The organism is Streptomyces sp. NPDC041200 (assembly GCF_055591805.1).
The window spans coordinates 1-49018 of the sequence record NZ_JBVIZF010000041.1; the positions used below are offsets into that span (position 1 = coordinate 1).

General features: G+C 71.1%; 40 protein-coding genes and 1 pseudogene. 20 read left to right on the plus strand and 21 right to left on the minus strand.

All coding sequences use genetic code 11. From position 1 onward, the window contains the following. The 4 genes from ACZ6CL_RS38140 to fxsT all read left to right on the plus strand — a co-directional run. Positions 1-732, plus strand: a 732-nt coding sequence (locus ACZ6CL_RS38140; RefSeq protein ID WP_468944938.1) for an effector-associated domain 2-containing protein, incomplete at its 5' end; no start/stop codon positions are given. A gap of 150 nt (positions 733-882) precedes the next feature. Next, the gene (locus ACZ6CL_RS38145; RefSeq protein ID WP_468944941.1) at positions 883-2376 is read left to right on the plus strand and encodes a VMAP-C domain-containing protein; all 1494 of its coding nucleotides are present in this window, start codon (positions 883-885) and stop codon (positions 2374-2376) included. Then, on the plus strand, positions 2373-3572 hold the full coding sequence (locus ACZ6CL_RS38150) for an AAA family ATPase (protein ID WP_468944944.1): 1200 nt from the start codon (positions 2373-2375) through the stop codon (positions 3570-3572). The genes ACZ6CL_RS38145 and ACZ6CL_RS38150 overlap by 4 nt, the downstream gene beginning before the upstream one ends. After that, positions 3569-7927 (plus strand): FxSxx-COOH system tetratricopeptide repeat protein, encoded by a 4359-nt coding sequence (gene fxsT, locus ACZ6CL_RS38155; protein WP_468944947.1) that lies wholly within the window; start codon positions 3569-3571, stop codon positions 7925-7927. The genes ACZ6CL_RS38150 and fxsT overlap by 4 nt, the downstream gene beginning before the upstream one ends. A 17-nt stretch (positions 7928-7944) precedes the next feature. Here fxsT and ACZ6CL_RS38160 read toward each other — a convergent pair whose 3' ends face one another. From ACZ6CL_RS38160 to ACZ6CL_RS38180, 5 genes and pseudogenes are all read right to left on the minus strand, one after another. Further along, a complete protein-coding gene (locus ACZ6CL_RS38160; protein WP_468944950.1) occupies positions 7945-9756 on the minus strand; it encodes an HEXXH motif domain-containing protein in 1812 nt (603 codons plus the stop codon). Then, positions 9753-9929, minus strand: a complete 177-nt coding sequence (locus ACZ6CL_RS38165) for a hypothetical protein (RefSeq protein WP_468944953.1) — start codon at positions 9927-9929, stop codon at positions 9753-9755. The genes ACZ6CL_RS38160 and ACZ6CL_RS38165 overlap by 4 nt, the downstream gene beginning before the upstream one ends. Before the next feature lie 97 nt (positions 9930-10026). Further along, positions 10027-10788, minus strand: coding sequence for a DUF4232 domain-containing protein (locus ACZ6CL_RS38170; protein WP_468944955.1), 762 nt, complete (start codon positions 10786-10788; stop codon positions 10027-10029). A 157-nt stretch (positions 10789-10945) separates the two neighbouring features. Then, positions 10946-11215 carry a DUF1876 domain-containing protein gene (locus ACZ6CL_RS38175; protein ID WP_039940568.1) on the minus strand — a complete coding sequence of 90 codons (270 nt, stop codon included), beginning with the start codon at positions 11213-11215 and terminating at the stop codon, positions 10946-10948. Positions 11216-11247: 32 nt separating this feature from the next. Next, positions 11248-11895, minus strand: a pseudogene (locus ACZ6CL_RS38180) (phosphoribosyltransferase); the annotation flags it as partial. Between the two features lie 113 nt (positions 11896-12008). On the opposite strand from ACZ6CL_RS38180, the gene ACZ6CL_RS38185 reads away from it, so the two are divergent. Both ACZ6CL_RS38185 and ACZ6CL_RS38190 read left to right on the plus strand, forming a co-directional pair. Continuing rightward, entirely contained in the window at positions 12009-12248 is a 240-nt protein-coding gene (locus tag ACZ6CL_RS38185) for a hypothetical protein (protein ID WP_468944958.1), read from the plus strand. A gap of 6 nt (positions 12249-12254) precedes the next feature. Continuing rightward, entirely contained in the window at positions 12255-13013 is a 759-nt protein-coding gene (locus ACZ6CL_RS38190; protein WP_468944960.1) for a DUF72 domain-containing protein, read from the plus strand. A 22-nt stretch (positions 13014-13035) separates the two neighbouring features. Here the strand turns inward: ACZ6CL_RS38190 and ACZ6CL_RS38195 are convergent, their stop codons facing one another. The 4 genes from ACZ6CL_RS38195 to ACZ6CL_RS38210 form a co-directional block, all read right to left on the minus strand. Continuing rightward, complete coding sequence (locus ACZ6CL_RS38195) at positions 13036-13860, minus strand: carbohydrate ABC transporter permease (RefSeq protein ID WP_468944962.1); 825 nt, start codon at positions 13858-13860, stop codon at positions 13036-13038. Next, positions 13857-14765, minus strand: coding sequence for a carbohydrate ABC transporter permease (locus ACZ6CL_RS38200; protein WP_468944964.1), 909 nt, complete (start codon positions 14763-14765; stop codon positions 13857-13859). The genes ACZ6CL_RS38195 and ACZ6CL_RS38200 overlap by 4 nt, the downstream gene beginning before the upstream one ends. Then, on the minus strand, positions 14762-16153 hold the full coding sequence (locus ACZ6CL_RS38205; RefSeq protein WP_468944967.1) for an extracellular solute-binding protein: 1392 nt from the start codon (positions 16151-16153) through the stop codon (positions 14762-14764). Before ACZ6CL_RS38205 ends, ACZ6CL_RS38200 begins: the two co-directional genes overlap by 4 nt. Before the next feature lie 89 nt (positions 16154-16242). Continuing rightward, positions 16243-17352 (minus strand): carbohydrate kinase family protein, encoded by a 1110-nt coding sequence (locus tag ACZ6CL_RS38210; protein WP_468944970.1) that lies wholly within the window; start codon positions 17350-17352, stop codon positions 16243-16245. Between the two features lie 121 nt (positions 17353-17473). Between ACZ6CL_RS38210 and ACZ6CL_RS38215 the strand changes: the two genes are divergently transcribed. From ACZ6CL_RS38215 to rox, 8 genes are all read left to right on the plus strand, one after another. Further along, positions 17474-18235: a DeoR/GlpR family DNA-binding transcription regulator gene (locus ACZ6CL_RS38215; RefSeq protein WP_468944972.1), complete on the plus strand. Its 762-nt coding sequence runs from the start codon at positions 17474-17476 to the stop codon at positions 18233-18235. Then, positions 18232-19617: a family 4 glycosyl hydrolase gene (locus ACZ6CL_RS38220; RefSeq protein ID WP_468944974.1), complete on the plus strand. Its 1386-nt coding sequence runs from the start codon at positions 18232-18234 to the stop codon at positions 19615-19617. The genes ACZ6CL_RS38215 and ACZ6CL_RS38220 overlap by 4 nt, the downstream gene beginning before the upstream one ends. A gap of 276 nt (positions 19618-19893) precedes the next feature. Continuing rightward, positions 19894-20655 (plus strand): DeoR/GlpR family DNA-binding transcription regulator, encoded by a 762-nt coding sequence (locus tag ACZ6CL_RS38225; protein WP_468944975.1) that lies wholly within the window; start codon positions 19894-19896, stop codon positions 20653-20655. A 79-nt stretch (positions 20656-20734) separates the two neighbouring features. Then, on the plus strand, positions 20735-22090 hold the full coding sequence (locus ACZ6CL_RS38230) for an ABC transporter substrate-binding protein (RefSeq protein ID WP_468944978.1): 1356 nt from the start codon (positions 20735-20737) through the stop codon (positions 22088-22090). Next, positions 22083-23048, plus strand: a complete 966-nt coding sequence (locus tag ACZ6CL_RS38235) for a carbohydrate ABC transporter permease (RefSeq protein ID WP_468944980.1) — start codon at positions 22083-22085, stop codon at positions 23046-23048. The genes ACZ6CL_RS38230 and ACZ6CL_RS38235 overlap by 8 nt, the downstream gene beginning before the upstream one ends. After that, positions 23045-23923, plus strand: a complete 879-nt coding sequence (locus ACZ6CL_RS38240) for a carbohydrate ABC transporter permease (RefSeq protein WP_468944982.1) — start codon at positions 23045-23047, stop codon at positions 23921-23923. Before ACZ6CL_RS38235 ends, ACZ6CL_RS38240 begins: the two co-directional genes overlap by 4 nt. Further along, a complete protein-coding gene (locus ACZ6CL_RS38245; protein ID WP_468944985.1) occupies positions 23920-24909 on the plus strand; it encodes a zinc-dependent alcohol dehydrogenase family protein in 990 nt (329 codons plus the stop codon). The genes ACZ6CL_RS38240 and ACZ6CL_RS38245 overlap by 4 nt, the downstream gene beginning before the upstream one ends. A 185-nt stretch (positions 24910-25094) precedes the next feature. Next, complete coding sequence (gene rox, locus ACZ6CL_RS38250; RefSeq protein WP_468944987.1) at positions 25095-26522, plus strand: rifampin monooxygenase; 1428 nt, start codon at positions 25095-25097, stop codon at positions 26520-26522. 424 nt (positions 26523-26946) lie between these two features. On the opposite strand, the gene ACZ6CL_RS38255 is transcribed toward rox, so the two are convergent. The 3 genes from ACZ6CL_RS38255 to ACZ6CL_RS38265 form a co-directional block, all read right to left on the minus strand. Beyond that, a complete protein-coding gene (locus ACZ6CL_RS38255) occupies positions 26947-27717 on the minus strand; it encodes an HpcH/HpaI aldolase family protein (RefSeq protein WP_468944989.1) in 771 nt (256 codons plus the stop codon). A gap of 69 nt (positions 27718-27786) precedes the next feature. Then, entirely contained in the window at positions 27787-28737 is a 951-nt protein-coding gene (locus ACZ6CL_RS38260; protein ID WP_468944992.1) for a phosphoglycerate dehydrogenase, read from the minus strand. A gap of 8 nt (positions 28738-28745) precedes the next feature. Continuing rightward, positions 28746-30185: an Nramp family divalent metal transporter gene (locus ACZ6CL_RS38265; protein WP_468944995.1), complete on the minus strand. Its 1440-nt coding sequence runs from the start codon at positions 30183-30185 to the stop codon at positions 28746-28748. A gap of 170 nt (positions 30186-30355) precedes the next feature. Between ACZ6CL_RS38265 and ACZ6CL_RS38270 the strand changes: the two genes are divergently transcribed. After that, positions 30356-31147, plus strand: a complete 792-nt coding sequence (locus ACZ6CL_RS38270) for a DeoR/GlpR family DNA-binding transcription regulator (RefSeq protein WP_468944997.1) — start codon at positions 30356-30358, stop codon at positions 31145-31147. Positions 31148-31226: 79 nt separating this feature from the next. Here ACZ6CL_RS38270 and ACZ6CL_RS38275 read toward each other — a convergent pair whose 3' ends face one another. After that, positions 31227-31787: a snapalysin family zinc-dependent metalloprotease gene (locus tag ACZ6CL_RS38275; RefSeq protein ID WP_468945000.1), complete on the minus strand. Its 561-nt coding sequence runs from the start codon at positions 31785-31787 to the stop codon at positions 31227-31229. Between the two features lie 254 nt (positions 31788-32041). Between ACZ6CL_RS38275 and ACZ6CL_RS38280 the strand changes: the two genes are divergently transcribed. Continuing rightward, positions 32042-32617, plus strand: a complete 576-nt coding sequence (locus ACZ6CL_RS38280) for a YceI family protein (protein WP_468945002.1) — start codon at positions 32042-32044, stop codon at positions 32615-32617. Positions 32618-32651: 34 nt separating this feature from the next. Continuing rightward, positions 32652-34523 (plus strand): DNA helicase RecQ, encoded by a 1872-nt coding sequence (gene recQ / locus ACZ6CL_RS38285; RefSeq protein ID WP_468945004.1) that lies wholly within the window; start codon positions 32652-32654, stop codon positions 34521-34523. 170 nt (positions 34524-34693) lie between these two features. Here the strand turns inward: recQ and ACZ6CL_RS38290 are convergent, their stop codons facing one another. Beyond that, complete coding sequence (locus ACZ6CL_RS38290) at positions 34694-36853, minus strand: OmpL47-type beta-barrel domain-containing protein (RefSeq protein WP_468945031.1); 2160 nt, start codon at positions 36851-36853, stop codon at positions 34694-34696. 56 nt (positions 36854-36909) lie between these two features. Continuing rightward, a complete protein-coding gene (locus tag ACZ6CL_RS38295; protein WP_468945007.1) occupies positions 36910-39414 on the minus strand; it encodes a ThuA domain-containing protein in 2505 nt (834 codons plus the stop codon). A 222-nt stretch (positions 39415-39636) separates the two neighbouring features. On the opposite strand from ACZ6CL_RS38295, the gene ACZ6CL_RS38300 reads away from it, so the two are divergent. Beyond that, positions 39637-40611 carry a multicopper oxidase domain-containing protein gene (locus tag ACZ6CL_RS38300; protein ID WP_468945034.1) on the plus strand — a complete coding sequence of 325 codons (975 nt, stop codon included), beginning with the start codon at positions 39637-39639 and terminating at the stop codon, positions 40609-40611. A 16-nt stretch (positions 40612-40627) separates the two neighbouring features. Here ACZ6CL_RS38300 and ACZ6CL_RS38305 read toward each other — a convergent pair whose 3' ends face one another. Both ACZ6CL_RS38305 and ACZ6CL_RS38310 read right to left on the minus strand, forming a co-directional pair. Beyond that, complete coding sequence (locus ACZ6CL_RS38305) at positions 40628-41413, minus strand: FG-GAP repeat domain-containing protein (RefSeq protein ID WP_468945010.1); 786 nt, start codon at positions 41411-41413, stop codon at positions 40628-40630. Positions 41414-41584: 171 nt separating this feature from the next. Beyond that, on the minus strand, positions 41585-42295 hold the full coding sequence (locus ACZ6CL_RS38310; protein WP_468945013.1) for a FadR/GntR family transcriptional regulator: 711 nt from the start codon (positions 42293-42295) through the stop codon (positions 41585-41587). A gap of 184 nt (positions 42296-42479) precedes the next feature. Here ACZ6CL_RS38310 and ACZ6CL_RS38315 point away from each other — a divergent pair, with 184 nt between their 5' ends. Next, a complete protein-coding gene (locus ACZ6CL_RS38315) occupies positions 42480-43763 on the plus strand; it encodes an SLC13 family permease (RefSeq protein WP_468945016.1) in 1284 nt (427 codons plus the stop codon). Between the two features lie 20 nt (positions 43764-43783). Here the strand turns inward: ACZ6CL_RS38315 and ACZ6CL_RS38320 are convergent, their stop codons facing one another. Both ACZ6CL_RS38320 and ACZ6CL_RS38325 read right to left on the minus strand, forming a co-directional pair. Further along, on the minus strand, positions 43784-44239 hold the full coding sequence (locus ACZ6CL_RS38320; protein WP_468945019.1) for a lamin tail domain-containing protein: 456 nt from the start codon (positions 44237-44239) through the stop codon (positions 43784-43786). A gap of 231 nt (positions 44240-44470) precedes the next feature. Next, positions 44471-45214, minus strand: a complete 744-nt coding sequence (locus ACZ6CL_RS38325) for an SDR family NAD(P)-dependent oxidoreductase (RefSeq protein WP_468945022.1) — start codon at positions 45212-45214, stop codon at positions 44471-44473. Positions 45215-45392: 178 nt separating this feature from the next. Here ACZ6CL_RS38325 and ACZ6CL_RS38330 point away from each other — a divergent pair, with 178 nt between their 5' ends. Then, complete coding sequence (locus tag ACZ6CL_RS38330) at positions 45393-48011, plus strand: PA14 domain-containing protein (RefSeq protein ID WP_468945024.1); 2619 nt, start codon at positions 45393-45395, stop codon at positions 48009-48011. A 74-nt stretch (positions 48012-48085) separates the two neighbouring features. Here the strand turns inward: ACZ6CL_RS38330 and ACZ6CL_RS38335 are convergent, their stop codons facing one another. Further along, complete coding sequence (locus ACZ6CL_RS38335) at positions 48086-48559, minus strand: hypothetical protein (protein ID WP_468945026.1); 474 nt, start codon at positions 48557-48559, stop codon at positions 48086-48088. A gap of 54 nt (positions 48560-48613) precedes the next feature. Then, a partial coding sequence (locus tag ACZ6CL_RS38340; RefSeq protein WP_468945028.1) for a hypothetical protein occupies positions 48614-49018 on the minus strand: 405 nt, incomplete at its 5' end.

Here is a 49018-nt window from a genome sequence, read left to right on the forward strand (position 1 = left end):
CCCGCCTACGGACTGGTGCAGCTGGCCCGTAACGTCGCCGCGGCCGACGACTGGCAGCGGCGGATCCTGCCCGGGGGCGCCGCGCGGCGCCCCCGCGCGCACGTCAAACCGCTCGCGGCGGGCGGCCGGGTGGTGGGGCACGAACGCTCCGAGGTCGGCCTCCGGCTCGCGGCCGTCGCCGGGGACACGGTCGCGGTGGACATGGAGGGCTTCGGCTTCCTGGCGGGCGCGTACGTCAACCAGCACCTCGACGCGCTGGTGATCCGGGGCATCTCCGATCTGCTGGGCGACAAGGGCGAGGCACACGACGAGCACTGGCAGCCGGTGGCCTCCCGGCACGCGGCCGCCTTCGCCTTCGAACTCATCGGGCGGCTCCCCGGCGCGCGGACGGCGCCCGGCGCGCCCGGTACAGCCCGCGCGGCACCCCGCACCCCCGCCCCGCGCCCCCGCAAGCTCACCATCCGGGAACTCGGTGGCCTCGCTGAGCTGTTGCTCGAGGTCCCCGGGCTGTCCTCCCCCGCCCGCTGGCAGCAGCTGCTCGACGAGCTGCCCACCGTCGGCACCGCGGTCAGCCGCCAGTCGGCGAGCCGCGCCGAGGCCCTGGCCCTGCTGCGTACGTGCGAGGCACACCGGGCCCTGGGCGAGCTGGTGTCCGTCCTGGAGGTGCTGGCCCCCGACGACCCGGCCGCGGCCGAACTCGCCCGCCGCGTCGGGGAACTGGGCCTGGGCTGACCGGCGTCCGGGGGCGGGAAGGGTGTCGCCGGGGGCGTGCGGGGCATACAAGTTGTCCGGAGTCCGCGCGGGCGGCGCTTGCCTGTGGAAGGGTCTCCGGAGGGATCATCGGCGGCGGGGACCGGTGATGCGGTACGGGGGAGGCACGGCATGGCGGCCATGCGGGAAGGCGGCCTCAGATCGGTCAACCATCTGGTGTCGGCTCTGAAGGAGTTCCGCTGTCTGACGGATCCGGATTCCCGGGCGCTGTGTCTGGACCTGGTGGCCATGGAGATGGAGCTGGCGTCCGTCCCGGTGCGCGGCCACCGCGTCACCGACTACTTCCTGGTGGAGCTGGCCCGGGAGTGCCTGGAGAACGTACGGATGATGCGCGCGCTGCGCGCCTCGCTCGCGGTGCTGGCGCCGGGCACGGACGCCATGGAGCACCTCGATTCGGTCGTCGAGCAGATGACGGCCCGCCCGGTGCTGCCCGCACCGGCCGCGGGCGGGCTGCGGTCGCTGCTGGAGGGCCTGGAGTTCGGGCATCTGGGCCAGCTGTGCCGGGCCGCGGCGGGTCCGCTGCAGGACGTCCCGGCGGTCACCGGCGCCTGGCACGCCTTCGAGGAGCTGAGCCGGATGAACGCGCGGCCGGACGGGCTGCCGCCGGGGCTCGCCCTGGTGGAGTATCTGGCGGCGTCGGCCCAGCCGCTGCGGAAGGCCGACGCGCTGCGGGCGTGGGCCGATGAGCGGGCGCGGGAGCTGGACCTGACCTCGCAGTTGAGATCGCTGCGCCAGCAGGTGGGGCACGCCGCCCCGGCCGCGCCGGACGACGCGTACCTGGTGATCCGGCTGCTGCCGCAGGAGGAGCCGGGCCGTTACGAGCTGTCGTCCTGGCACCAGTACGACCCGAGCGGCTGGCACCCGGCCCGCGGTCCGGTCACCCAGGTCACCGCCGCCACCGCCGAACGGGCCGTCCAGGAGCTGGTGTACGCGGCGGAGGAGGAGTGGAAGGACGCCCGGTGCATCCATCTGGAGTTCCTGCTGGGCCCGGATGACCTGAATCTGCCGGTCCACCTGTGGCGCAAGGAACTGGACAGCACGCTGGCCACTCCCCTGTGCATGGACTATCCGGTGGTGGTGCGCAGCCTGGAGCGGAGCCAGACCAGACGCTGGCACCGCCCGTGGAACCAGCGCTGGCAGCTCTTCACCGGACGGCCGGAAATGGCCCGGCAGCTCGTCGTCGAGGGCCAGGATCCGGACAGTCCGCGCTCCGGCGATCCGGCCGCGCTGCTGGCCCGGCTCCAGGCGGATCCGCACGTCGTGGCGCTGATCCTGGGCTCACCGCCGGGCGGCGCCGGTGCGGGTTCCCACGAGGCGCTGGCGGCCTGGCGGGCCGGAATTCCGCTGGTGGCGTGGGATCGCCGCCCCACCCGGGATCCGGCGTTCGTCCAGCACTTGAGACAAAAACCGGACGAGGCAAGCGGGGACCTGGCACGGCTCCGCGAAGCCGTGACAAAGTTACGTCTGGACGCCCATACGATCGACTCCGCGGAGCGGGAGCATCACCCGGGGCAGCATGTGGTGCTCGTCTGGGACGACCCCACCCGCCCCGTGGAGACGCAAGGACGCATGACGGGGCCGGACGAGGGGGTGGGCAGTCGATGAGCGAGGCGGAGCCTGCACGGCGGCACAACGGACGGATCCCGGGCGGCGAACCCGGTTCCTCCTCCAGTCCCCTGCCGTCCGGCATACCGCGCCCCTGGTGGATCTACCAGGGCACCGGACGCCCGCTGCACGACGTCAGCCTGGAGGACATCCTTCCGCCCCCGCCGCCCTGGCGCACCTTCGGCGGGGTCTCGGCCAGCCCGGCGGATGGCTACGGCGGCTACGAGGGTGAGGGTGCTGACGGCGCGTTATCCGACCCGGACGAGCCGCCGACCGAGCCCCCGGCGCCGCCGGAGGACGTCCAGGACGCGGTCCGCCGCCTCGGCGCGACCCCGCTCGGTCTGCGGTCCGAGGCGGAGGAGGCGGACGTGGTGAACGCCGCGCTCATCCTGCGGCGCCCGCTGCTGGTGACCGGCCGCCCGGGCACGGGCAAGTCGACGCTGGCGTACCGCATCAGCCGGGAGCTGGGTTTGGGCCGGGTGCTGCGCTGGCCGATCACCACGCGTTCCACCCTGCGGTCGGGTCTGTACGGCTACGATGCCGTCGGCCGCGTGCACGCCGCGGCGGCCGGACAGGCGGCGGAGGATGACGGACACGAACCCGGACCGGAGGACATCGGCGACTTCCTCCAACTCGGCCCGCTGGGCACGGCGATGCTGCCGCACCGCCTCCCCCGCGTCCTGCTCATCGACGAATTCGACAAGAGCGACATCGATCTGCCCAATGACCTCCTCGACATCTTCGAGGCCGGGGAGTACTCCATCCCCGAGCTGGTGCGCATCCGCAGGCGGCGCCCGGCCGTATCGGTCCTCACCGACGACCCCGACCGCAGCACCGTCATCGCCTCGGGCCGGGTGCGCTGCCGTGCCTTCCCCGTGGTCGTCATCACCAGCAACGGGGAGCGGGAGTTCCCGCCCGCGTTCCTGCGCCGCTGTCTCCAGCTGCGGCTGCCCGACCCGGACGCCGACCGGCTCGCCGCGATCGTGGCCGCGCACCTGGGCAGATCGGACGACCCGCGCGCCCGGGAACTCATCGATGTGTTCCTGGAGCGCAGTCGGCACGAAGGCGGGCTCGCCGCCGATCAGTTGCTCAACGCGGTATATCTGGTGACGGCCCGTTCGGAGGCTCCGGGGCCCGAGTGGGAGGAGCTGCTGCGCGCCGTCTGGCACCGGCTGGACGCCGCAGGCCCGACATGACACAGGATCCAGGCGGCGGGTCCTGCGAGCACGGCCCACGGGACCTCGACTGGCAGCAGATCGCCGATGCTTTCTGGCTGACCGTCTGCAAGGCCGAGACGGACCGGGGACCCGGTCATCCGGCGCCCGGCCCGCTCCCCGCTCCCCCGCCGGGCGACACCCCGCCGCCCGCGGGCGACCGGTCCCCCGCACCGCCGCCGGAGGACGACGGCGGGCCGCGGCCCGAGCCCGTGCCCGAACCGGCCATCTCGGCGCCGCAGCCCGTGGAACTCGTCGACGCCCCGGGCGCACCGGACGAACCGTCCGGGACGGAACCGGCGCTGGTCACCGACGTCATGGTGCCCGCGCCCCGGCCGTCCGCCGCCGGACCGCTGGTCGCCGAGCGCGCGCTCTCCCGGGCGCTGCGCCCCCTCAAGCGCACCTCGCCCTCGCCGGTCGCGCTGGAGGTCGACGAGGAGGCCACCGCCGAGCGGGCCGCCCGCGAGGGGCTGTGGCTGCCGGAGTTCGCGCCCGTCCAGGAGCGCTGGATGGACGCGGTCCTGGTGCTGGACTGCGGCAGCTCGATGGTGGTGTGGCGGCGTACGGCGGCGCGGCTGGTCACCGTGCTGGAGCGGACGGGTGCCTTCCGGGACGTCCGGGTGCACCGGATGAACACCGATCTCCCGATACCCGAAGGCCATGACTCCCCGGTGGACGGCATGGCACCGCGCGGGAAGCGGACGGTGCTGGTGCTCACCGACGGGATCGGCGCGGCCTGGGGCGACGAGAGCGCGCAGCGCGCCCTGGGGCGCTGGGCCCGGCGCGCGTCGGTCGCCGTGCTCCATGTGCTGCGCCAGGGCCGCTGGCACCACACCGGGATCGCACCGGAGCGGGTCCGGGTGCGGGTCCCCGAGCCCGGCGCGCCCAACGGCGCCTGGCGGCGGGCCGACGGGGGCACCTGGCCGGGCGGCGAACCGCCGGTTCCGGTGCTGGAGCTGGACGCGCGCTGGCTGGGCAACTGGGCGCGGCTGGTGGGCCGTCCGTCCGAGCGGGGCCATGACACGCTGGCGCTGCTGCCCGGGGCGCAGGCCGAGCCCTGGGATCCGCGGCCGGAACCCAGCGCCTGGGACCGGGTCTTCCGCTTCCGCTCCACCGCTTCGCCGAGCGCCTTCCGGCTGGCGGCGCGGCTGGCGGCGGCGCCGCTGAACATTCCCGTGATGGAGTTCGTCCAGGGGATCCACCAGCCGGAGGGCAGCCCCGGTGATCTGGCCGAAATCCTGCTGGGCGGGCTGTTACGCAAGGTCGGCACCGCCGATCCGCTGGACGAGACCGGAATCGGCTACGAGTTCCACGACGGAGTGCGGGAACTACTGCTGTCCGCCGGATTACGGGACGAGTCGCTGTACACCCTGCGCAGCGTCCTGGACCGGCTCGGCCGCCGCTGGAAGCCGCTGCATCTGCTGCGCGATCTGCTCAACCATCCCTCGGGGCCGGTGCGGGACCTGCCCGACACCGACCGCCTGATGCCGTACATCCGCCTTCAGGAACAGGTCTACCAGGCGCTCTCCGGACCCTATCTCGAAGGCGCGCGCTCCTTTCGCGCCCTTGTCCTCGCGCGCCAAGCGCTCCCCCGCACGGGCGAAAGCCGTCCGGATCCCTTTGAAGACGTACCCCATTGGGGAAATGTGGTCCCTGAGGTTGCCGTGACTGACTCCATGACTCCCCGATCCCGCCCGTCGTCCCAAGCCGACGATTCACCATCCCCGCCGGCGCACGGCACGCCGGGTACGGCGGGGGAGCATCCGAGAGGAACCTTCGTGTCCGTGACCGCTGCCCGGTCCCTGCCCGCCGTGGAGGAGCGCCGCGCCGGGGAACCCCCGTCCATCTGGGGCAATGTGCCGCCCCGGAACAACAACTTCACCGGACGGCGGGCGCTTCTCGACACGCTTCACGAGCGACTGCGCAGCGAGGGTACGGCCGCCGTGCTCCCCGAAACCCTGCACGGCCTCGGCGGGGTCGGAAAGTCCCAGATCGCCCTGGAGTACGTGCACCAGCACGCCGCGGACTACGACGCGGTGTGGTGGATCCCGGCGGAGCGCCCGGAGCAGATCCGCCAGGCGCTGGTGCAGCTCGCCGACCGGCTCGGTCTGCAGGCGGGCATGGAGGCGAACACGGCGGTGCCCAGTGTGCTCGACGCGCTGCGCACCGGCCGCCCCTGCCGCAACTGGCTGCTGGTCTTCGACAACGCGGAGGAGCTGGAGACGGTCCGGCCGTTCTTCCCCGCGGGCGGGCCCGGCCGGATCCTGGTGACGTCGCGGAACTCCCAGTGGTCGCGGGCCGCCCGGACCGTCGAGGTGGACGTCTTCGAGCGCGAGGAGAGCATCCAACTGCTGCTGCGGCGGGGGCCGGAGCTGCCGGACGAGCAGGCCGACCGGATCGCCGAGACCCTGGGCGACCTGCCGCTGGCGATCGAGCAGGCGGCGGCGTGGCTGACCGAGACGGGGATGCCGGTCGAGGAGTACCTCCAGGTCTTCGAGGACGAGCGGGCCGACGTCAGCACCCGCCGCAACGAGCTGCTGGCGGCCGGGGTTCCGGTCGACTATCCCGAACCGGTCGCCGCCGCCTGGAACATGTCGCTGCGCCGCCTCGCCGAGCACCACCCGGGCGCGCTGCAACTGCTGCAGATGTGCTCCTTCTTCGCCCCCGAGCCCATCTCCCGGCGGCTCTTCTCCGGCATCCGGGGAGTCTCCCTCTCCCCCGAGCTGTCGGAAGTGCTTCAGGACCCGATCAAACTCGGTCATGCGATCCGGGAGATCAACCGCTACGCCCTGATCAAGATCAATCACCGCAGCAACACCATCGAACTGCACCGGCTGGTGCAGGCGGTGCTGATCGGCCAGATGTCCACGCAGCAGCAGGCCGACATGCGGCACAGCGCCCATGTGCTGCTGGCCTACGGCGACCCCAACGATGTCTCGCCCGGCAACTGGGGACGCTACGCGGACCTGCTGTCGCACGTGCGGGCGTCCCGCGCGATGGACTGCGACGACAAATGGGTGCGGCAGATGGTGCGGAACCTGGTCCGGTTCCTCCATGTCTGGGGCGACCACGAGGGCGCTCTCGAACTCGGCAGCCGGGTGCGCGAGAAGTGGCAGGCCTCGCTCGGCGAGGACACCCCGGAGACGCTCGCCATCTCCCGCACGCTGGGCCATGTCCTCACCCTGCTCGGCCAGTTCAAGCAGGCCCGGGACCTCAACAGCCGGACGCTCGAGCTGACGCGGGCCGGCGACGGTGATGACCACGAGAACACGCTGGTCACCATCGGGGCGGTCGCCAAAGATGCCCGCTACCAGGGTGATTACGCACGCTCCGTGGAGCTGGAGGAGGACCGCTGGCGGCGGACCGTCCGGCTGTTCGGCGACGAGGACCCGTACACCATCGCCGCCGCGAACGACTACGCCCTGGCGCTGCGCTCCGCCGGGGACTACGCACGCGCCCGCGAGGTGGACGAGAGCGCCCACAACCTCGCCGAGGTCGTCCTGGGCGAGGATTCGCTGCTGACGATCCTGCTGGAGACCAATCTCTCGATCGACGTCCGGGAGAGCGGCGACTACGTGGCCGCCCGCACCATGCTGGAGCAGACCTGCGCCCGGGTCCGCCGGCTGCTTCCGCAGAACGCGCCGATCGGCGTCTTCGCCCTGCGCAACCTCGCCGTGGCCCGCCGCAAGGCGGGCGACCACGAGGGGGCGCTGGAGGTCACCCGGGAGGTCCTGGAGCGGTACCGGCTGCGCTACAGCGAGCCCAACCTCCACATCGCGGCGACCTCGCTGAACCTGTCCATGGACCTGCGCCAGACCGCCGACCTCGACGGCGCCCGTGAGCTGGGCCGCACGTGCCTGGACACCATGCGGTCCACGCTCGGGCCACGGCACCCGGTGACGCTGAGCGCGGCCATCGACCTGGCCGTCACCCTGCGGCTGCTGGGAGAGACCGAGGCGGCGCTCGCGCTCAACAAGGAGACGCTGCCGGTGCTGGTCGAGCAGCTGGGGGCGGACCATCCGATCGCCTTGGCCTGCGCGATCAATCTGGCCAGCGACCACTACACGCTGGCGGACTACCAGGAGGCCCGGGAGCTGGACACCGCCACGCTCGCGGACTGCCGGTCACGGCTGGGCGAGGACCACCCCACCACGCTGGCCTGCGCGGTCAACCTGTCCGGGGATCTGCGCGCCCTGGGCGAGGGACGGTCGGCCGAGGAGCTGCACCACGACACGCTGGCCCGGATGCGCGCCGTCCTGAGCCCGAGTCACCCGGCCACGGTCGCGGCGGCCCGGGGCATCCGCGCCGACTGCGACGTGGAGGCGATCGCCTTCTGACTCCCCGGGCCCGGTCCTCAGAGGGCTGTCCCGACCCAGGTCGCCAGCGCGACCGGATCGGGCACCTCACCGTCGTCGTCACGCAGCGCGCGGTGGACGGCGAGGATGACCTCCGGAGCGCGGAGCAGCGCCGCCCTGGCCGCACCGTCCGGCAGGGTGAGGGCGAGCCCGGCCCAGGCCGCGACATCGTCCGGGGCCCGGGCCAGTCGGCCGCGGTAGCCGCCCAGCGCGGCCAGCCGGTCGCCCCTGGCCCAGGCGAGATCGGCTCCGTCAGGGGCGTCGTCACCGCCGCCCTGCCCGGCCCGCAGCCGCTCCGGTTCGGTGAACCGGAGCCTGGCGAGCACCGTCCGCGGCACCGTCTTCGCCCGGGCGGGCTCGACCGAGGCGGGGAGCGGCTCCCGGGGCGGCGTACCGCTCGTCCGCCAGGCCCGCGTCCAGCGGGCGAGCGGCGCGGATGCGGGCCGCAGATGGCGCATGCGGTACACGAGCCGGTGGTCGATGACCAGATCCGCCGCCAGTCGCCGGGGTACGGACGGGACCGGCTCCGCGAGCCAGGGGGCCAGCCGCTCCGCCACCTGATCGAGGAAGCTCCTCCCCAGGCGCGTCAGTTCGGCGTGGGTACGCAACGTCTCCAGCCCGTGTGAGGTCTGCTCCCGGCGGAGGGCGAACTCGAACGCGGCGGTGTCCCGGTCGGGCCCGTCCTCCGTCCGGTGCAGGCGGTCCTGCCAGAAGCCGGTCACGCCCAGGAACGCGTACACCCCCTGCAGCATTCCGCGCAGCGGCCTCGGGTCCAGCCGCCAGGGCGCGTGGTGGACCTCCTCCCGTCCCCCTTCGATCAGGGGGACCAGGTCCATCAGGGCGCTGAGCTTGATGTGCTGGGCCTCGTGCACCAGCGCGGCGGCCAGGTCCGGCTCGTCCACGGGCCCGTTCATCAGGACGCAGCCGTGTGCCTCGGGAGACGAGGCGCTGAACGGCGCGGGGTGGGCCGCGTACGGTACGGGGACCACGGAGGCGACGCAGGCGGCGATCCCCGACGGGTCCACGTTGCGCTGCTCGGCGACCAGCCGCCAGGCGCCCGCGAAACGTTCCTGCCAGCGCTTCCAGGCGTCGTCGCCGAGCCGGTCCGGCGGTCTGTGACGGAAGAAGTCGCGATAGGGGTCGAGATCGTCAAGGAACGGCGAGCAGCTGTGCCCCCGGTGGTCACCGCGCAGCCGTCTGAGCCCGTGCCACCCGGGGGTGTCCCCCGCGAAGCCGGAGGCGGGCAGCGGCACCGTGTGCGGCCCGGCCACCACGGCCGCCGTTCCCTCACCCGTCCGCACGACCTCGGCGAGGTCCGGCGCGAGGTCCGGCGCCCGGCCCGGTGCGCGGTCCGGTACGAGGGCGAAGCCCAGCGCGGGCAGCATCACCCCGCCGTCGCGCACCACGACCGCGATACGGAAGTCGATGCCCGCGAGGAGGGCGGCCGAGGCCGCCATCGCGTACAGATAGCCGGTCTCGCTCCACAGCGGCGCGTCCGCCGGTTCCTGGCCGCGCAGCTGCCGCAGACACCGGCTGAGCCACACCCCCGTCTGCGGATGCAGCAACAGCCGTTCCACGGCGGCCGGGGAGCGGCGCTCGGCGCGTATCAGCAGCCGCCATGCCTCCCCGGCGGGGGGCAGGGGGCCGGGCAGGGCGGGATGCGTGGCGGCCACCTCGACCAGGGCCCGCAACAGCAGCATCGCGCGGCTTCGCTGACCGGATCTCAGCTCGGCGACCGATGACGCGCTTCCCGAACCCGCGGCCAGCTCGGTGAAGCACAGCGCCGATAAGTGATGGCGGGAGTCGGTCAACTCCCGCAACTCTGCCCCGCATCGGAGGCGCTGGCCGCCGTCGCCGGGTTTCGGACGCCTCCGATCAGCCGCAGCGCCACCACGGCGATCCCTTCATCCCGGTCGAGGTCTTCCAGTGTCGCTCCCGAAAGGTCCAGCAGCTCCGTCTCGACCTCGGTCGCGACTCGCTCCATGACACCGCCCTCCTCCGGACGTTCCACACCGACTCACGTGAGGCATCCCTATGGTGACCTACCCCTATTGATTGCGAAAGGGTGAACACGGCCAGCGTCAGGCGCCCTTCCCGGAGTGGACCGACTCGACCTCGAACACGCCGCCGCAGACGCGGAAGGAGCGCGCCGACACCGTCATGGAGGTGAAGGAGTCCGGCGGATAGGCCCGGATGCGGGCGGGGGCGCGGCGGCACGGCTTGTCGTTCGTGCCCTCGTTGAGGGTGTGCAGCGTCGCGGAGGCGCTGGCGCCCGGCGGCAGGGAGACCGTGGAGCGCGACGCGCCGCGCCGGGTGGCGGGGTCACCGATCGCGGAACCGGCGGAGTCGAGCAGCGAGACCCCGGGGAAGCCGGTGAGCGTGCAGGTACCGGTGGACTTGTTGGTGAGCACCAGCGGCATATAGACGTTGCCCGCGCCCACGTCCTTGCGCCCGAGGGAGAGGCGCAGCTGCTCCGTGGAGCAGACGCGCCGGGCGCCGGGCCGCGAGGCGGCGCCGCTGTTCGCCGTCGTGGCCGACGCGGCGGAGCTGGCGTGCGAGGCGGACGTGGCGTGCGTGGCGGGATGCGACGGCTCGGGGCGCGATGATTCGGGCCGCGAGGATACGGAGTGCGTTACGGGCGGCGTCGTGCGCCCGGTGTGTGCTGCCGACCGCGTCACGGTCGAGGCGGCGGGCTCACCGCCGTTCGGTGCGCTGGCGGAGCCGCCCCCGGTGTCGGCGCCGCAGGCCGTCACCACGGCCATCGCGCCGATGAGCAGCGCGCATAAGTGCCATCGCCGGGACCGCCGGGGCCTCGGCGTCGTCGTGTCGTTCCGGTGCGCCATGTGCGACCTCCCGGGGTCGTATCCGCTCTCTTTCGGCTCCCCTTTCCCCGCTTGGACGCCCTTATGTCTCCGGGGACATTGATCGCATTCCCCGGCAATTCCACGGCCTGCTTCCGCCCGCGCCCCGGTGACCGGGAAGCCACCGGGGAGCCGCCGGTCACATCACCAGGTGTGCCTTGCTGTGGGTGACTTCCTCGATGTCGCCGCCCGCCTTGCCGATCAGTCGGTGGGCCAGGTTGCTCAGCGCCCTCGCCGCCGCGATCTCCTCGCCGACCCGCGGCTGTGCCGGGTCATCGGGGTTGCGGTTCGCGCGGCCCTGGGCGAGCATCTCGGTGCCGTCGTGCATCCGCAGCCGGACGACCGCCTCAGTCAGCGGACCGATCTCGCGGAATTCCATCTGGATGTCGCATCCCACGATCGTCTCCATCACGATCACCTCCTGCGTCACCTTCCAGGATGCGCCTCCCCGTGCTGTCCGGTCGACCTGGTCAGCAGTTCCATCACCTCGGCGTCGCCGGTCTGGGAGAAGTCCTCGTACCACTCGCCGACCGCGGAGAAGTCCGGGGGCGTGGACAGGCACACCACCTCGTCCGCGTCCTCACGCAGCGACGCGACCGCGTCCGGCGGCGCCACAGGGACGGCCAGGACGGACCGGGCCGCCCCCTGGGCCCGCGCGACCCGGCAGGCGGCGCGGGCCGTGGCACCGGTCGCGATCCCGTCGTCCACGATGATCGCCGTACGGCCCTCCACCGGGATCCGCGGCCGGTCGCCGCGGAACCGGCGCGCCTGGCGGGTCAGCTCGGCCTGCTCGGTCCGCTCGACCTCGGCGATCTCTTCCTCGTCCGCCTGGCTCATCCGGATGATCGCCTCGTGGACGACACGTACCCCGCCTTCGCCGATGGCGCCGAAGCCCAGCTCGCGGTGGAAGGGGACGCCGAGCTTACGGACGATGATCACGTCCAGCGGCGCGTGCAGCGCCCGGGCCACCTCGAAGGCCACGGGCACCCCGCCCCGCGGCAGCCCCAGCACCACGGGGTCCTCCTCGGCCAGCGGCCCCAGCCGCTGGGCGAGACGCCGTCCGGCGTCCACCCGGTCAGTGAAGATCATCGCTCACCCCCGGCACACATTCCTCCTCCTTCGAATCAAGCCGACATTTCTCCGGGCCGCAAACCGACGGCACACCGGCCGCACATCGGCGGCGGCTCCGGCACCCTGGAGGCATGGAGCACACCACAAACCGGGACGATTCCGGTTACCCCGTCTACGTCGAATCATTCGACTCCGACAGCCGCTACCGGCGGGTGCGGCTTCGGGGGGTGGGGTGTGAACCCCTCGAAAGGGAGGAGTTCGCGCCGCGCGTCCGGCAGGTCTTCCCCGGCATCGACCTCGACGACCCGGACCAGGTCCACTGGGCCGACCGGCCCGGACAGTGGCCGACGTGGCATCCGGGCGAGGCGTGAGCGCGCATGGGCGTCCTGGTCGGCACATCGGGGTGGCAGTACAAGGACTGGCGCGGCGTCCTCTACCCCGCCGACTGCCCGCAGCGGCTGTGGCTGGAGGAGTATGCCAGGGGCTTCACCACGGTCGAGAGCAATAACGCGTTCTACCGGCTCCCCGAGCACGATCAGTTCGCGGTCTGGCGGGACCGTACGCCCGGCGGATTCGTGATGGCGCTCAAGGCCAGCCGCTATCTCACCCACATCAAGCGGCTGCGCGACCCGAAGGAACCAGTGGCGCGGCTGATGTCCCACGCGGAAGGACTCGGCGACCGGCTGGGCCCGGTCCTGCTCCAGCTCCCGCCGACCCTGCGGGCCGACCCCGGGCTGCTGGACACCTGTCTGTCCTGCTTCCCGGCCGGTACCCGGGTGGCGGTCGAGCCGCGCCATGACTCGTGGTGGACCGGGGAGATCCGCACCCTGCTGGAGGACCACGGCGCCGCGCTGTGCTGGGCGGACGTGGGCTCGCGCCCGGCCGCCCCGCTGTGGCGGACCGCCGGGTGGGGGTACGTACGCTTCCACGGCGGCCGGGCCGAGCCCGCACCGCGCTACGGCCGCCAGGCGCTCGCCACCTGGGCGCGCCGGGTCCATGACACCTGGCCCGGCGAGGCCGACGTCTACACGTACTTCAACAACGACACGGGCGGGGCGGCGGTCCACGATTCCGTCGCCTTCGCCCGTGCCGTGGCGCGGCTGGGCCGCGCGGTCAGCCGTACGCCCGAGCTGTGAACGCGATGGGCGGCGGGGGCGGCTACTCCTTCACCGCGCCGCCCAGCATGCCCTCGATGAACCGGCGCTGGAGCGCCACGTAGACCACCACCACCGGCAGCGCGATCAGCACCGACGCCGCCGCGAGCAGCGACGCGTCCGAGCTGTGCTGCCCCTGGAAGAAGGCGAGGCCGAGGGGGACGGTGCGATGGGCCTCGTCGCTGATCATCACCAGCGCCATCAGGAACTCGTTCCAGGTCCACATGAAGGTGATGACGACCATGGTGGAGATCGCCGGGCGGCCCATCGGGACGAGCACCCGCCACAGCGTGGTCCAGCTGTTCGCCCCGTCGATCCGGGCCGCCTCGATCACCGCCCGCGCGCTGCCCCGGAAGTACGTCCGCATCCAGAACACGCCGAACGCCAGCGACTGGGCGGTCTGCGGAAGGATCAGCGCCCAGTAGGTGTCGGTGAGTCCGGCGTACCGCAGATCGAAGTAGAGCGGGACGACCAGGGCCTCCTGGGGCAGGGTCAGCCCGATCACGAAGAGGTAGAACAGCGGGGTGGAGCCGGGGAAGCGCATCACGCCGAAGGCGTACGCGGCGAGCACGGCCAGCACGGTGGTGGCCGCGACCACGGCCGTGGTGACCAGCACCGAGTTGCCGAGGTAGGTGCCGAAGTGGCCGCGGCTCCAGGCGTCGGCGAAGTTGCCCCAGTGCGGCCCGCCGCGTGGCAGTGAGAACCCGGTGTCCAGGGAGCCCTGCGAGCCGAAGGCGGTGGAGAGGATGCCGATGACCGGGGTGAGCGAGAGGACGGCGAAGAGGGTGAGGAGGGCGTAGGTGACGGCGCGTTCCCGGCGTGTGGTCATGTCCGCCGCCCTTCCACGAGCCGGGATACCGTGACGGTCAGGGCGAAGGTCAGGACCGTGAGGGCCACGCCGACGGCGGCGGCCGAGCCGACCTGGTTGGTCTCGAAGGCCCGGTGGTACACCTCGTAGGCGGGTACGGAGGTGGCGTTCCCGGGGCCGCCGCTGGTGGTGACGTAGATCAGGTCGAAGTTGCGCAGGCCCGCGACGATGGTCAGGGTCAGCGCCACCGCGATGTGCGGCCTCAAGGCCGGGAGGGTGACGGCGAAGAACTCGCGGACCGGCCCGGCGCCATCCATCCGCGCCGCCTCGTACAGCTCGCGCGGGATGCGCTGGACCCCGGCGAGGAAGAGGACCATGCACAGCCCGGTGCCCACCCAGGTGCCGACGATCCCGACGGCGGGCAGCGCCCAGGTGTAGTCGCCGAGCCAGGGGCGGGCGAGGGAGCCGAGACCGACCGCGCGCAGGGTGTCGTTGAGCAGTCCGTCGGGGGCCAGGATGGACCGCCAGGCCACGGCGACCACGATGAGCGCCAGCACCTGCGGCAGGAACAGGACGGTGCGGAAGAAGGTCATGCCGTGGATGCGGACCCGGGACATCGCGGCCGCCAGCAGCAGCCCGATGGCCACCGGCAGCGCCGAGTAGAACACGAGCAGCAGCAGGGCGTGGGCGAACGGGGCGCGCAGCGCGGGATCGCCGAACAGGTCGCGGTAGTTGTCGAATCCGGCCGGGGTGGCGGCGGTCAGCCCGTCCCAGTGGACGAACGACAGCCACACCGACTGCCCGAAGGGGTAGAGCAGGAACACCCCGTACACGAGCAGCGCGGGCAGGATGTAGAGATAGCCGACGGCGCGCGGCTCACCGGGCGCCCGGCGGCGGTGTCCCCCGGTCAGGGCGGTGGGCTTCATCGCGACTCCGCCGCGTGGCGCTGCCGCTGTGTGCGCAGGAAGGCGCCGTAGTCCCGCTGCAGGGTGGCGGCCAGTTGATCGGGGGAGGTCTTGCCGCTGACGACGCCCTGGAGGGCGGCCGAGAGGGTGTCGTAGAAGGTGGGGGTGGCGTAGTCGAGGTACGGGACGAGCCCGTCGGCGGCGCTGAGCCGCTTCCAGCCGTCGATCATCTGACCGTCCACGGTGTCCGGGGCGGCCCTGTCCGCGGCCGGACCGGGGACGGCGGGCAGCACTCCGTGCCGGGTCATGACGTCGGAGGCGTGGGCGCTGGTGAGGAAGTCGAGGTAGGCGGCGGCCACTTCGGGGTGGCGGGAGCGGGAGGTGATGGACCAGGCGAGGCCCTGGCCACCGGTGGTGACGGGGGCGCCGCCGGGTTTCGCGGGCGGTGGCGGCATGAGGCCGAGCTTGTCGCCCATCGTCTTCTTGAGGTCGGCCAGCAGCCAGTTTCCGGTCATCAGGTACGCGCCGTCGCCCGAGGCGAACTTCTTGGCCGCGTCGTCGTATCCGAGGCCGCCCGCGCCCTTCGGCAGATAGCCGCGCTTCATCCAGTCGCGCAGGGTCGCGGCCGCGTCTTTGGTGGCCGCGGTGCCGAAACCGGGACCGCGGCCGAGCACCGTGTCGCGGGCCGCGGTGGCGGCGTACTGGTCCTGGAGCACCCCGAAGGTGTGGATCGCGGGGTACTTGTCGAGGTTGCCGAACTGGACGGGCAGTTCGCCCCGCTCCTTGAGACGGGCGAGCCCGGCGGTGAACTCGCCCCAGGTCTCCGGGGGCTTCAGGCCCGCCTTCCGCAGCACGTCCTTGTTGTAGTAGAGGCCGACGAACTCACCGGTCTGGGAAATGCCGTAGAGCCGTCCGCGACCGAAGTCGGTGCCGTCGACGGAGACCCGGTTGAGGTTCAGGAGGGTGTTCGGGTAGCGGGTGTTCCAGTCGTAGATCCCGGCGTAGTTGTCCAGCGGGGTGAGCAGCCCGGCGCGGACGAAGGAGACCATGTCCGGGTAGCCCTGGTTGGCCTGGATGACGTCGGGCGGGTTGTTGCCGGAGACGGCGAGCTTGAGGGTGGTCTTCAGATCGGTGAAGCTCCGCGCCACCCGCTTGATCCGCACATTGGGGTACTTCTTCTCGAACTCCCGGTTCAGCTGGGCGATTTCGCCGTTCGTACCGCCGCGGATCTCCTGGTCCCACACGGTCAGCGTGGTCTTTCCGGCCTTGGCCGGATCGGGGACGGCGGTGGCCGCGCCGGTCCCGGGTCCGACGGCCCCCGAGCCGTCGGTGCCGGGCACACAGCCCGCGGCGAGCAGGGTGGCGCCGAGGGCGAGGGCGGCCGGTAAGGCCCGGCGGGGACATCCCATGCGGTTCTCCCTTTCTGCGGGCGACGTGCGGGCGTCGAGGCCGGACGTCGGGGCTGCGACGTGCGGGAGTCAGGCCCCTTCTGCGACGGTCAGGCCCCTCGGGCGTCGGCCGCCCGGAAGCCGATGGTGGGCAGCGCCCGCAGCCGTGGCCAGTCGCCCACCCCGGGCGGGATCAGGCGGTCCAGGAAGCGGTAGCGCGCCACCAGCTCGCGGTCCGCCGAGCGGGCCGTACGGTCCCACCACGCGGCCACCTCGGCCCAGCCGGGCGCGGCGAGCGAGCCGCCGAAGTGCTGGACGGAGAGGGCGGCGGTGAGGTTGGCGAAGGCGAGCCGGTCGGCGAGCGGCCAGCCCGCGAGTGTTCCGGTCATGAAACCGGCGACGAACACATCGCCCGCCCCGGTCGGGTCGAGCGCTTCCACGGCGAGGCCCGGCACCTCGGCGCTCTCCCCGGTGAGGGAGTCGATGCCGATGGCGCCCTCGGCGCCCCGGGTGACCACCGCGATCGGCACCCGCTCGGCCAGCGCGCGCACGGCCCGCTCGGGCGTGTCGGTGCGGGTGTAGCGCTGGGCCTCGGTGGCGTTGGGCAGGAAGGCGTGGGTGTACGGCAGGTCGGGCAGGGTGGCGAGGTCCCAGCGGCCGGACTCGTCCCAGCCGACATCGGCGAAGATCTTGGCGCCCTGGTCGTGCGCCTGACGCACCCAGTCCTCCTGGCGGCCCGGTTCGTAGGCGGTCACACAGGCCCGGGAGCGGGGCGGCGCGGGCCTGGTGGCGGGCGGCGGGGCGGGGTGCTCGTGGGTGACCATGGTGCGTTCGCCCTCGTACGCCATGGACACGGTGACCGGTGAGTGCCAGCCGGGGACGCGCCGGGAGTGGGTGAGGTCGACGCCCTCGGCGTGCGCCAGGCTCTCCCAGCAGTAGTCCCCGTAGACATCGGCGCCGAAGGCCGCGGCGAGGGTGGTGTGCAGGCCGAGCCGGGCGAGGGCGGTGGCCATGTTGGCGATGCCACCCGGGCTGGAGCCCATGCCGCGGGCCCAGGTCTCGGTGCCGCGCACCGGGGCGTGGTCGAGACCGGTGAAGATGATGTCCAGGAAGACGGTGCCGGTGAGGTAGACGTCGTGGTCGGGATCGGCGGCGGTGCGCAGCGCGGCGAGCGGATCGATCGGCTGTATCGGACCGGGGGCTGCGGACGTGGGGCTCACCGGCGCGCCCTTCCTTGTTCGTCGTGACGTCGGATGAGCGACACCCTGCACCTCAGAGGGGCTTTATGCAAGAGGTCGGTCATACTCGCGCAGAGTCGCTCAGGTGGAGTACGTTGCCCCCATGCTGCGAGAGACCCGCCACGAGAAGCTGCTGAGCATCCTCGGCGAGCAGGGCGTGCTGCCGATCGGGGAGATCGCCAAGCGTCTGGAGATCAGCGAGGCGACGGCCCGCCGGGATCTCGCCGAACTGGGCCGGGCCGGCCGGCTGACCCGGGTCTACGGCGGAGCGGTGGCCGCCCCCACCCCGGACGAGGAGCGCCCGTTCGGCGAGGTGGCGGTCGACGAACCGGCGGAGAAGGCGGCGGTGGCCCGACGCGCGGCGGGGCTGGTCGCGGACGGCGATGTGCTGCTGCTGGACATCGGCACCACCACCCTCCACCTCGCCAGACTGCTGCGCGGCCGTCCGGTCACCATCGTGACCAGCAACCTGGCGGTCTACGACGAACTGCGCGACGACCCCGAGGTGACGCTGATCCTGCTCGGCGGTCAGGTGCGCGCCAACTACCGTTCCGTGGTCGGCTTCCTCACCGAGTCCAACCTGCGCCAACTGCGGGTGGGGCGGCTCTTCCTCGGTGCGAGCGGGGTGCTGTCCGACGGCAGCGTGCTGGACAGCACGCATGTGGAGGTGCCGGTCAAGCGGGCCATGCTGGCCTCGGCCCGGGAGGTGGTGCTGCTGGTCACCGCGGGCAAGTTCCCGGGCGACACCGGGCTGGCCCGGATCTGCGGCCCACGGGAGATCGACACCCTGATCACCAACGAGACCGCCGATCCGGCGACGCTCGACGCTTTCCGCGAGGCCGATGTGGAGGTAGTGACCGTATGAGGCTGACTGTGCTGGGAGGCGGCGGTTTCCGGATGCCGCTGGTGTACCGGGCCCTGCTGGAGGACACCGGGGACGACGCCGGGCGCTGCACCGAGCTGGTGCTGTACGACACCGACCGGCACCGGCTGGACGCGATCGGCGCGGTCCTGGCCGAGCAGGCGGCGGCCCTGGCCGAGCGGGCGGAGGACCGCTCCGGAGGCCTGCCCGCCGCCCCCGTGGTGCGGGCCACCACCGACCTCGACGACGCCTTGCGCGGCACCGACTTCGTGTTCTCGGCGATCCGGGTCGGCGGTCTGGAGGGCCGCGCCCGCGATGAGCGGATTCCGCTGGGCGAGGGCGTCCTCGGGCAGGAGACGGTCGGCGCGGGCGGGGTGCTGTACGGGCTGCGCACGCTGCCGGTGGCGACCCGGATCGCCGAGCGGATCGCGGCCGTGGCCCCGGACGCCTGGGTCATCAACTTCACCAACCCCGCGGGCATGGTCACCGAGGCGATGCGGCGGGTGCTGGGAGACCGGGTGATCGGCATCTGCGACTCGCCCGTCGGGCTGTGCCGCCGGGCGGCGCGGGCGCTGGGCACGGACCCGGACCGGGCGGTCTACGACTACGTGGGCCTCAACCACCTCGGCTGGCTGCGGGGCGTGGTGGTGGACGGCCGGGACCGGATGCCCGAACTGCTGGCCGACGCCGGAGCGCTGGAGTCCTTCGAGGAGGGCAAGCTGTTCGGGGCGGACTGGCTGCGGACCCTGGGCGCGCTGCCCAACGAATACCTGCACTACTACTACTTCAACCGCGAGGCGGTGGCCTCCATCCAGCAGGCCACGACCACCCGGGGCGAGTTCCTGCGCGAGCAGCAGGCCCGTTTCTACGAGAGCGCCCGCACCGCCGACGGCGGGGCGCTCGCGGCCTGGGAGCGGACCCGGCTGGAGCGCGAGACCACGTACCTGGCCGCGAGCCGGGAGGCGAGCGGCGGCTGGGAGCGCGACTCCTGCGATCTGGACGGCGGTGGGTACGACCGGATCGCGCTGGCCATCATGCGGGCCATCGCCCGCGACGAGCGCACCACGCTGATCCTCAACGTCGGCAACCGCACGGCCGTCCCCGGGCTGGACGCGGACGCGGTGGTGGAGGTGCCCTGCCTGGTGGACGCGGGCGGGGCGCGCCCCATGGCCACCGGCGCGGTGGCCCCGGACCAGCTCGGGCTGATGCTGTCGCTGAAGGCGGTCGAGCGCTCGGTGATCGAGGCGGCGGAGGCGGCCACGGCCGCCGGGCCCGCCGCCGCCCGGGGCGCGGCGCTGCGCGCCCTCGCGCTGCATCCGCTGGTCGACTCGGTCAATGTGGCCAGCCGCATCCTGGACGCCGCGGGCGTGCCCGCGACCGCGTAGCACCTGTCCGAACGGGCTTTCCCTAGACCTTGATCACGCCCGAACGGGCTCCGTTTCGGCCACGTTTTCGGAATCGGGCACGAAACGGGCCCGACCTGCGCCGATCCAGGCGTCCGCGATCCTCACCCAGCCTGGGCTCACCCGGGCTGACCTGCTGAGATAACGTTCGTGAAACGGGCACATCCGGTCATGATCCGTCTCGTGTCAAGCCTGGTCTCTCCCGTCGCGTGCTTGTAAAACTTCTCGCCAAGCCCGAAAAGAAGCAGGTGATGCGGTGTGGACGCGGAGGAACGCCGTCGGGAGATCCTCGACATGGCGCGGCGTGCCGGGGTCGTCGACGTCGGCAAGCTCGCCGCGGACCTCGGGGTGTCCAAGGAGACGGTGCGCCGCGACCTGCGGGTGCTGGAGCAGCACGGGCTGGTCCGGCGCACCCATGGCGGCGCGTACCCCGTGGAGAGCGCCGGTTTCGAGACCACCCTGGCCTTCCGCACCACCATGCACGTCCCGGAGAAGTCGCGGATCGCGACCGCGGCCGCCGAGCTGCTGGGCGACGCCGAGACGGTCTACATCGACGAGGGCTTCACCCCACAGCTGATCGCCGAGGCCCTGCCCCGGGACCGGCCGCTCACCGTGATCACCGCGTCCCTCGCGACCGCGAGCGGGCTCGCCGGTCGCGAGAACACCACCGTGCTGCTGCTGGGCGGCCGGGTCCGCGGCGGCACGATGGCCACCGTCGACCACTGGGCGACCCACATGCTCTCCGGCTTCGTCATCGACCTGGCGTTCATCGGCGCCAACGGCATCTCCCGGCAGTACGGGCTCACCACCCCCGACCCGGCGGTCAGCGAGGTCAAGGCGCAGGTGGTCCGGGTGTCGCGGCGCAAGGTGTTCTCCGGGGTGCACACCAAGTTCGGCGCCGTCAGCTTCTGCCGGTTCGCGGACGTGTCCGACTTCGAGACGATCGTGACCGACACCGGGCTGCCCGTGACCGAAGCCCACCGGTATTCGCTGCTGGGCCCGCAGATACTCCGGGTCTGACCCCGAAGTCCCCCTCTTTTCCCCTCCCTTCGTCCCCCTCCCCTTCTCTCCTCCCCTCGTCCCTCCGATTGGACCCGTCATGCCAGTCCTGACACTTCGTGCTGCCCGGATACCGGTCGTGGCCCTGACCGCGGGCGCGCTCCTCGCCGGGTGCGCCGGTATGGGCGGCGGCAGCTCCGGCGGCAACACCATCAACGTTCTGATGGTGAACAACCCGCAGATGATGGATCTTCAGAAGCTGACCGCTAAGCATTTCACCAAGGAAACGGGCATCAAGGTCAAGTTCACGGTGCTGCCGGAGAACGATGTCCGCGACAAGATCAGTCAGGACTTCTCCAATCAGGCCGGGCAGTACGACGTCGCCACCATCAGCAATTTCGAGGTGCCGTTCTACGCCGAGAACAGCTGGCTGATGCCGCTGGACGACCATGTCGCCAAGGACAAGGCATTCGACCAGAAGGACATTCTCCCGCCGATGCGGGAGTCGCTGACCGCCGGTGACGGCCAGTTGTACGCCCAGCCCTTCTACGGCGAGTCGTCGTTCCTGATGTACCGCAAGGACATTTTCGCCGAGAAGAACCTGAAGATGCCCGCGCGGCCCACCTGGAATCAGGTGGCGGATCTCGCGGCCAAGGCCGACGGCGCCCGCAAGGGCATGAACGGCATCTGTCTGCGCGGGCTGCCCGGCTGGGGCGAGCTGATGGCCCCGCTCACGACGGTCGTCAACACCTTCGGCGGCACCTGGTTCACCAAGGACTGGAAGGCCCAGCTGACCTCGCCGGAGTTCGTCAAGGCGACCAAGTTCTATGTCGACTTGGTGCGCAAGCACGGCGAGGCGGGCGCCTCCCAGTCCGGTTTCGCCGAGTGCCTCAACAACCTCACCCAGGGCAAGAGCGCCATGTGGTACGACGCCACCTCGGCCGCCGGTTCGCTGGAGGGCGCCAAGTCCCCCGTCAAGGGCAAGATCGGGTACGTCCAGGCGCCGGTGGAGAAGACCGACAGCTCGGGCTGGCTCTACACCTGGGCCTGGGGCGTCCAGAAGGCCTCACGCAACTCCGACAAGGCGTGGAAGTTCATCTCCTGGGCCTCCAGCAAGGAGTACGAGAAGCTGGTGGGCAAGACCTTCGGCTGGTCCAATGTGCCCGCGGGCAAGCGGGCCTCCACCTACGCCAATCAGGAATACCGCGACTCCGCCGGTGCCTTCTCCGAGGTCACCCGGAAGGCCATCACCAGCGCCAAGCCGCGCGATCCCGGGGTGCAGGAGCGGCCGACCATCGGCATCCAGTTCGTCGACATTCCCGAATTCGCCGATCTCGGCACCAAGGTGGCCCAGGAGATCAGCGCCGCCATCGCCGGGAAACAGTCCGTCGACGAGGCATTGAAGAAGTCGCAGAAGCTGGCCGAGAAGGTGGGCGAGGAGTACCGAGATGAGTAATCCGACAACGGCGGTCCCCGTCCGTGGCGAGCGCCCGCCGACCGTGGCCGCCTCGTCCCGTAACGCCTCCCGGCCGGCGAGGAACCGGGCGCGGGAGTGGGCCACCCGGGCACCGCTGATGCCCGCGCTGATCTTCCTGATCGTGGTCACCCAGCTGCCGTTCGTGGCGACGCTGGTGATCTCCCTCTTCGACTGGAACTCGTTCCGCCCCGACAATCGTGAATTCGCGGGGCTGGAGAACTATCAGACGGTGGCGAGCGACCCGGCGCTGCGCGAGTCGATCCTGACCACGGTGCTGCTGACCGCTACGGTGGTCATCCTCAGCGTGGTGCTGGGGCTGGCGCTGGCGCTGCTGCTGGACCGCAAGTTCCGCGGCCGGGGGCTCGTCCGTACGATGCTCATCGCGCCGTTCCTGCTGGTGCCGGTGGCCTCGGCGCTGCTGTGGAAGCATGCGCTGTACAACCCCGAGTACGGGCTGTTCAACGGTGTCCTCAACTGGCTGGGCGGGCCCCAGCCGGAATGGCTCAGTGACATGCCGCTGATGGCCGTGGAGATGTCTCTGATCTGGCAGTGGACCCCGTTCATGATGCTCATCCTGCTGGCCGGGCTGCAGAGCCGCCCGCTGGACATGATCGAGGCGGCCCGGCTGGACGGCGCGGGCGCCTGGCAGATCTTCCGCTTTCTGACCCTGCCCCATCTGCGGCGCTATCTTGAGCTGGGCACCCTGCTGGGGTCGATCTACATCGTGCAGAACTTCGACGCGGTGTTCACCCTCACCCGTGGCGGGCTCGACACCGCCAACCTCCCCTACACCATCTACGAAACCTTCTACAACGCCCACGAGTACGGGCTGGCATCGGCGGCGGGTGTGCTGGTCGTGATCGGCACGATCATCATCGCCACCTTCGCGCTGCGCGTGGTGTCGTCCCTCTTCCGTGAGGAGGCGTCCCGCGCATGACCACCCTGACCGCCCCCGCTACCATCACCGCGGTTCCCCCGGGCGCCCGCCGGGCCAAGCGGCGCGGTGCCGCGCTCGGCCTGCTGGCCTGGTTCATCGGCATCCTGTTCGTCCTGCCGGTGCTGTGGATGCTGCTCACCTCGTTCCACTCCGAGAGCGACGCCGCCACCAACCCGCCCTCGCTGGCCGCCCCGTTGACCCTCGACGGCTACAAGGCGTTCTTCGGCGTGGACGGCGGCGCCAGCCCCTGGCCCGCGCTGCTCAACTCGGTGGGAACGTCGCTCTTCTCGACCCTCTTCGTGCTGGTGCTGGCGCTTCCGGCCGCGTACGCGCTGTCGATCCGGCCGGTACGCAAGTGGACCGATGTCATGTTCTTCTTCCTGTCCACCAAGATGCTGCCGGTGGTGGCCGGGCTGCTGCCGGTGTACTTGTTCGCGAAGGACACCGGCTTCCTGGACAACGTGTGGCTGCTCGTCATCCTCTACACGTCGATGAACCTGCCGATCGCCGTGTGGATGATGCAGTCCTTCCTCGCCGACATCCCCGTGTCCATCATCGAGGCCGCCCAGATGGACGGAGCCCGGCTGACGACCATCCTGTGGCGGGTCGTCGCCCCGATCGCCGGTCCCGGCATCGCCGCCACCTCGCTGATCTGCTTCATCTTCAGCTGGAACGAAATGCTGTTCGCCCAGGTGCTCACCGGCGTGGTCGCCCAGACCGCACCGGCCTTCCTGACCGGCTTCGTCACCAGCCAGGGGCTGTTCCTGGCCCAGGTGTGCGCCGCGTCGATCGTCATCTCCCTGCCGGTGCTCGCCGCGGGGTTCGCCGCCCAGGACAAACTGGTCCAGGGCCTGTCGCTAGGAGCAGTCAAATGAGGGCCGCCGTCATCGAAGCCCCCGGCAAGGTCACCGTCGCCACGGTCGCGGATCCGGCCCCGGGGCCCCGCGAGGTCGTCGTCGACGTGGCGGCCTGCGGGCTGTGCGGAACCGATCTGCACATCCTGCAGGGGGAGTTCGCACCGACTCTGCCGATCGTGCCCGGCCATGAGTTCGCCGGAGAGGTCGTGGGGATCGGCAAGGACGTCACCGAGGTGGCGGTCGGCGACCGGGTCGCGGTCGACCCCTCCCTGCACTGCCACGAATGCCGCTACTGCCGCATCGGCCGGGGCAACCTGTGCGACAACTGGAACGCCATCGGGGTCAGCGTCCCCGGTGGCGCCGCCGAGTTCGCCGTGGCGCCGGTGGCCAACTGCGTCAAGCTCCCCGAGCACGTGGACACCGCCGACGCGGCCCTCATCGAACCGCTGTCCTGCGCGGTGCGCGGCTATGACGTCCTCAGCGGCAACCTGGGCGCCGAAGTGCTCATCTACGGTTCCGGCACGATGGGGCTGATGATGCTGGAGCTGGCCAAGCGGACCGGCGCCACCAGCGTCGACGTCCTCGACATCAACCCCGAGCGGCTGTCCACCGCCACCACCCTCGGCTGCTCCCGGGCCGCGGGCTCGGCCGAGGAACTCGACCAGCCGCGCGGCTGGGACGTGGTCATCGACGCCACCGGCAACCAGGCCGCCATCCAGGACGGGCTGGGCCGCGTCGCCAAGGCGGGCACGTTCCTGCAGTTCGGGGTCTCCGACTACGCGACCCGGGCCACCATCGAGCCGTACAAGATCTACAACCAGGAGATCACCATCACGGGCTCCATGGCGGTACTGCACAGCTACGAACGCGCCGCCGGGCTCTTCGCCTCCGGTGTCCTCGACCCGAAGATCTTCATCAGCCACCGGATGCCGCTCGCCGAGTACCCCGAGGCGCTGGAGCAGTTCCGGTCCGGCCAGGGCCGCAAGATCGTGGTCGAGCCGTAACCGTAAACGCGATGGATGGCCCAGGCCCGCACCACGGGGCCTGGGCCATCACCGTTGGTCGCGAGCGCGGGGGGCGTAGCCACTCCCCGCCACTCTTAACGTATAGCGCACCGGGGGCCTTGCGGCAAGGCCCCCGTCCCCCCGCAGAATTGCCGATCGTTCGACGTGTCTACGTAGGGGGTTTCATGATTGACGTGATCGTGGCCGGCGGCGGACCGGCCGGTTTGATGCTGGCGGGCGAGTTGCGGCTGCACGGTGTGCGGGTGCTCGTGCTGGAGAAGCTGCCGGAGCCGACCGGCCAGTCCCGCGCGCTCGGCATCCACGCGCGCAGCGTCGAGATGATGGACCAGCGCGGTCTGCTGGACCGGTTCCTGGCGCTCGGCACGCGATACGCGACCGGCGGCTTCTTCGCGGGCATCGACAAGCCGTGGCCCGAGCGGCTGGACACCGCGCATTCCTACGTCCTCGGCATCCCGCAGAGCACCACCGAACGGCTGCTGGCCGAGCACGCCACCGGGCTCGGCGCCGAGATCCGGCGCGGTCGCGAACTGGTCGGGCTGAGCCAGGACGAGCACGGGGTGACCGCCGAGCTGGCCGACGGCACCCGGCTGCGCTCGCGCTACCTCGTCGGCTGCGACGGCGGCCGCAGCACGGTGCGCAAGCTGCTCGGCGTCGGCTTCCCCGGCGAGCCCAGCAGGACCGAGACGCTGCTCGGCGAGGTGGAAGTGGCCGTGCCGCCGGAGGAACTGGCCGCCGTGGTGGCCGAAGTCCGCAAGACCCACAAGCGGTTCGGCACCATGCCCATGGGCGACGGGGTGTACCGGCTCATCGTGCCCGCCGAAGGGCTGGCCGAGGACCGCACGGCCCCACTGGCCCTCGACGAACTGAAGCAACGGGTGCACGCGCTCGCGGGCACCGACTTCGGCGCCCACTCACCGCGCTGGCTCTCCCGCTTCGGCGACGCCACCCGGCAGGCCGAGCGCTACCGCGTCGGCCGGGTGCTGCTGGCGGGCGACGCGGCACACATCCACCCGCCGACCGGCGGAATGGGCCTCAACCTCGGCATCCAGGACGCGTTCAACCTCGGCTGGAAGCTGGCCGCCGAGGTCAACGGCTGGGCGCCGGACGGACTGCTCGACAGCTACCACACCGAACGGCACCCGGTGGCCGCCGCCGTGCTGGACAACACCCGCGCGCAGACCGAACTGCTGTCCATCGAGCCGGGCGCCCAGGCAGTGCGCCGCCTGGTGGCGGAGCTGATGGACTTCGAGGACGTCAACCGCTACCTGATCGAGAAGATCAGTGCGCTCTCGGTCCGCTACGACCTCGGCGAGGGCCACGAACTGCTCGGCAGGCGGCTGCGGGACGTGACGCTGAAGCGGGGGCGCCTGTACGAGCTGATGCACGACGGCCGCGGCCTGCTCCTCGACCAGACCGGCCGCCTGTCGGTGGCAGGCTGGGCGGACCGCATCGACCACGTCGCCGACATCAGCGAGGAACTGACCGCCCCGGCCGTACTACTCCGCCCGGACGGCCACGTGGCCTGGGCAGGCGAGGACCAGACGGACCTGCTCAGCCACCTGCCCCGCTGGTTCGGCACCCCGGTCGCCTGACCCCGGCCCCCAAAGTCGGCCCGGGCGCCCCCGCCGACCGACCACGCGGCTGGCGCCCCGACCGGGGCCCGTTCGTCGCGCCGTCCCGCCCCCGGTCGGCCAACCGCACAGCTGACGTCCGACCGGGCGGGGTGCCAGTCCGCCACCGCCCGTCCCCACACCACGCTAGTCCGGCAGCCCCGCCGCCTGACCACACGACTGCGCCCCGAAACCGGCGCGGCCCGCTCGTCGCCGCCACCCCGACGCCACGCCGGTTCAGCACACCCGTCCCCTGACCGCGCGGGGCCCGCTCGGCGTCGTCATGCCTGGTGTCCCCCGCCGTCGCCCCGCGTGCGGTGGTGCCCCGGCCCTGTCGGCAGGGGCCGGGGGCCGGGGCGGGGCCCCGGTTTCGGGGAGGGGCGGGGTGGGGGAAACAGCCCCGCGCCTAGCCAGCGTTGGCGTCGCGGAAGTGGGCCGCGGCGGCCTGCTCCAGGTGGACCAAATCACTGCTGACCGTGGCGAACGTAAAGCCCTGGGCCAGCCGCTTGGCCGCCGTGGCGCCGTCCGGGCAGTGGATCCCGGCCGCGATCCCGGCCGCCTCCGCAGCCTGCGCGACCTTGGCCAGGGCCGCGTCGAACCGTTCCGCCACCGCGGAGTCCGTGGACGTCCGCCCGCCGAGGGCGATCGTGAGGTCGGAGGGGCCGATGTAGACGCCGTCCAGCCCCTCCGCCGCGCAGATCTCGGCCGTGTTGCCCAGCGCCTCCGCCGTTTCGATCATCACGATGCAGGCGACCTGCTCGTTCGCCTCGGCCGGGGTGGGGCCCACGCGCAGGCCGGAGCGCATCGGGCCGTAGCTGCGGACGCCGAGCGGAGGGTAGCGGCAGGCGCTCACCGCGGCGGCGGCCTGCTCGGCGGTGTTGACCAGCGGGACGATGACGCCGCGGGCGCCCGCGTCCAGGGCCTGGCCGATCCAGAAGCCGTCGTTGGCGGGGACGCGCACCATCCCGGCGGCGGTGCCGCGCGCGTCGATGGCGGTCATCGCACCGAGGGTGCCCTTGTAGTCGAGCAGCCCGTGCTGGGCGTCGACGCAGACGTAGTCGTACCCCAGCCCGGCCAGCCGCTCGGTGCCGACGGGGTTGTCGAGGACGACCCAGTAGCCGAGGATCCGCTGGCGTGCGCGGAGGCGGGACGCGAAGTCGGCGGGGGAAGTGTTCATGTTCTTAAGCTTCTCTCGTTTTCTCTCGTGGGGTCGATGGGGCGTACGGGAAGGGCGTTCCGAAGAGGCTCACACCACGGCGTTCACCGGGTCCTCGCCGCGCAGCACCCGCACCACGTCCGCGGCCACGGCGCTGCCCATCGCCTCGTTGGCCTGGTGGGTGAAGGCGGAGCAGTGCGGGGTGAGCACCGTGTTCGGCGCCGTGAGCAGCGGGTTCCCGGCGGGGGGCTCGGTGGCGAACACGTCGATACCGGCCGCCGCGATGTGTCCGCTGTGCAGCAGCTCGGCGAGGGCGGCCTCGTCGACGAGCCCGCCCCGGGCCGTATTGATCACGCAGCAGCCGGGTTTCATGGCTTCCAGCTGCGCACGGCCGAGCAGCGGCCCGCCGGTGGGCATCGGCAGGTGCAGGGTGATGGCGTCGGCCCCGGCGAGGAGCTGGTCGAAGGTCACGGACGGCACGCCCTGCTCGGCGAAGACTGCCTCCGGCAGATGCGGGTCGTACGCGACGATCTCCATGTCGAAGCCCCGGGCGCGCCGGGCGACGGCCTGCCCGATCCGGCCGAAGCCGACGATGCCGAGCGTACGCCCGGCCAGCTCGGGGCCGAAGAAGCGGTCCCAGCCGCCGCCGGTGACGGAGGCGTGCGCGGGCACGATCCGGCGTACGGCGGCCAGCAGCAGTGCCATGGCCATGTCGGCGACGGCGGTGGTGTTGGTGCCGGGCGCGTTGACCACGCGGACACCGTGCGCGGCGGCCGCGGTGAGGTCGATGTTGTCGGTGCCGACCCCGTGCTTGGCGATGACCTTCAGCCCGGGGGCGGCGTCCAGGACGGCCGCCGTCACGGGGTCGAGTCCGACGACGAGGGCGTCCGCGCCCGCCGCCTCGTCGATCAGCTGCGCCTCCCGCAGCGGATGGGCGGCGCGCGCGGTGCGCACCGGGACTCCGGCCTGCTCGAACACCTCCCAGGGCGCTCGGGCGTGCTGGCCGAAGCTCGGCGTGGTCACCAGGACGTCGTGTCCCATGGTCTGGCTCAACTCCCCACCCCGAGGCCGAAGACATCGAGGACCGAATAGATTCCGAGTGCGCCGATGGCCGCGCTGCTCAGCACGAGCGCGCAGTTCAGCGCGGCGTTGCGGCGGAAGCGCGGCGCCACTTCGGCGGTGCGCAGATGCCATACGGCGATGACGACCGCGACCAGGAAGATGCCGCCCGCGATGCCACCGGCCTGCACCATCAGCACCGGCTCCTGGACGAAGAGGTAGCAGGCGGCCCACAGCGGCGGCAGCACGACGGTGAGCACCCGGATGGTGCGCTGCCGGGTCGTGACGTTCTTCCAGTCGAGCAGCCCGAGCAGGCCGAGGGTGTTGGTCCACAGCCGGGGCACGCTCGCGGTGGAGGCGATGATCGTCGAGTAGAGGACGGCGATGGCTCCGGCCAGGAAGAGGTACTTGCCCCAGGGCCCGAGGGTGTCCGTGTACATCCGGGACAGCGTGCTGATCATCTCGTTGCCCTCGGGCACCAGGCCCTGCCGGTGCAGGATGGCCGCGCCGATGATGTAGAAGGACAGCGTGCACAGGGTGCAGATCAGCCAGGAGACGAGGGCGTCGGTCCGCATGACCCGGATCCAGCCCTCGGCGCGCTTGGCCCGCGCCTCGGTGCCGTCGTCCGGGCCGGTCCAGCGCGCGTAGCCCTTCTCCAGACACCAGTACGTGTACGTGGTCATCTCGTCGGCGCCGACGCCGGTGATGCCGAACATGGCGACGGCGAAGCCGAGCGTGCCCGCCGGGATGGAGAGGGTCAGTCCGGAGCCCAAGTCCCCACCGCTGTACGGGAATTCGGTCCAGGGCAGTCCGACGGCGAGGGCGACCGTGGAGAGCGTGAAGATCACGACGGTGATGAACCCGGCCTTCTCCACCAACCCGTAGCGGTTGGTGTACATCAGCGCGACGACGGAGACGACCACGATCACGGTCCACGCCGTGAGCGAGGTGTGGCCGAGCGCATCGCCGCCGCCGATCGGGGCGAGGATGCTGAACGCCGCCGCGGTGCCGCCGATCATGCCGCCGCGCTGGAGCATCTTGGCGAAGTCCATCAGGATCCACAGCACATTGATCCAGCCGACCCGGCCGACCTTGGGGCCGACCTGGCTGTATCCGGCCAGCGCGGTCTTGCCGGTGAGGATGGTCCAGCGGGCCAGTTCCATCTGCACCCACACCTTGACCAGCGCGCTCGCGATCACCAGCCACAGCAGGACGAATCCGGCCTTGGCGCCGAGCGAGGTGGTGGTGATCAGCTCACCGGAGCCGACCACCGCCGCAGAGAGGATCATGCCGGGCCCGAGGCGTTTGGCGGTGCCCTTGAGGTCGCTCGGCGGCTCCAGGACGTCGCCCGCCCGCAGTGCGTACGGATCGTCGGACGCGGGTTCGCTGTCCGCCGTTCCGACGTCGACCGGCACACTCTCGGCCTTCATGGACCCTCCCGTTACATGCGCGTTGTGAGCGGAACGCTCGCATGCATGCACGTAACGCGCAAGAGTCTGGGCAATGTCCGCGATGAAACAGCGCGGAATGCGCAGACTGATAGGGTGCTCCACCAATCACGCAGAGTCGCGGAGAGTCGCGGAGAGGATGGCAGGCGAAAATGACGTCCAACGGGGAAGGTCAGCGGCGGCTGCGCGCCGCTGACCGCCGGGAACTGATCGCCCGCACGATCCGGACCGATGGCACGGTCGTCGTCGAGGAACTGGCGCGCTCACTGGAGGTGACCCCCTCCACCATCCGGCGGGACCTCGCCCTGCTCACCGAGCAGGGCACCATCGCCCGCACCTACGGCGGCGCGATGAACGCGGGGCACACCCCCGAGCCGACGCTCGGGCAGCGCAGCGGGCTCGCGGTCGCCGAGAAGGACCGCATCGGACGGTGGGCGGCCGCGCGGATCGCGCAGGGCGACACCGTCATCCTGGACGCGGGCACCACCACCGGACGGCTCGCCCACCACCTGCGGGCCCGTACCGAACTCACCGTGATCACCAGCGGGTTGACCGCGCTGCGCGCACTGGCGGAGGTCGACGGCATCGAGCTGATCACGCTCGCCGGGACGCTGCGCCACGTCAGCCAGGGCTTCGTCGGGCCGCTCGCCGAACTCACCCTGTCCCGGCTCACCGCGGACAAGGTCTTCCTGGGCGCCGACGGGCTCGACGCGCGGCGCGGGATCTGCGAGGCCAGTCTGCAGCAGACCTCGCTGAAGGAGATGATGGCCGACCGCGGCCGGGAGGTGTACGTACTCGCCGACAGCAGCAAGCTCGGCGAGTCCCCGTTCTCCGCGTGGGCCCCGCTGGACCGGCCGTGGACGCTGGTCACCGACAGCGGCGCCACCGATGACCAGCTGGCACCGTTCCGCGCCCTCCCCGACACGGAGGTCATCACCGTGTGAGGACGGCGAACGGGTGGACCGGGAGTACGCTCCCGGCCCACCCGTTCCCGGTCAGTCCTGACCGGTCAGTCCCTACCGGTCAGTCCTTGTACGTACCCGCCGTCGCGCCGGACGCCTCGAGGAGCGCGAAGGCGTCCTCGACCTCCGCCTTCTCGGCCGCGTTGGGGTTGGCGTTGGTGCAGGACGTACCGGCGCTGGCGCCGGACATCAGGCTGGAGCAGGGCCCCGGCTTCACATCGGGCAGGCCCAGGATGTGGCCCATCTCGTGCGAAGCGATCCGCACGGTGTTGTGGCCCTCGTTCACGGCCTGCCGTCCGAAGTAGATCGTGCCGCTGCCCAGGGCGGTGACCGAGGCGCGGGGCCAGCCGTTGTCGGCGACGATGCGCAGGTTGGCCCGCTGACCGGAGGCGACCGGCTTGAGCTGAACGTTCTTCACGCTCTGATTCCAGACCGCCGCGCCCTTGGTCACGGCGTCCTTGAACTCGGCGGCTCCGCCCGCGTCATAGGTGACCACGCGCGCGGCGGTGGCAGTGGGCGCGGTGGCGGCGGACGCCGGAGCGGCCACCGCCTGACCACCTGCCAGGGCGAACACCGCCGCGACGGCGGCGGGCAGAGCGCGGACGAGCCTTCTGGATGTCACATGGGCCTCCTCGTGGGGAAAGGATCCATTTGGACGCGGGCATGACGAACCGTCATGTCTCCATCGCCACTGTGCCCACGCCCGCCTCTATCCAACCCGCTCCCCTGTCGCCACGTCACACCGGGGTCCGGCCCATCGAGGTCGGCCCATCGGGGCAGGGCATCGGTCCATCGGGGCACACGGCGGCGGTTCGCAGATCTGGCCGTCCGGGCTCTCCCGCCGCGCCGTGTCTTCTCCGTAAGCTGCTGGGCAACGTGCCCACACTCTTCGAGGACGTGATCGCCATGGCGGACGCCGCCGACACCACCCGCACCCCTGTCTCCCCCTCCGCCGTCGGGGCGGGCCGCTGGGTCCTGGACCCGGCCGGAACGACGGTCCGCGTCCGGCACAAGACGTTCTGGGGACTGACCACCGTGAACGGCGTCTTCACGGGCGTCACCGGGGAGGGCGAGGTATTAGCAGACGGCTCCGCACGGGGCACCCTGACCATCGACGCCACGTCGCTGGACACCCAGAACGCCAAGCGCGACACCCATCTGCGCAGCAAGGACTTCCTCGACGCGGACCGCCACCCCGAGATCGTCTTCGTGGTCTCGGGCGCGGTGCCCGGCGAGGGCGCCGCCGTCCGGATCGACGGTGAGATGACCATCCTGGGCAACACCCGCCCCCTGTCCTTCCCGGCGCGGCTCACCGAGGCCACCGCCGACGCGGCCACCCTCACCGCCGACGTCGAGATCAACCGCGGCGACTTCGGCATGGGCCTCAACCGGCTGGGGATGATGCCGGGCCCCGCCGCGCTGGCCGTCACCGCGCGGTTCACCCGCCGTTGACCAGGGCCCCTCGCGGGCCCCCTAGAATCGCCGAATGGCTCTTCCCGAAAACGGACCCGATGTCGTTAACGGCCCCGATGGCAGCGAAGCCCTGCGCGTGCTGCACCGCGTCTTCGGCTATGACGCGTTCCGGGGAGGCCAGCAGGAGATCATCGAGCATGTCATAGCCGGTGGTGACGCACTGGTCCTGATGCCGACCGGCGGCGGCAAGTCGCTGTGCTACCAGATCCCCGCGCTCGTCCGGAAGGGCGTCGGGGTCGTCATCTCACCGCTGATCGCGCTGATGCAGGACCAGGTCGACGCCCTGCGGAACCTCGGCGTGCGGGCCGGGTTCCTCAACTCCACCCAGGACCTGGACGAGCGGCGGCTGGTCGAGGCCGAGTTCCTCGCGGGCGAGCTGGACCTGCTGTATCTCGCTCCCGAGCGGCTGCGCGTGGAGTCCACGCTGCGGCTGCTGGACCGGGGCACGGTCTCGCTGTTCGCCATCGACGAGGCGCACTGTGTGGCCCAGTGGGGGCACGACTTCCGGCCCGACTACCTGGCCCTGTCCGAACTGCACGAGCGCTGGCCCACCGTGCCCCGGATCGCGCTGACCGCGACCGCCACCGAGGCCACCCACGGCGAGATCGCGTCCCGGCTGAAGCTCCAGGACGCCCACCACTTCGTGGCGAGCTTCGACCGCCCCAACATCCAGTACCGGATCGCCCCGAAGAACGAGCCGAAGAAGCAGTTGCTGGAGCTGTTGCGCGCCGAGCACCCGGGCGACGCCGGAATCGTCTACTGCCTCTCCCGCGCCTCGGTGGAGAAGACGGCCGAGTTCCTGGTGAGCAACGGAATCGAGGCGGTCCCGTACCACGCGGGCCTGGACGCCGCGACCCGCGCCGAGCACCAGGCGCGCTTCCTGCGGGAGGACGGTCTGGTCGTGGTGGCGACGATCGCGTTCGGCATGGGCATCGACAAGCCGGACGTGCGCTTCGTCGCTCATCTGGATCTGCCGAAGTCCGTCGAGGGCTACTACCAGGAGACGGGCCGCGCCGGGCGCGACGGGCTGCCGTCCACCGCCTGGCTGGCCTACGGGCTGCAGGACGTCATCCAGCAGCGGAAGATGATCGACACGTCCGAGGGCGACGACGCCCACCGGCGGCGGCTGGGCCAGCACCTGGAGGCGATGCTCGCGCTGTGCGAGACCGTCGAATGCCGCCGGATCCAGCTGCTCGCCTACTTCGGCCAGCAGAGCACCGCGTGCGGCAACTGCGATACGTGTCTGACGCCCCCGGAGTCCTGGGACGGCACCATCCCCGCGCAGAAGCTGCTGTCGACGGTGGTCCGGCTCAAGCGGGAGCGGAACCAGAAGTTCGGCGCCGGACAGGTGATCGACATCCTGCTCGGCAAGAAGACGGCCAAGGTCATCCAGTTCGACCATGACGCGCTCTCGGTGTTCGGCATCGGCACCGAGCTGCGCGAGGCCGAATGGCGCGGTGTGGTGCGGCAGCTGCTGGCCCAGGGGCTGATCGGCGTCGAGGGCGACTACGGCACGCTGGTGCTCACCGACGCGAGTGCCGAGGTACTGGGGCGGGAGCGCGAGGTACGGCTGCGGCGCGAGCCCGAGAAGGTTCGCGCCGGGAAGTCGGCGAAGGCGGGTGCGTCCGGGTCGTCGAAGTCCCGCAAGGCCGCGGTCGATCTCCCCGAGGAGGCGGTGCCGGTCTTCGAGGGGCTGCGCGCCTGGCGGGCGGCGACCGCGAAGGAGCAGGGTGTGCCCGCGTACGTGATCTTCCACGACGCGACGCTGCGCGAGATCGCGACCGCCGTTCCCTCGACGCTGGACGAACTGGGCGCGGTGAACGGGGTCGGCGAGAACAAGCTGCTCAAGTACGGGCAGCAGATCCTGGACACCCTCGCGTCCTGACGCCGGAAGCCGAAGCCCTGCCCCGCTGGTCGGGGCAGGGCTTTGGCATGTCGTGAGTACAAGGGTTACCGCCGAGTATTACCTCGGGTAACCTCGGGGTGACGGTGGCCGCCGGGGACTGGGGTACTCCGGCGGCCACTTACCTTCCTCCGGACCGTCCCGGGGCCCGGCTACAGCTCCTGGATCCGGATGTTGCGGAACGAGACCACATCGCCGGTGCTGTGGGTCTGCAGACCGATGTATCCGGAGGCGAACCGGCGGCCGTCGGTGCCCGGGTCGTCCGAGCGCGGCGGGGTGAAGTCCTGGCCCCCGGCGTTCTCGAACTCGTTGATCAGCACGCCGTTGCGGTAGATCGAGTAGTGCTGGCCGACCACCCGGATCTCGTAGTCGTTCCAGCTGCCCTTGGGCGTCACACCCGCGCCGCCCAGCCCGACGCGGTCGAAGCCGTAGATCGAGCCCGTCTTGTACATGTCGCCGTCGGGGCGGTCGTTGATCTGCACCTCGTGCCCGTATTTGATGGCGACCCACTCCGGGCGGGACTCCTCGGGGTGGCCGTTGACATCGGGGAAGCGGACGAAGACGCCGCTGTTGGCGTTGCCGGTCCCCGGGGCGTCGTCACGGAACTGCAGCTTCAGCGAGAAGTCGTCGTAGGTGCGCCGCGGGAACCACAGCATGCCCATGCCGTCAACCGTGGAGCTGCTGGTCATGGTGCCATCAGCGTTCAGCCCGAAGGCGCCGCCGCCCACGTGCTGCCACTTCTCGAACGACTCCTTCGTACCGTCGAAGAGGTCGCGGTAGCCCGCGCTCTGGCCGGGCTTGCCGATCCCGGACTCATCGGCGGCCGCCTTGATGGCCTCGTTCTCGCGCTGGTCGATGACACCGTCGGAGAGCAGCTTGCCGGTCACCGAGGCGACGTGCTTCAGGAAGAGGGCGTGCGAAGACCAGTCCTTCTCGTCCTCGATCAGCTCGTTGATGGTGCAGCGGCCGCGGGTCATGCGGTTGGGGACGCCGGTGTCGACCGTACCGACGATCACGGTGAGCCGCTCGTCCCACTCGGGGCACACGGGGGCGGGCACGCCCCCGCCCTGGTCCACGGTGAACGCGAGCTGCCGGGGCGCCGAGGTGTTTCCGGCCTTGTCGGTCGCGCGGTGGGCGATGGTGTGGCGGCCGACCCGGTCGACGACGACGGGGGTGGAGTACGCGAGGTAGGGGCCGCCGTCGAGGGAGTACTCGGTCTTCGCCACTCCGGACCCGGTGTCGGTGGCGGTGATGGTCACCTTGGCGCTGCCGAGGTAGTTGCCGTCCGAGTTCTTGGTGCCTTCCGCCTTCGCGGTGGTCTCGGGCGGGGTGGTGTCCGTACTCGGCGGCGCGACCACGGAGAAGGCCACCGACTTCGCCTCGGAGGTGTTCCCCGCCCGGTCGGTGGCGCGGTAGCGCACCGTGTGGGAACCGCGGGTGTTCACCGTCACCGGGGCGGTGTACTTCGTGAAGTCGCCGCCGTCCAGGGCGTATTCGATGGTGTTGACGCCGGATCCGGTGTCGGATGCCGAAATGGTGACGGTGGCCGTGTCGTAGTAGTCACCGTTCGGGCCCTGCTTTCCGGACACCGTCGCGGAGGTCTCGGGCGGTGTCTTGTCGTCCGTCGGCGGGGCCACCACACGGAACTCCGCCGACTTCACCTCGGAGGTGTTCCCCGCCTTGTCGGTGGCCCGGTAGCGGACGGTGTGCGTGCCCACCTCGTGCACCATCACCGGGGCGGTGTACGGCTGGAACGCCCCGTCCCCCACCGCGTACTCGATCCGGTCCACGCCCGAGTCCGCGTCGGTGGCGGACACCGCGACCGTGGCCATGCCGATGTACGCGCCGTCCGCGTCCTGCTCGCCCTCGACCTTCGCCGAGGTCGCGGGCGGCGTGGTGTCCTCGCCCCCGCCGTCCTCGGTGACCACGAGGATGCCCTGCATCTGGCCGTGTCCGGGGATGGTGCAGTAGTAGCGGTAGCGGCCGGGGGTGAGGGTGACCTCGGCGGTGTGCTTGCCGCCGCTGTCGTCGGAGGGGTTGGCGAGGATGTTCAGCGGGACGTCGTTGTTGTACTCGGGATCCGACACATCGAAGGTGAGGGTGTGCGGCATGCCCATGGTGTTGCCGGTGGCGGTGCTGTTCTCGAAGACGATGGTGGTCTTCCCGGCCACCGCCGTGGCGGGCGCCGAGACGTACTTGGTGATGTCGTCACCCGCGGTCCAGGTCAGGGTCTGCTGGACCGCCTGCTTGCCGGTGTCCTTGCCGGACGCGGCCGTGGCCGTGGAGAGTCCCGAGGTCAGGCCGAGGGCCATGAGCAGCGCGGCGAACAGCGCCGTCCACGGTCTGGAGGGTTTGGATCGCCGTCGTCTCACCGCTGCTCCGCCTTCCTGGCCACGTCCTTGGCGAGCGGGGTGGGCTCGCCGCCCTTGTAGGTGATGTGCCACAGCGCCGACTTGGCGTCGGAGGTGAAGAAGCCGCGCCCGTAGTCGAGGACGTAGAGCGAGCCGTCCCGGGCGAACTTCCAGTCCATGAGGTTGCGAATGCCGTCGGCGCCGACCGGGATGATCTTCTTGAGGGATTCGGCGTGTACGGGCAGCCCGCCCTTGCCGACGGTCTTCGGGTCGGTCACCACCGCGTGGCGCGGCTGGTCGGCGTCGTAGAAGTCGCCGACGAACCACTTGCCGTCCCAGTACGCGGGCCACTTGGTGGCGCTGTTGCTGGTCTCGTCGAACCGGTAGACCGGTCCGTTCATGGTGGCCTGGCCACCGCCCTTGAGCCAGGGCAGCAGGAGCTTGGCCTCCGAGGCCTTGTAGCTGGGGATGCCGTCGGCGTCGCGCGGATAGTCGGGGGCTCCGCCCTGGGGCGAGTACCAGATGGTGTTCCCGGTGACCGGCGGCAGGTTCACCAGGCCGTTGTTGTTGGGCGACTCGTTCTTGGGGGCGTCGCAGTCGTACCAGCCCAGCGGCTTGCTGGGATCGGGGAGATTGCGGTCGCGGTACGGCTGCTTGTTGCCCATGCAGTACGGCCACCCGTGGTTGCCCGCCTTGGTGATGGCGGCGAACGTGTCGTACTTGGCGGGGCCCCAGGTGGTGCTGGGCTCACCCGCGTCGGGGCCGACCCAGCCCGCGTAGAGGGTGTCGGTCTGCTTGTCGACGAAGATCCGGGCCGGGTTGCGCACCCCCATCACGTAGATCTCGCCGCGGGTCTTGCCGCCGCCCTCGTCGGGTTCCTTGCCGGTGAAGAGATTGCCCTCGGGGAGGGTGGAGGTGCCGTCGGCCTCGGGGTGGATCCGCAGGATCTTGCCGTTGAGGTTGTTGGTGTTCCCGGCGGTGCGGCGGGCATCGGCGAAGGACACGCCCTTGTAGTTCGGCTGCGGGTTGTTGCCCGAGTAACCCCCGCTGAACTGGGAGGAGTTGTTGTCACCGGTGGCGATGTAGAGGTTGCGCCGGGAGTCCCAGGCCATGCCGCCGCCCGCGTGGCAGCAGCTGTGGATCTGCACCGGCCAGGACAGCAGCACCTTCTCGGAGCCGAGGTCGAGCCGGTCGGTCTTGAGGTTCAGGGTGAAGCGGGAGACCCGGCGCTCGGCCATGCGGGTATCACGGTTGATCTTGGAGTGCGGCGTGTAGTGCAGATACACCCAGCCGTTGGTGAGGAAGTCGGGGTCCAGCTCGATGCCGAGCAGCCCCTCCTCGTTCTTGATCAGCTCATCGCCGCCTCCCTTGTTGCCGAAGACGGTGAGCGCGCCCGCGAGCGTCACCTTGCCGGTCTTGGGGTCATAGACATGGATCTGGCCCTGACCCTTGCCGATGTCGGGGTCGTTCCAGTCGGTGACGACGGGCGCGCTGTTGTCGCCGCCGCCGCGGCCGATGTAGAGCACCCGGCCGTCCGGGGCGGTGACCAGGCCGTGCGGCTCGCCGATCTGGTCCGACTGACCGGGCTGGTTGGGCTTGGTGACCCGCTCGGCCTTGTAGTTGGCGGTGATGGTGGCCTGGCAGTCGGCGCGCACGAGGCGGGTGGTCCACAGCAGCGCGCCGCGCAGATGGGTGCGGAAGTCCGCCTCCCGGAACCCGGCCGCGGTGCCGCCCATTCCGGTGTAGAAGGACCGGCCGCCGTCGTAGTCGCGGCACCAGGAGACGGGGTGGTCCCAGCCGTTGGCGCCGCTGCCCGGCTGGTAGCTGCTCTCCCGGACCCGGGCGACGGTGTGCACCTGGCCGGAGGGGTTCGTCTTCCAGTTGAGCCAGGTGTCGGGACGCTTCCACTCCAGCGGCAGGTCCTTGGTGGCCGGGTGGGCGCGGTCGCCGACCTCGACGACCGCCCGCTGCACGGTGGCCGGACTGGTGTCGGCGGGGCGGGCGCCGATCAGACCGGTGAACCAGTCCGAGAACGGCTCGTTGCGGGCCGCGTCATGGATGCCGAGGAAGCCGCCGCCCGCCTCCATGTACGTTTCGAGCCCGGCTTCCTGCTCCGGGTCGAGCACATCGCCCGCGCCGGTCAGGAAGACGACCGCGTTGTACGTGCCGAGCTTCGAGGCCGTGAAGACGGAGGGGTCGGCGGTGGCGTCGACCGTGAAACGGGTCGCCGCCGGGCCCTGGTTGCCGATGCGTTCGATGGCCTCGATACCGGCGTCCACGGTCGGCGCCTCGTCCCCGGCCGAGCCGTGGAACACCAGTACCTTGACGTCGTCGCCGCCCGGCGGGGACGGTAGCGCCAGCCGGGGGCGCTCATCGGGGCGGGCGGCGGCCGGGGTGCCGCCGAGCATGGTCGCGGTGACGGCCCCGAACAGCAGGGCAGCCAACGCCGCGCGTCTCCTCCGCGGCCGACGCTTCGTCAGCCGACGCCTTTCCGAGGGCTTTTGGTACGGTTCATCCCGCATGAGTAACCCATCCCTCTCCGGTACCGGATACACCGCGAAGGAAGCTAGACGCCTTTTCGCACTCCGCCAATAGCTATGACCGCAACTCGACGAACTTTGTCCTGAGTGTGGATGAACGAGGTTTGTCCGGCTACCGTGATGCCATCCCCGGGGGACGTGTGCATGGCAACGCCAGAACGGCCGCACCGAGTTGGGAGAGCGATGAGCGACGCACCCGGCACCATTCCCAGACGCGGCTTCAGCCGCCGGCTACTCGCCGGTGGCGCGGCCGCCGCCGCGATCGGCGGCCCCCTCTCCTCCTCCACCGCCTCCGCGCAGGCCCCGAAGCGCCGCGTGGCCACGGCGGCGGCCGGTGGCACGGTCCGCCGCATCAAGCTGTACGCGGAGGAACTGCCGGACGGGCAGATGGGCTACGGCCTGGAGAAGGGCAAGGCGTCCATCCCCGGCCCGCTGATCGAGCTGACCGAGGGCGACACCCTGCACATCGAGTTCGAGAACACCATGGACGTCACCGCGAGCCTCCATGTGCACGGCCTGGACTACGACACCGCCAGCGACGGCACCCAGCTCAACCGGAGCGCCGTGGAACCGGGCGGGACGCGTACGTACACCTGGCGCACCCACGCCCCGGGCACCCGCGCGGACGGCACCTGGCGGCCGGGCAGCGCGGGCTACTGGCACTACCACGACCACGCGGTCGGCACCCCGCACGGCACCATCGGCCTCCGCAAGGGGCTGTACGGGCCGGTGGTGGTGCGCCGCGCGGGGGACATCCTGCCGCAGAAGCAGTTCACCATCGTCTTCAACGACATGACGATCAACAACAAGTCAGGCCATGACGCGCCCGAGTTCCGGGCGACGGTGGGCGAACGCGTCGAGATCATCATGATCACGCACGGCGAGTACTACCACACGTTCCACATGCACGGTCATCGCTGGGCGGACAACCGCACGGGCCTCCTGGAGGGGCCGGACGACCCGAGCCGGGTCATCGACAACAAGATCACCGGCCCGGCCGACTCGTTCGGCTTCCAGATCATCGCCGGGGAGAACACCGGCGCGGGCGCGTGGATGTACCACTGCCACGTCCAGAGCCACTCCGACATGGGGATGGCGGGACTCTTCCTGGTGGCCAAGCCGGACGGCACGATTCCGGGCTACGACCCGCACCACCTGTCCGCGGGGCACGGGTCATAGCTCACGCGCCGGTGCGTCAGCCGCCGAGGACGTGCACTTCGGTGGAGTTGGTGCCGGTGTTGCTCTTCTTCACCGCGAACAGGTCGGAGGTGCCGTCGCGGTTCCAGTCCGCCAGGCCGAAGTCGAAGGTGGCGTCGGTCTCGTGGAGCGCCGTACCGGTCTGCAGCACGAACCGCTGGAAGTTGCTCGCCGCCGACAGCACGTGCACCTCGGTGGAGTTCGTACCCGTGGCGCTCTTCTTGAGGGCCACCAGGTCCTGACGGCCGTCCTTGTCCCAGTCCGCCACCCCGAAGTCGAAGGTGGCGCCGGTCTCGTGGAGCGCCGTACCCGTCTGCAGCACGAACCGCTGGAAGTTGCTCGCGCCCGAGAGGACGTGGACCTCGGTCGAGTTCGTACCCGTCACGCTCTTCTTGATGGCGGCCAGATCCGGACGGCCGTCCCGGTCCCAGTCCGTCACCGCGAAATCAAACGACCCATCGGTCTCATGCAGCGCCGTACCCGTCTGCAGCACAAACCGCTGGAAATTACTCGCACCCGAGAGAATGTGGACCTCGGTCGAGTTCGTACCCGTCGCGCTCTTCTTGACCTCGATGAGGTCCGGACGGCCGTCCCGGTCCCAGTCGGCGACCAGGCTCGCGAACGTGTCGTCGGTTTCATGGAGGGGGGTGCCGGTCTGCAGGACGAACCCGCTGAACGGATTGGCCCGCAAGCCCGAGTCGGCGGCGGACGCGCTTGCGGGGAAGGCGAGGACCATGCCCAGTAGTGCGGGGGCGACGACACCAATGGCTCTCTTGACGCGCATAGAAACGTCTCCCTGCCTCATGCCCTCGGGGGCTCCCGAGAGCCGGGTTGATGCTATGGGCGGCCGTTGTGCCGTGCGCGCCGCGTGGTGCGCCATAGGCCGGAAAGGACGGCTGAGCGACCGATTCCGGTCGGGGAGGCGCTGCGGGCGCCGCGTGAAGGCGGCCCGCGCTCAGGAGGGGTCGTCCGGGTCCCAGTTGAGCAGGCGCACCTGGGCGACGGTGCGGACGTGGCGGCGCATGGCGGCGGCCGCGGCCCGGGAGCGGCCCTCGGCGATGGCGTCCAGGATCTTCCGGTGCTGGGCGAACGACCGCTTGGGACGGCCCGGCTGACGCAGCGACTCCGCGCGGCTCTCGCCGATCTGCTCGGCGATGGAGCGCATGAACTCGGCCAGCAGCGGACTGTGGGCGGCCGCGGTGACCGCGGCGTGGAAGCGGCGGTCCCCCTCGACGCCGGGGCGGCCCGTCGCGATCTCGTCCTCCATCCAGTGGAGCGCCTGCTCCAGGGCGGCGAGGTCGTCGTCGGTGCGGCGCTCGGCGGCGAGTTCGGCGAGCTTGGTCTCCAGCGCCTCACGGGCGTCGAGCACATCGGGCAGTCGGCGACGGCGCTCCATCAGCCGCTCCACGGGCTCGGTGTCGAGACTGTCGCGGAGCAGCCGCATGCCGCCGCCCTGGCGCACCTCGACCAGGCCCTGCACCTCCAGGACGACGATGGCCTGCTTGACGGAGGCGCGGCTGATGCCGAGCCGCTCGGCGAGTTCCCGCTCGGTGGGCAGCTTGTCGCCCGCGCGCAGCCCGCCCTCCTCGACGTAGACCCGCAGCCGCTCCAGCACCTGCTCGTACAGGCGCTGACGGTTCATCGGGCGCAGTGCGTCGTCGGCCATCCGAGCTTCCCCCTGCTGCAGCCGGCCGCTGCGGTTGGTGACGGCTCCGATTCGCAGCGTAGCACCGGGCGCCTGGAGGAGTGGTCGAGTGGCTCAGCCAATGTGCCACGCATGTATTGACTCTCGCACCACCGCGCCCGCAACGTGAGTCGCGGCTGGGCCACTTGTGACGGGAGCGCGCTCGATGTCCGACGAACTGATCTCGATACTCGTGCTGGTGGCGGTCTTCGTGATCGCCACCACCAGATCGATCAACATGGGCGCGCTCTCCTTCGCCGCCGCCTTCGGCGTGGGGGAGCTGGTCGCGGGCTTCGACGCGGACCAGATCTTCGCCGGATTCCCGGGCGATCTGTTCGTGGTGCTGGTGGGCGTGACGTATCTGTTCGCGCTCGCGCGGGCCAACGGGACCACCGACTGGCTGGTGCACGCCGCGATCCGGCTGGTGCGCGGGCGGGTCGCGCTGATCCCCTGGGTGATGTTCGCGATCAGCGGTGTGCTGACCGCGATCGGCGCGGTGAGCCCGGCGGCGGTCGCGATCGTGGCGCCCCTCGCGCTGAGCTTCGCGGCGCGCTACAAGATCAGCCCGCTGCTGATGGGGGCCATGGTGGTGCACGGCGCCCAGGGCGGCGGCTTCTCCCCCATCAGCATCTACGGCTCGATCGTCAACGGGATCGTGGAGCGGGAGAAGCTGCCGGGCAGCGAGGTGACCCTGTTCCTGGCCAGCCTCGTCGTCAACCTGCTCATCGCGGCCGTCGTGTTCGTCGTCTGCGGCGGGCTGAAGCTGCCCCGTACCGACGCCACGGCCACGGCTGCGGCCTCGTCGGAGGAGGGGGAGGCAGAGGCGGGGAAGGCGGCGGACGCGGACACCCGGCTCACTCCCGCCCGTGGCGCGACCCTGGTCGCGCTGGTGGCGCTGGTGGTCGCGGTCCTCGCCTTCGACCAGGACGCCGGGCTCACCGCGATCACCCTCGCGGTCGCGCTCAGCGTCGTCTGGCCGGACCACGGCAAGCGGGCGGTGAACGAGGTCACCTGGCCGACCGTGCTGCTGATCTGCGGTGTGCTCACCTATGTCGGGGTGCTGGACGAGATGGGCACCATCACCTACGCGGGCAACGCGGTCACCGACATCGGCGTCCCGCTGCTCGCGGCGCTGCTGCTGTGCTACATCGGCGCGATCATCTCCGCCTTCGCCTCCTCCGTGGGCATCATGGGCGCGCTCATACCGCTCGCCGTCCCCTTTCTCTCCCAGGGGGACATCGGCGCCGTGGGCATGATCGCGGCGCTCACCGTCTCGGCGACGGTCGTCGACATCAGCCCCTTCTCGACGAACGGCGCGCTGGTGCTGGCGGCGGCTCCCGATGTCGACCGGGACCGGTTCTTCCGACAGCTGATGATCTACGGGGGCATCATGGTGGTCGCCGTCCCCGCCGCCGTCTGGCTGACGATGGTGGTCCCGGGGCTCCTCTAGCCGAGCCCCGGGCCCCCGGGCTAGCACATCTTGTAGTCGGCCCGGCTGCTGTTGTACGAGCAGGTGTCGACCGTGCTGCCGCCGCTCTTGCGGAGCGTGGCCTTGTCGCTGGTGTTGTTCCAGACGTAGGCGCGGCGGTCCTGGTACTTGGTGGCGGAGGTGTCCGAGCCGGTGCCGGTCCGCACCGTCACGGTCTTGCCCGCGCCGAGGGTGTACGAGGGGAAGGTGTACGCGTGGCGGCTCGCGTCCACCAGCACCCACCCCTTGAGGCTCACTCCGCGCGTGGTGGAGTTCTTGATCTGCACATACTCGGCGTTGAGGCTGCTGTTGCTCCGGGTGTCCGAACCGGGAGAGTCGTAGTAGATCTTGCGCAGATGCACGGAGCCCGCGGCCCCGGCGGGCGCCGCGGGATACAGCAGCGCGATGGCACAGCCCGCCGCGATGGCGGCGCTGACCCTGGCGGTCGTACGGAACATGACGTCTCTCCCCTGGCGTCGCGGTGGTGCGCACACAGACGGACGGACGGCCGCGCCCGAGATGGTTTGGGAGTCACGAGGTGACTCCCTCGGTGCGGCCGTCCGTCCGTCTTCCCCCACCTGTGTGGGCAACCAGAGTGGACCGCGGGGCTCCGTGGCGGCAGGGCTGCGCGGCCCCTGATCAGGGGCCGTCCGGCCCTTGCGCGGGGGGAGAGTTGGTGCGGGGGCGCGTCAGCGGCCGTACTGCGCCCCGCCGTTGATGTGCAGCACCTGCCCGGTGACGTACGCGGCCTCCGGGGAGGCGAGATAGCGGATCGCGGCGGCTATCTCGGCTGGCACGCCCGGCTGCCCGGTGAGCGTCTGCCCGATCTGCTGGGCGATGAACTCGGGAGTGCCGCGCTCGCCGAAGAACTCGGTGTCCTCGACATAGCCGGGAGCCACCGCGTTGGCGGTGACGCCCTCCGCGCCCAGCCGCTTGGCCAGGTCGAAGGTGTAGGTGTGCAGGGCGGCCTTGGTGCCGCCGTACGAACCGGGACCGCGCAGCGCCGCGACCGAGGAAAGGTGCACGATCCGGCCACCGGGGCGGGCGATATGCGGAATGAGGGCTTCGGTCAACAGCACGGCGGTGAGGACGTTGGCCTCGAAGTTGCGCTGGTACTGCTCGGCGATGCCTTCCAGGGTGCCGTCGTTGCCGGGTGCGACATTGCCCCCGGCGTTGGTGACAATCACGTCGACGGGGCCGTCGGCGGCGATTTCCCCGGCGGCGCGCCGGGTCTGCCCGGGGTCGCTCAGGTCGGCACCGGTCCAGGTGACGAGGCCGTCGCCGTGGGCGGCGTTCAGCTTCTCGGCCGCCGCGCGCAGCACCTCGGTGCGGCGTCCCACGATGACGACCCGGTCGCCGTCCGCGGCGAAGGACTCCGCGGTCGCCAGCCCGATGCCCGTACCGCCGCCCGACACCACGATCCGTCGCCCCATTACGGCCTCCATCGTGCAAATCATTGAATCTCGATCATATGCGTGAATTGACGCTAAGCAGAAAGCGCTTTCTCGTCAAGGGTGTTGGCTTGCGTTCAGTATTGACAGGTTCTGTCACCAATGGCCGAATGATCGGCGCCCCACCGTGTTCCAACAGCTGTTCCGGCAAGGAGGACATGTGCGTTTACGTTCGGCCCTCGCCAGATCCGGCAGACCCATCATTGCCGCGCTCGTCCTGGCGCTCGGCGTACTCGGTCTGCTGACCGGCCCCGGCCCCGCCGCTGCCGCCGCACCGGACGACCGCGAACCCGGCCCCGTCATCAACGGCCTGCGCGGCGACTACTACCTCCAGTCCGCCCCGGGAGCCTTCGACTTCCATGAACTCAAGGCGACCACCCTCGATCCGTCCCTCGACTTCGACAACCTGGAGCCACGGCTGCAGACCGCCACCGGGCGGTCCGACGACGTCAGCGTCCGGTGGACCGGGAGCCTCGTCCCCGAGCGCTCCGGGGCGCACACCTTCTCGATCACCGGCGACAACGGCTTCCGGCTGTGGATCGACGGCAAGCCTGTCATAGACCACTGGGTCGACGACTGGGACAAGGAACAGGTGTCCGGGCCGGTCGAGCTGACCGCGGGCCGCGCGTACGACATCAAGGTCGAGTACTTCGAGCACTACGGCGGCTCCAACTTCCACCTCGCCTGGACCCCGCCCGGCACGGCCAAGGAGCCGGTACCGGCGTCGGCGTTCCGGCTGCCCCCGGACTTCGGCTACGAGGGCCCGGTGAGCAGCGCCGTCCAGCCGGACGGCCGGACGCTGCGGATGGACTTCGCCCGCCCGCTCGCCGCTCCCCCGGCCGGGCTGACCGGCCACCTCACCGCCGTCATCGGCGGCGCGGCCTGGCCGCTGGGCCCGGCCCGGCTGGACCCGGCCGACCCCTCGCGGCTGCTGCTCACGCTCAAGGAACCGGTGGTGGGCCGCGGCGGCGAGGCGATCGTGCGCTACGACGGCGAGGGCGGCCTGGAGAGCGACAAGAGCACCGTCGGCCAGTTCCTCGCCTTCGGCGGCAACAAGTCGACATATCAGCTCAGCACTCCCTGGGCCAAGGACGTCGGCCCGGACAACGCCCACCCCGAGTACCCGCGCCCGCAGCTGACCCGCGACCGGTGGAAGAACCTCAACGGCAGCTGGCAGTTCGCCGCCGCGACGGAGGGCCAGGCGCCCCCGTTCGGGCAGCGGCTGCGGGAACGCGTCCTGGTGCCCTACCCGGTGGAGTCCAAACTGTCCGGGCTGGAGCGCCATGAGGACCGCATGTGGTACCGGCGCACCTTCACCGTCCCCGAGAACTGGAACGTCGGCGACGGACAGCGGCTCAAACTGAACTTCGACGCCGTGGACTGGCAGGCCCAGGTCTACGTCAACGGCACCCGCGTCGCCGAACACCGCGGCGGCTACGACCGGTTCAGCGCCGACGTCACCGACGCCCTGCGCCCCGGCCGCACCCAGGAGCTGCTGGTCGGGGTGTACGACCCGACCGACACCAAGGACGGCGAGAACCCGCCGATGGGCAAGCAGCGGCTGGACCCCAGCGGCATCTTCTACACCCCCTCCTCCGGGATCTGGCAGACCGTCTGGATGGAGCCGGTGGCCGCCGACCACGCCGACAGCCTCAAGCTGACCCCGGACGTGCCGGGCAGGGCGGTCACCGCGGAGGTCCGCGGCGTACGGGACGGGGTGCCGGTCACCGCGACCGCGTACGACGGGAAGCGCGTGGTCGGCAAGGCGAGCGGGCGCACCGGCTCGGCCCTGACCGTCCCGGTGCCCTCGCCCCGGCTGTGGTCCCCCGACGATCCGCATCTGTACCGGCTGAAGGTGACCGTCGGGCGGGGCGCGAAGGCCGACCGGACCGAAAGCTACTTCGGCATGCGCGGCATCGCCGTCGAGGAGGTCGACGGCAAGAAGCGCATCGTGCTCAACGGGAAGCCGTTCTTCTCCATGGCCACCCTCGACCAGGGCTTCTGGCCGGACGGCCTGCACACCGCGCCGACGGACGAGGCCCTCGCGTACGACCTGAAGGCGCACAAGCGGATGGGGTTCAACTCCGTGCGCAAGCACATCAAGGTCGAGCCCGACCGCTGGTACTACTGGGCCGACCGGCTCGGGCTGCTGGTGTGGCAGGACATGCCGTCCATGAACACCATCGCGCCCTCGGAGAAGGCCCAGGGCCAGTACGAGCGTGAGATGAAGGCCATGATCGACCAGCACGTCAGCAGCCCGTCGATCGGCATCTGGGTCACCTTCAACGAGGGCTGGGGCCAGTACGGCGGACCGAAGGTACCCGCGCTCGCCAAGGGCTGGGACCCGACGCGGCTCATCGACGGCGCCAGCGGGTGGAACGACACCGGCAACGGCGACCTCGCCGACATCCACGCCTACCCGGGCCCCGGCGAACCCCGCCCCGACGCGAAGCGGGCGGGCGTCATCGGCGAGTACGGCGGACTGGGGCTGGCCGTACCGGGGCACGCCTGGCCGGTGCAGCACACCTATGTGGGCGTGGACCAGGAGCAGTACACGGCGGAATATCTGAAGCTGCTCGACAAGGTGCGGCAGCAGGTCGCGTGCCATGGGAACAGCGGCGCGGTCTACACCCAGATCACGGATGTGGAGGGCGAGCTGAACGGGCTCATCACCTATGACCGCAAGAAGATCAAACCCGATGTGGAGCGGCTGCGCGAGGCGCACCGGTCCCTGATCCGCGCGGCACAGGACCCGGCGTCGATGGAGTGCGCCGGATAGCCGGACAGCGTGTGTTCCGGGCGGGGCGTCGCCGCTTGCGCGTCGTCCCGCCCGGAGGTGTCAGGCCGCGGTGGTCACTCGTCGACCCTGAGCTTGAAGTGGAGGAGCGGGCCCGCGAGGGTGATGGTGCCGTGGCCGTAGGCGGAGTGGTAGCTGCCGGTGCCGCCGACGATCGCCGTCTTGGCGGTGACCGTCGCACGGCCCTTGTGGGTGACCTGGTCGCTGAGCACCAGCGAGCCCTTCTTCAGCCGCAGCACCCGGGTGCACTGGACGACCAGTTTGCTGGCGGTGACTGTGACGGTATCGCACCGCGAAGTGCCGTTACCGGCGTACTTCTTGCCCTTCTCGGTGTACAGCTTCAGCCGGGTCTTCCAGCTGTCGCCGGGCTCGACCCGGTGCGGCTTGGTGGTGACCACGGTGACGCCGAGCAGATCGACCTTCTCGATGTCCCCGCCCGCGGCGGCCCCCGCGGCGGACGACGGGAGCAGGGTCAGGGCGGTGGCCAGGGCGGCGGTGGTGACGATGCCACGGACTGCGGACGGAATCATGGAACCTCCAGGCTCAGGAGTGGGGGTGTGACCGGCGGGCGGATGGGGCTCGGGTCAGTCGTCGACGGCGAGGGAGAAGCGGATCCGGTCCCGCCGCACGGTGACGGTGCCCTGGCCCTCGGCGTCGTTGTAGTGGCCGGTGCCGCCGAGGATGGCGGTCTTGGCGGTGACCGTGGCGCGGCCCTGATGGGTGATCAGGTCGGCGAGGACAAGCGAGCCCTTCTTGAGGCGCAGCACGCGGGTGCACTGGACGAGCCGCTTGCGGGCGGTGACCTCGACGGCGGTGCACTGGGAGGTGCCGTCACCGGCGTACTTCCGCTTGAGGGTGTACAGCTTCAGATACGTCGTCCAGGAGTCACCGGCCCGGGCGTTGCCGGGCCTGTTGTCCGCCACCGACACACCGGTCACCGTGACCCTCTCGATGTCCTTGTCGCCCGCGTCCGCCAGGGCGGTGGAGGC

Excerpts from the sequence above, each read along its gene's own strand:
- ACZ6CL_RS38145 (WP_468944941.1), top strand. The coding sequence starts at position 883 with ATGGCGGCCATGCGGGAAGGCGGCCTCAGATCGGTCAACCATCTGGTG.
- ACZ6CL_RS38150 (WP_468944944.1), top strand. The coding sequence starts at position 2,373 with ATGAGCGAGGCGGAGCCTGCACGGCGGCACAACGGACGGATCCCGGGC.
- fxsT (WP_468944947.1), top strand. The coding sequence starts at position 3,569 with ATGACACAGGATCCAGGCGGCGGGTCCTGCGAGCACGGCCCACGGGAC.
- ACZ6CL_RS38165 (WP_468944953.1), bottom strand. The coding sequence starts at position 9,929 with ATGGAGCGAGTCGCGACCGAGGTCGAGACGGAGCTGCTGGACCTTTCG.
- ACZ6CL_RS38170 (WP_468944955.1), bottom strand. The coding sequence starts at position 10,788 with ATGGCGCACCGGAACGACACGACGACGCCGAGGCCCCGGCGGTCCCGG.
- ACZ6CL_RS38175 (WP_039940568.1), bottom strand. The coding sequence starts at position 11,215 with ATGGAGACGATCGTGGGATGCGACATCCAGATGGAATTCCGCGAGATC.
- ACZ6CL_RS38185 (WP_468944958.1), top strand. The coding sequence starts at position 12,009 with ATGGAGCACACCACAAACCGGGACGATTCCGGTTACCCCGTCTACGTC.
- ACZ6CL_RS38190 (WP_468944960.1), top strand. The coding sequence starts at position 12,255 with ATGGGCGTCCTGGTCGGCACATCGGGGTGGCAGTACAAGGACTGGCGC.
- ACZ6CL_RS38195 (WP_468944962.1), bottom strand. The coding sequence starts at position 13,860 with ATGACCACACGCCGGGAACGCGCCGTCACCTACGCCCTCCTCACCCTC.
- ACZ6CL_RS38200 (WP_468944964.1), bottom strand. The coding sequence starts at position 14,765 with ATGAAGCCCACCGCCCTGACCGGGGGACACCGCCGCCGGGCGCCCGGT.
- ACZ6CL_RS38205 (WP_468944967.1), bottom strand. The coding sequence starts at position 16,153 with ATGGGATGTCCCCGCCGGGCCTTACCGGCCGCCCTCGCCCTCGGCGCC.
- ACZ6CL_RS38215 (WP_468944972.1), top strand. The coding sequence starts at position 17,474 with ATGCTGCGAGAGACCCGCCACGAGAAGCTGCTGAGCATCCTCGGCGAG.
- ACZ6CL_RS38220 (WP_468944974.1), top strand. The coding sequence starts at position 18,232 with ATGAGGCTGACTGTGCTGGGAGGCGGCGGTTTCCGGATGCCGCTGGTG.
- ACZ6CL_RS38230 (WP_468944978.1), top strand. The coding sequence starts at position 20,735 with ATGCCAGTCCTGACACTTCGTGCTGCCCGGATACCGGTCGTGGCCCTG.
- ACZ6CL_RS38235 (WP_468944980.1), top strand. The coding sequence starts at position 22,083 with ATGAGTAATCCGACAACGGCGGTCCCCGTCCGTGGCGAGCGCCCGCCG.
- ACZ6CL_RS38240 (WP_468944982.1), top strand. The coding sequence starts at position 23,045 with ATGACCACCCTGACCGCCCCCGCTACCATCACCGCGGTTCCCCCGGGC.
- ACZ6CL_RS38245 (WP_468944985.1), top strand. The coding sequence starts at position 23,920 with ATGAGGGCCGCCGTCATCGAAGCCCCCGGCAAGGTCACCGTCGCCACG.
- rox (WP_468944987.1), top strand. The coding sequence starts at position 25,095 with ATGATTGACGTGATCGTGGCCGGCGGCGGACCGGCCGGTTTGATGCTG.
- ACZ6CL_RS38255 (WP_468944989.1), bottom strand. The coding sequence starts at position 27,717 with ATGAACACTTCCCCCGCCGACTTCGCGTCCCGCCTCCGCGCACGCCAG.
- ACZ6CL_RS38260 (WP_468944992.1), bottom strand. The coding sequence starts at position 28,737 with ATGGGACACGACGTCCTGGTGACCACGCCGAGCTTCGGCCAGCACGCC.
- ACZ6CL_RS38265 (WP_468944995.1), bottom strand. The coding sequence starts at position 30,185 with ATGAAGGCCGAGAGTGTGCCGGTCGACGTCGGAACGGCGGACAGCGAA.
- ACZ6CL_RS38270 (WP_468944997.1), top strand. The coding sequence starts at position 30,356 with ATGACGTCCAACGGGGAAGGTCAGCGGCGGCTGCGCGCCGCTGACCGC.
- recQ (WP_468945004.1), top strand. The coding sequence starts at position 32,652 with ATGGCTCTTCCCGAAAACGGACCCGATGTCGTTAACGGCCCCGATGGC.
- ACZ6CL_RS38290 (WP_468945031.1), bottom strand. The coding sequence starts at position 36,853 with ATGGCCCTCGGCCTGACCTCGGGACTCTCCACGGCCACGGCCGCGTCC.
- ACZ6CL_RS38295 (WP_468945007.1), bottom strand. The coding sequence starts at position 39,414 with ATGCGGGATGAACCGTACCAAAAGCCCTCGGAAAGGCGTCGGCTGACG.
- ACZ6CL_RS38305 (WP_468945010.1), bottom strand. The coding sequence starts at position 41,413 with ATGCGCGTCAAGAGAGCCATTGGTGTCGTCGCCCCCGCACTACTGGGC.
- ACZ6CL_RS38310 (WP_468945013.1), bottom strand. The coding sequence starts at position 42,295 with ATGGCCGACGACGCACTGCGCCCGATGAACCGTCAGCGCCTGTACGAG.
- ACZ6CL_RS38315 (WP_468945016.1), top strand. The coding sequence starts at position 42,480 with ATGTCCGACGAACTGATCTCGATACTCGTGCTGGTGGCGGTCTTCGTG.
- ACZ6CL_RS38320 (WP_468945019.1), bottom strand. The coding sequence starts at position 44,239 with ATGTTCCGTACGACCGCCAGGGTCAGCGCCGCCATCGCGGCGGGCTGT.
- ACZ6CL_RS38325 (WP_468945022.1), bottom strand. The coding sequence starts at position 45,214 with ATGGGGCGACGGATCGTGGTGTCGGGCGGCGGTACGGGCATCGGGCTG.
- ACZ6CL_RS38335 (WP_468945026.1), bottom strand. The coding sequence starts at position 48,559 with ATGATTCCGTCCGCAGTCCGTGGCATCGTCACCACCGCCGCCCTGGCC.